The following is a 57,671-nucleotide window of genomic DNA, read 5'->3' as shown; positions in this document are numbered from 1 at the left end:
GTGGATTATGAAACAGCCGTGACGACCGCCAAGGCAGCCGTGGCGCTGGCGAAGGTCACTCTTGTAGAAGAAGAAGCGAAAGCGGAGCAAGCGCTCGAAAACTGGAAGGCGCTGGGCCGTCAGGGAGCACCGGGCGAACTCGTCTCCCGCGCACCGCAGGTGGCGCGTGCGAAGGCCGATCTGGCTGCCGCCGAGGCACGCGTGGTAAAAGCGGAACGTGATGCGCAGCGCACCGTGATTCGCGCACCGTATGCCGGGCAGGTTCTGGAACAGGCCGTCGATGTGGGACAATATGTGGGCCAAGGGACCACTTTGGGCCGCATTTTTGCCACCGACTTCGTCGAAGTGCGCCTGCCGCTGCCAGAACGTGAAAGCCAGCACATCAAACTGCCGGAACGTTATCGCGATGCGAATGACCTGACCCCTGCCGCGAAGGTCAAACTGCGCACGACCGCCGCAGGCAAGAGTGTGGCGTGGGAAGGCCGCCTCGTGCGCGTGGAAAGCGCGCTGGATGCAGAAACACGCCAGACGACCGCCGTGGCGCAAATCGACAATCCATTTTCCAAACGTGCGGATGGCGCGCCGCCGCTGAAGATCGGCCAGTTCATCGAGGCGGAGATCGAAGGTGACGCGTTGAACGATGTCTTCATCATCTCACGCTCCGCTGTGCGTGCCGGCGATGAGATCATCCTCATCACGCCGCAAAACACGCTGAAGCGCATGTTTGTGGAGCCAGTTTTCGGCACGGACAAACACATCGTCGTCTCCGCCAATGCAGCCAAGGCTCCCAAAGAAGGAGATGTGCTCTGTCTCACCCCGATCCCCTTCCCGGCTGATGGTGCGCGGGTGAATCCTGTGATCGACGGAATGCCATCAAGCGAAAAAATGGCCGACCAGAAGAAGCCGGAGAAAAAATCCGTGATGCTGGTGCCGGAAGCGAAGCCGCTGCCGTGATGTCGGATCATCGCGATTGAATTTTGTGACAGTGCGCTGGTGAAGCTGGCAAGCAACGTGAGGCTTTGCGCAAAATCGGCGGGGCAACGGAATGACCTCCGTGCGTTGATACAGGGTCATGATCAACCTCACCCGTCTTTACTGTGATGTCGCCCAGCCGATGGACCACCTGCGCTATGGCCGCGGTCACGGCTCACCGACCTCTGCCGCCGAACGTCGCCCCATCGTTGTCTGGAACATCACGCGCCGCTGCAATCTGAAGTGCGTTCATTGTTATCAGGACTCAGACTCAAAGCATTACCCCGGTGAACTGAACTGGGAGCAATGCCAAGGCGTCGTCGACGACCTCGCCGACTACAAAGTGCCCGCCCTGCTGCTTTCCGGCGGTGAGCCGACGATTCATCCCAAATTCTTCGAACTGGCCGAATACGCCACCAGCAAGGGCCTGCGCCTCACTCTTTCCACCAACGGCACGCGGATCAATCCCGAGTGGGCGCGGCGCATCAAGGACATCGGCTTTTCCTACGTCGGCATCTCGCTCGATGGCATGGGGGCCACGCACGATCACTTCCGTGGCAAAGTGGGCGCGTTTGACAAGGCGGTGGCCGCGTTCCGCAACTGCAAGGCTGTCGGCCAGAAAGTCGGTCTGCGACTCACGCTTTCGAGCCACAACATCGCCGAACTCGATGCCATCCTCGACTTCATCGAGCAGGAGGACATCGAACGCGTGTGCTTCTATCACCTCGTCTATAGCGGACGCGGTGCGGAGCTGATAGAAGTGCCCCACGAAGAAACACGCGGTGCCATCGACAAAATCCTCGACCGCACGGCCAAATGGGCTGCCGAAGGCCGTCCACGTGAGGTTTTGACCGTCGATCAGCCGGTGGACGGACCTTACCTCTACATGCGTCTGAAGCGCGAGAACCCGGAGCGGGCCGCACGCGCGATGGAACTCATGAACTGGAACGGCGGCGGCGCGAACAGCAGCGGAACCGGCATCAGCAACATCGACACTCAGGGCAATGTGCATCCCGACCAGTTCTGGCACGAACTCACGCTCGGCAACGTCAAGGAACGCAAGTTCAGTGACATCTGGTCGAATCGTGACAACGCCACGCTCAACGCTCTGCGCGACCGCAAGCAACACCTCACTGGCAAATGCGCCGAATGCAGCTTCCTCAATGTCTGCGGTGGCGGCTTTCGTGTACGCGCCTTGCAAATGACCGGAGATCTCTGGGCTCCTGACCCCTCTTGTTATCTCAACGAGCAGGAAATTGGCCTCGCGCAGGCCGCCTGACAGCCACTCAGCCTAGTTGTTATGATAATTCGGCAAACAAGCCGTTGCGGCAGGATTTTGCGTGCCGGAATTCTTGCTCTCATCTCGTAATCCTGTCAGCATCGGTGGAAATTGAGCGGAGAACTATCTCCGCATCCAACGTTACCACCTTCATCTCCTACAACCATGAAAGCTTCACGTTGTACCATCGGCTGCGCCGCGCGCAGGTTTTCCCTGCTGACAGCGTCTGTCCTCCTCGTTCAATGCTCGCTGCCTCCGCGGCAGGCCTGGCAGTACATTCAAACCAATGGTCTGCTGAATTATTGGGGTTACTCGACACAACGTCAGTCACCGCCATTCCGCACCGGCACTGTGCGTACCCAGCGCTACGCGGCCACTCGCAGCAGTTCCCTGTATCCGCGATATAGCTCAAGGCCCTCGCCAAACTGGTCCTCCTTGTGGGGTTCTGGAATGCCCAACCGCATCCCTTACAACTCCTCTTACTTCTCAGGCTCCTCGCAAAACCGCTACTACAACAGCCCTTCCCCACGATCGGGCAGCGTCGCCACCCGTCCCGCACCACGTCCTAAATCCAGTTACAGCCCGGAAGATCGCAGTCCAAGTGTGAAAATCCCCGTGGAAGAGCCGTCTCCGGCCCCGCAGATCGCCAACAACCCGCCACCGGTCACCAGCTCGAATCCAGCTCCGAGCACCAGTGGCAGCACTTCCTCCACCAAGCCCGCCGCTGGCGACCTGCCCTTTGGCACCCCCATTCCTGGGCGCGTCAACATGGTGAACAGCCCATACGCGGGCAAAACCCAGCTCGTCGATGTTTCTGGCATGGGTGTCGGCCAGACCGTGAAATGCCCGTACACCGGCAAGCTGTTCAAAGTTCCGCCGAGCCAGCAGGCCTCCAACAACACGGATTCGCGCCAGGAATCGAAAGTCGAGACTCCCAAACTCAGTTCCGATCCGAAGGCCGAGGATAAAAAGCCCTGAGCCCGGCTCCAAGCCGCCCTCACCAAGCAGGCAGTTCTGGGAAACCGGGTGCGGACTGCATTTGGTCTTGATTCACCCTTGATCGGTGGAACTCTTGCCGCCCTCAAACCGAAAACGACAACCGATCAATCCATCATGGGTCAGCAACTTAACAAAATCGTCAAACGCCGCCGCCGCAAAAAGTACCTCGAACGCAAGAAGGCTCTGGCCAAGGCCGGTGTCTCCCGTAAAGCGCGCGCCGTCAAATCCGAGGCAAAGGCTGTGAAGAAGGCTCCCGCCAAGAAAGCCGCCGCCAAGAAGGCTCCCGCCAAGCCCAAGGCCGCTGAAGTCGCCACCGAGGTTGCTCCCGCCGCCGCGCCTGAGGCAGTCGTGCAGGAATAACCGGTTTCAACCAGTTCACTTTGAAACAAAAACACCGTCGGGGCATGCCCCGACGGTGTTTTTTTGCACTGAGTCGAATATCGTCCGTTCAGCGGAACCAGAGACTTCCGCCGGCACTTGGATTCGTCGGCGCATTCTGCGAGGAGCTTGAATTGTAGCCATCGTAGTAGCCGCGTTCAAAGCTGGAGCGGTAGCGCGGATCATAACGCCCCACATGCGCCGCCGGATCGGTGACACGTCCGCCCGTGCGATCACGCAGGCCGTAATCGTAGCCTTGGTTGTAGGCTGGATCGCGCGCAGGTGGTTGTTGTGCGGCACCCTGATTGCCGTAGCCGAGTTCACCCTGGCTGTTGTTCATCAAACTGTAGCCTTGGTTGTAACCGTCGCGGTAGGCCATCTCTGTGTTGCGATCAAAACGCGACTGGTAACGATTGTAATCCTGGCTCTGGCGTTGCTGCGCATCCGACCGCCCGTCCTGCTGGCCACGCTCATAAGCCATGCGGCTCATCTCTGAACCTTGGTCGCGCATGTCCTGGCGGTAGGGATTGGCATACGGGTCAGCACCATTCGGACCATAATAAGGATCGACACATTGCGTGAGCAGCAGAGGCAAGGCCAGTGAGGCGAAGAGAGATGTTTTCATGAGATAGAGTGCTTGATCGTAAAAGGCGGTCCGCCTGGTGGCAAGAGCACAATCTCCGACGCTCGCACCGCGTTTCCTGTTCAGGCTAATCCTTCACCGCGGCATCATCTTGGCCTGCTTCTCACGCCACAGCTTCGTTTTAAGCCCCGGAAACACGCTCAGCGCGTTCTCGCGCAAAATCTGCCGCCCGATGTGCTCGGCATCCGCCATGCGCAGGTCACCGCGATCCACACGCTCGGCCAAAACCTCCGCCAGCACCCGTCGTGTGAATTCCGTGGCCCCGTAAATGCCCTCGGCGTGATTGCAGTCCGCGCCCCACAGGATGCGGTTGCTCGGCATCACATCCAACCATTCATGAAAAGCACGTTTCGCCATCGTCTGGCTCAGCGTCGGCAGCCAGACCGAGTCGAGATACACATTTGGCATCCGCGCCGCAATGGCACCCGATTCACCCACCCAAGGATAGCCGCCGTGAAACAGAATGAACGTCGTCTTCGGATTCGCCGCGATCAAATCCACCAGCAGCATCGGATTCGATCCCTGAATACGCGCATGGCCCGTGTGAATCTGAAACGGCAGCCCATGTTTCGCGCTCAACTCGCACAGATGCCACATCATGAAATCCTCGAACGCCTTCACCTGCTCCGGCTTCAAGTCCTTGCTCGGATGCCCGAACGCCTCCACCGCCTGCTCCTTCGCCACCTTCTGAAAATCCAGCGTGCGCTGATAGGCCAGCGTGTGCTTCAAGCCCACAAGTCCCGCCTCCTTCGCCAAAACGAACACGCGCTCCACGAACGTCAGGTAATCATCGAAGCTCTCGATCTTGATGCCCTTCGCCGCCGCAAAGTCATACGGACTCTCCTTCCGCCCACCCTTCGTCACCGCGAACTCCGACGGATGAAACCCGCGAAACAGCGGATTCAGCCGCAGCACGTTCGCCACGAAGCCGTAGTGCGATTCAAAATCGAACGGCTCCCAATACGGATCATTCAGCACCACCTCGATATTCGCCCGCTCCGTGATCACCTCATACAGCCAGCGCTGATCGCGATAGTTCATCGTGATGCGCTCATTCAGCGCCGCTGCCTGAGCATCCGTGATGCCTTCAAAGTCCACGCCATACAGATCCTTCAGCGCCGGCAACGTGTAGCGATAAACGCTCATCGCCCGCACATCCGCAAACCCCGGCTTCGCCCGTTCCCACCATGCCGTAAACTTCTCCTTCGGCTGCCAGCCCGGTACCGACCGAAACCAGCTCAAGTAACTGTTCTGCCAGATCGACGCCAGATTCATCACCTTCGTCCCATCCTCCGCCTCCCGCCACCCCGGCAGCTCCTCCCACTCCCACAGATGATCATGCGTGTCGATGGCCGGAACCTTGTCGAGGAAGGCTTTGATCACCCCATACGACTTCGGCCGCGCTTCCGCAGCCATACCAAGCCCTGCCCAAACGCAGGCGCTCATGCAGAGCACAATCGTTTTCATGTCCCGAGGCTATCAGGGCATGTCTTGTGATGTCCACCACGAATCAGCGATTCACCTGATGATTGCGCAGCTATTTGGAGGCAGGCAGCACGTCGGTTTCAAGCCGACGCCATTTCGCGGCATCTGCTTCACGAGCCTTGATCCGAATCTTCCATAACGGACGCCCCTGCATTTCGAGAATCGTACGTTTAACACATTCAACGGCAGCTTTGACCACCTCCTCATCCGTTACGCCGTATCGCTCCGCCGGTTTCATCTCCGTCAGATCAATGGTCGCCTCAAAATGCCGACAGTTCGCCAACCATTCGCCTCCGACCTCGATTCCGAGGCACGAAAGAATGTTGGAATCCTCCGCAAACGCCGGCTCTCGCTGCAACAATTTGTGCTTGTGAGCCACATAACGCACCATGGATTCCGGCACGGCGTTTACGATGACCGGCACCTTCGCCAGGATCAATTCAGAATCTTGATCAGTGCCCAGTGTGTGAAGCGGCTGATGAACGAACTCGATGCCACTGGTTCCACCATAGGCATGGACAGCACACAGGAACCAAAAAAGCGCGGAGCATGTTTTCATACCAATCTTTTACCACGGCGTCGCCAGAGGCACCAAGGCTTTGTCACTTCTTCCCCTTCTGCGCCGCCGCCGTGAACCAGTCACCGCCGCCGCCACCTCCAAACGGATTGCCCATGCCGCCGCCAGAACTGCGATTGCCACCACCACTGCTCGTGAAGCTGCGCTGACCGCCAGGAGCTGCACCCGCAGGCCGTGGGCCGCCGCTGCCAACCTTCTTCTCAAAGTCCGGCTTCGATTTCATGCTCAGCGCGATGCGCTTCCGTGGAATATCCACTTCCGTAACCGTCACCTGCACGCGCTGGGCCACTTTGACGACCTCCGCCGCATCACGCACAAACGTGTCACTAAGCTGGCTCACATGCACGAGGCCGTCCTGATGCACGCCGATGTCCACGAAGGCGCCAAAGGCCGTCACATTCGTCACGATGCCCGGCAACTTCATGCCGACGGTGAGATGCTTCATCTCGCTGACGCCTTCGGCAAAGTTGAAGACCTCGAACTGTTTGCGCGGATCACGCCCAGGCTTCGCCAGTTCGTTCATGATGTCCTGCAGTGTCGGCAGGCCCACGTCTTCGCTCACATACTTCTTCAGGTCGATCTTCTGGCGCAAATCCGCGCGCTGCATGAGGTCGCCGACCGTGCAGCCGATCTCAGCGGCCATTTTTTCCACGAGCAGATAGCGCTCAGGATGCACCGCACTCGCATCCAGCGGATGCGCCGCATCGCGGATGCGCAGGAAGCCCGCAGCCTGCTCAAAGGCTTTGTCGCCGAGCCGTGGCACCTTGAGCAGGTCTTTGCGCGTCTTGAACGGACCGTTCTCGTTGCGGAAGGCCACGATGTTGGCGGCATGGCTGGAGTTCAGGCCAGAAACATAACTGAGGAGCTGCTTGCTCGCCGTGTTCAGCTCCACGCCGACGCCGTTCACCGCGCTAATCACCACGTTGTCGAGACTGCTCTTGAGCAGGTTCTGATCGACATCATGTTGATACTGCCCCACGCCGATCGACTTCGGATCAAGCTTCACCAACTCCGCCAACGGGTCCATGAGACGCCGGGCGATGGAAACCGAGCCACGCACAGTGATGTCCTGCGTTGGGAACTCCTCACGCGCCACTTCGCTGGCACTGTAAATCGACGCGCCGCTTTCATTCACCATGATCACCGGAATCGCCTTTGGAATGCCGATCTTGTTCACGAACATCTCCGTTTCACGGCTCGCGGTCCCATTGCCGATGGCGATGGCCTGAATCTTGAAGCGCTCGATCAAATTCAGCAGCAGCGTCTTCGCCTGCACGAGACTGTTGCCATCGCCGAGCAGGTAAATGACATCGTTGAACAAAAGCTGCCCCTGCGCATCGAGCACGACCACCTTGCAGCCCGTGCGGAAGCCCGGATCGATGCCCAACACACGTTTCTGGCCCAGCGGAGCCGCCAGCAGCAGTTCGCGCAGATTATCGGCAAACACGCGCACCGATTCCGTATCGGCCTTCTTCTTGGATTCCAGACGAGTCTCGGTTTCCATGCTGGAACTCATCAAGCGCTTGTAACTGTCCGCGCAGGCCAGCTTCATCTGGTCCGAGCACACATTGCCACCTTTGACGAAGATGTTTTCGAGCATCTTGACCGCCGTGTCCTCCGGTGGCGTGATGCGCATCAGCAGAAAGCCTTCTTTTTCGCCACGACGAATCGCCAGCATGCGGTGTGACGGAATCGACTTCAGCGGCTCGCTCCAGTCGAAGTAATCGCGGAATTTCTGCGCCTCCTCGTCGGTCTCCTTGCCAAACATGACCTTGGAAATGACCGTGGACTGCTCCGTGAAGAATTTACGCAGCGTCGCACGCGCCTCCGCATGATCGCTGATGCGTTCCGCGATGATGTCGCGCGCACCGCTGAGTGCATCGGCGGCATCTTTGACACGCAGCTCCTCAGTTTCGTGAGTCGTGTTCACAAACTTCGCCGCCTCAGCGCTCAGATCGACACCCTGCGTCATCAGATTCGCTTCAATGAAGTCCGCCAGCGGCTCCAGGCCTTTTTCCTTCGCGATGGTGGCCCGCGTGCGACGTTTCGGCCGGAACGGCGCGAAAATATCTTCCAGCGCATTGATCGTCTCCGCTTTGTCGATCTTCACCCGCAGGATGTCCGTCATCAGCTTGCGTTCTTCCAGCGACTTCACGATGGCTCCACGTCGGTCATCCAGCGCTACGAGTTGCTCCATGCGTTCCTTCACGTTCAAGATCTGCACCTCATCCATCGACCCCGTGGCTTCTTTACGATAACGGGCGATGAACGGCACCGTGGCACCGTCGGCAAACAATTTGGCCGTCGCGACGACCTGGATGGCCCGCAGGCCCAGTTCCTTGGCGACACGCTCGACGTGAGCGACATTGATGTTGAGTTCGTTGGCAGCAGACATGGCTGAAAATTGGAAAGCTGAAATTGGAAATGCGAAATCTCTGGTTGGGAATGGTGGAGTTAGCGAGACCACCCAACGCGGCAACTGATGACCACCACATGTGAAAAATTTTTGTCGGAGGCATGGCTTGACATCATCGCGTGACAAAGAGCAGTGGTTGAAGCGTAATCGGATCATGAAGCACCTCTGTTTGTTCATCCTGCTGCTCAATTGCCTCGCCCACGGCCAAGACTGGCCCCGCTGGCGCGGTCCGAATGCGGACGGGCGATGGAATCCAACGGATATTCCGACCGATTTCGCGAAGAAGGAACCGGAGCGGCTGTGGAAAACCGAGATTGGGGCCGGATTCGGCGGCGTGACGGTCAGTGGCGGGCTGGTTTATGTGATGGACCGCCTCAAAACCCCGAAGGAGGTCGAACGCGTGCTGTGCTTCGATGCGGAAACCGGCAAGGAAGTCTGGCAACAGAGCTGGGAGATGAGCTACGGCAGCATGGACTATGGAACCGGGCCACGTGCTTCGGTGAACATCCTGGATGGCAAGGCGTATGCGCTCGGAGCGACGGGTGCGGCTTTGTGTCTCGATGCGAAGACCGGCAAGGTGCTCTGGCAGGTGAATACGGTTGAAACCTATGGTGCCAAGATTCCGACCTGGGGCTTTGCGGCATCGCCCGTGGTCGATGGGAATCGCGTGTTGCTCCATGTCGGCGCGAAGAACGGCTCCGTCATCGCTTTGGACAAAAGCAGCGGCAAGGAAGTCTGGCGCGGCGGGTCTGATCCGGCGGGTTACTGCACGCCGGGGATCATCACGCATGCCGGAACGCGTCAGCTCATCGCCTGGGGGCCAGAGCATGTGCAGAGCCTCAATCCCGACAGCGGGGCGGTGAACTGGACTTATCCGTACAAGATCACCTATGGCGTCAGCATCGCGCAGCCGTTGTATCATGACGGTGTGCTGCTGGTGTCCGGCTACTGGCATGGCTCGAAGGCGTTCCGGCTCGGAACGGGTGTTGAATTGCTCTGGGAGAATGAAACGGAGATATGCGGCCTCATGTCGGCCCCGCTGTTCAAAGACGGCATCGTTTACATGCTCGACAAGAAGCGCGGCCTGCAAGCCTTCGAGCTGAAGACCGGCAAGATTCTCTGGAGCGATGACAACACGCTCACGCCGAAGGACAGCAACCCGCAGATGAGCCTCGTATGGATGGATGAAGCGATAAACCTCGCCGCGCTGCTCAATGCGAGCGGAGAACTCGTCTATGTGACGCTCAAACCAGAAAAGCGCGAGGAACTGGCCCGCTGGCAGATCATCGGCAAAACCTGGGCGCATCCCGCCTTCGCTGGAAACCGAGTATTTGCGCGCAACGATAAAGAACTGGTGGCTTGGCGGCTTTGGTAGTCCGCATGAAACTCTGGCTGCCCTTCCTTCTCGCCGTTTTTGTCATCGCCGCCGCTCCTGTGGCCGAAAAGCCTGCTTGGAAGGCGGGAGCGGCCTCAGCGAAGATCACGCCGGAGAAGTCGATGTGGATGGCCGGTTATGCGGGGCGGACGAAACCGTCTGAGGGCGTTGAGCTGGATCTCTTCGCGAAGGCGTTTGTGTTCACGGATGAAGCAGGAGCACGGTTTGCGCTGGTGACGATGGATTTGATCGGCGTGCCACGAAATCTGCGTCTCGCCGTGGCCGAGCGTGTGAAGAAGGAGCACGGGATCGAACCGGCAAACCTCGCCATCAACGCCTCGCACACGCATAGCGGGCCGGAACTGCGCACGAGCAAGATTTTCGGCGCGGATGACGTGGCGTTGCGCGAGAAGGAGGCCGCCGAATACACGGCGAAGCTGGAGGACACGATAGTGCGGCTGATTGGCGATGTGCTGCAGAAATCCGTGCCCGCGCATCTCGATTACAGCACCGCACGCTGTGGCGTGTCGATGAATCGCCGCACGCCGGATGGCAAAGGCGGCTGGAGCAATTTCCCGAATCCCAACGGCCCGGTGGATCAAACCGTGCCGGTGTTGAAGGCCACAAGTGGCGAAGGCAAAGAGATCGCCGTCATCTTTGGCTATTCATGCCACTGCACGACGCTCGGTCATCAGAAGTTCAGCGGCGACTACGCCGGTTACGCGCAACAGGCGCTGGAACAGGCCCACCCCGATGCCGTGGCGATGTTTGCGAACGGTTGCAGCGGCGATCAGAACCCCTACCCGCGCCGCACGATGGAACTCGCGCAGACACACGGCAGATCACTCGCCACATCGGTCGAAGCCGCGCTCACGACGAACATGAAGCGTCTCACCGGCCCCATCCGCGCTGCGTATCGCGAGATCCCGCTGGCCTACGACAAGCTGCCGACGAAGGAACAGCTTCTCGAAGAACAGAAGTCCACCAACAAGTGGCAGGCCACGCATGCCACACGTGTGTTGCAGCGCATCGAGCAGGAAGGTCCGCTACCAGCGACTTATCCGTATCCCGTGCAGGTTGTCCGCCTCGGCAACGACCTCACCTGGGTCACGCTCGGCGGCGAGGTCGTCGTCGATTACTCGCTGCGGCTCAAACAGGACATCAAGGATCCCATCGTGTGGGTCAGCGGCTACACCAATGACGTCATGGCCTACATCCCCAGCCTCCGCATCTGGCAGGAAGGCGGCTATGAAGGCGGCGGCGCGATGATCTATGGAACACACCCGACGCGCTGGAGCGACAAGACGGAGACACATATCATTGGCACGGTGATGGAGTTGCGGAAGAACATTGAATAAGCACTCCGTGCGAAGTAACTCAGCGACACATGACTCAACCCCAGTGGAACAACGACCTGGCATGCAAGTTAAGGGAACCCGCATACAACCCAGCGTCCCTTGATATCGTGGAGCAAAGGGATTTTTTTCTTCAGGAATACAAGCAGTTCAACAATGAACTCCGCAGTTGTTTGATAACGCATCTTCGCGAGTGTGGCCAAGAAGCACCACCTGAACACTGCTTTGCAATGAACGACCATCCCTATGGAGGATCACGATTTGTTCAGATTGAGGTTTTGAAAAAATGCCTTTGGAGCCCCGCCCTCCTCCAGAAGATCGCTGACATCGTGAGCAACTTCAAAACAAGTTATGCCGTGGAATACTCGCAAGACATCGAAGACGAGTGCTTGGGCGTGAACTTCTTTGTGGTCAGCAGTGATCAGATCGTTGCTTATTTCTCCAGCGAAGAAGAGGCACTCGCATTTGGTGTGAGCAAGCTGGATTCGTGAGCCAAACAAAACGGGCCGGGAGATGATCCCGGTCGGTGTCACTCCTCCTCACCAAGTTTGACTCATGACCGCCAGCCGCTTACTTTGCCCGCATGACAGTCACCATCTCAGCCAACGGACTCCTTGAGATTCCTGCGATCTTCCGCGAAGCCGACGCGATCCAGCCCGGCCAGCGCTGGGAGATCGAGCGCATTGGCAAAGGGGCTTATCAACTCCGCGTGGCAGCGGATGAGGCCAAGCCCAAGCGCCGACTCGTGGATGTGCTGCTGGACTGCCCGGTGAAGGGCTGGCTTGCCGAGCCTGATCGCTCCGAACTGACCACGCTGGCACCGCCTGCCCTTTTTGCCGAATGACTTTCCTCGTCGATGCCAATGTCCTCTCGGAGCCGACGAAACCTCGTTTCGAGCAGAGAGTCATCGACTGGCTGACCGAGAACGATGCAGAGATCGTCGTGGACCCGGTGGTCATGGGTGAAATTTGGGAGGGCATCGTGGCCCTCGACGCTGGCAAGAAGCAACGCGATCTGATGCAATGGTTCACCGAATTGCGCGCCAGCGTCCTGTGCCTCGACTGGACTCTCGACACTGCCGTCGCGTGGGCGGAGCTGCGTGACGATGTGCGGCGGCGGGGCTTCACCGTTCCTATCAAAGACACCCTCATCGCCGCTACGGCGAAGCAGCATGGTCTCACCGTTGCCACCCGGAATGTCGATGATTTCATCCGGTGTGGCGTGCCGGTGTTGAATCCCTTCTCTGACGTGCGGAGGAATTGATGCGCTACGCAAAACGGCCCGGAAGGTGATTCCGGGCCGTGTGAGTGTTGAAGATTGAATTGATGGGGACAGGAGTGTCCGCGCTCCCTTCGATTTACTTGCTCGCCTCGGCGAACTGGGCGTCGAAGATGATCTTGCTGGGGGGGAAGTCGATCTTTTTGCAGAAGGCGGCGGATTCGGTGGCGCCGAACTCGCGATCCATCGCGCCGTCTTCCCATTCGACGCTGAGCGGGCCGCCGTAGTCGATGTCGTTGAGGGCGCGGATGATGAGCTCGAAGTTGATCTTGCCACGCCCGACGGACTTGAAGTCCCAGTAGCGGCTGGGCTTGTGGAAATCGACGTGACCGCCGAAGACGCCCACGGTGCCGTCGCCGATGCCCCATGAGACGTCCTTCATGTGAACGTGGAAGATGCGGTCGCTGAACTTGTAGAGGAACTTCACATAATCGACGCCCTGGTAGCCGAAGTGGCTGGGGTCGTAGTTGAAGCCGAAGGCGGGATGGTAGTCGATGGCCTGGAGCGCACGCTCGGCGCTGGCGATGTCGAAGGCGATCTCGGTGGGATGCACTTCGAGCGCGTAGCGGATGCCGAGCTTCTGGTATTCATCGAGGATGGGCTTGAAGCGCTTGGCGAAATCGGCGTAACCGGCATCGATCTGGCCGGGGAGATTCGGCGGGAAGGAATAGACGAGGTGCCAGATGCTGCTGCCGGTGAAGCCGTTGACGACGCTGACGCCGAAACGTTTGGCGGCATGGGCGGTCTTGATCAGTTCCTCGGCGGCACGCTGACGGACGCCTTCGGGATTGCCGTCGCCATAGATCGCCGGAGACAGGATCTGGGCGTGGCGGGGGTCGATGTTGTCGCACACGGCCTGACCGACGAGGTGGGTGGAGATGGCGTGGCACTGCATGCCAGCGGCTTTCAATTTCGCGCGCTTGGCATCGCAGTAGGCCTGGTCGGCTTTCTCGACCTCAAAGTGGTCGCCCCAGCAGGCGAGTTCGACGCCGTCATAGCCGAAGGCCTTGGCCTTCTGAATCATGGTATCGCAGGAAAGATCGGCCCACTGGCCGGTGAAGAGTGTGACGGGACGTGGCATGGTGTTGAGTTAGGTTGTGGAGGGCGGGAAGAAGGAGAAAGAATGGCGAATGTCGAATGTGGAATGACGAATTTTTACGAAGCGGCGGCTATTTGGGCTCGATCTTCAAGGTGCGGGTGAGGGTGAAGGGATAATTGAAGTCGAGCTGGGCTTTGCCGATACCCACGAGGTTCGCCTCGCCCTTGAGGGCGTAGGTGCCTTTGATTTTCGTGTCCACATCGAGCATGTCGGAGAGGCGGCGGATGACGGTGGCCTCGAAGGTGATCTCGACATGCGAGTTGTAGCCCATGGGGCGCTCCAGGCTGAGGCCACCGGTGATGGCGATGGTGGCGTGCGGGCCGTCGGGCTTTTCATCAAGGCTGACGAAGGTGCATGAGATGTCCTTCGGCACCACAAAACCGGCGGCCTTGCCTCGCGGAGCGGGGATTTCGGTCTTCCAGGTTTCACCCGGTTTGTGCGCGTCGGAGCCGATGCAGAGCGACAGGACATCGAGCAGTCCAGCGGTGAAGGCGAGGTTGTCCAGCGTCTGACGTTCCTCAGGCGTGGCCTTGCCTTGGACGAGGTCGTAGTTCCAACGTGCGCCACTTTTGCGGGCGCGCAGCATTCTGGACATGAGCGATGATGTCTGCTCGTTCGGCGGCGGCACCGGACCCATGAAATGCGCCAACTCGGTCAGAAACTCGGCCACGCGGATCTCCTCCACGCCTGCACCAGCAATGCGGCGCACCAGATTCAGCCGCTGCACATAGCGTGTGCTCACCGCAGTGGTCTCCTTGGGACTCACCTGCTTCGAGATGCCGTTCTCGATGCGGATTTCACGTTTCTCACGCAGCTCCGTGCCGCTGCGGAGCGGCAGGTTCTTGTTCAGCACCACCGGACGGGCGGCGTTTTGCCCTGCGGCGGAGTTGAATGCCAGCAGGGCGACGGCAATAAGGCGCACGGAAGGCGATGAAGCGTACATGCTTTCAAACTACCAAAGTCACCGCCCCAACCACAAGCCTCAAGCGCGGCAAAGGCGCAAAAACAGGCTTGGAGTGCCTGCCACGGTCAGAATAGACTCCAACCACGCGTTTTCTGACATGGGAAACGATTTTCTCACATGCACTCCAGCCGCACCCTTTGCGTCCGAACCTCCGCAGCCGCCTTCACGCTGCTGGAGTTGCTGGTCATCATTGTCATCATCACGATCTCGCTGTCCATCCTAGGACTCGCGATGGCGGAGCCGGATGTGGGACGGCGGCTGGACCGGGGCGCGCAGTATCTCTCCGGCAAAGTACGCGAGACACGCAGTGTGGCCGCGATGCGCCTGAGCAACGCGCGTCTGCTGGTGAACGCCAATCCCGCGCAGCCGGAACTGATGTGGCAGTCCTTTGTCATCGTGGTGGAAACGGAGATCGGCAGTGACGCGTGGGAGCCGGTGGGCACGCCGGACCGGCTGCCTGCGGGCATCTGCTGGGTGCCGCCATCCGGCGCGAGCGGCTGGAGCGGCCCGCTTTCCTTCGGCGGCAAGCCGGTGCAGCTCACACAACGCATCGGTGCCTGGCAGGAGGGGACGCCCTGCTGGGCGTATGAGTTCACGCCCTCGGCGCGCATTGCGAGCCGGCGCTACGATCTGGTTCTGGCGGAAGGCAGCACGCTGGGCGGAGCCGGTGTGCTGCGGAATCCTCAAAATTTTCGCGGCATGCATGTGAACGCCTACGGCCATGTGTCCGAGATCGCCGACATGGCGCAGATCCGCTGAACTTTGGGGTCATGAAAACACCGCATTCCAAACGCAAGAGCAGAGGCGGCTTCACACTGGTGGAGGTCGCCGTCGCCATGGGCATCACCGCCGGAGTGCTGACCATCCTGACCTGCATGATGGGCGCCCTGACGCGGGACGTGCGCCGTTTGAAACCCTACGAGGCATGGCGGCGGCCCGCGTTTGTGGGAAAGTCGGACAGCAGCTCCTCCAGCACCAGTTCCACCACCACGGACGACACCGGCAGCACCCAGACGCCCACCCACACGCTCCCGGATGAAAACCTCAATCCCGGCAGCCGCCCGGATGAAACCAGCATCCCGCCCGATCCTGACGATCCCGAGGCTGATCCGCCGAAAAGCGACGACAAAACCTCCACTGAAGACTCTGACAGCCCGCCTTCCACCTGACCCGCTCCAATGAAGATCACCCGCCGGCCCTCGCAGCACGGCTTCACGCTGGTGGAGGTCAGCGTGGCAACGACGCTGTCCGTGCTGCTGCTGCTTTCGCTGACGATGGCGGTGATGAATGTCTCCCACGAAGGGCGGCGGCTGGCGGATCACCTCGATCGTGGCGCACGGGTACGACTGATGACGGGCCTGCTCGTGAGCGACCTGCAATCCGCCATTATTCGCCAGGACGGGAACACCTGGCTCGCCCTCGACATCCTCGATAAAACCGACAACTCCGGCACATGGATCGAGGCCCGGGGCCAGAAGCCCGTAGATGACTCACTGCAGCTCGATCCGCGTGAAAAAGACAGCAAGGGCCGTGAATGGGCGAATCCCGAGGACTACCGTTTCGGTGTCGGCGGCATGTGGCTGCGTTTCATCGCCACCGCCGCAGACCGCGATGTGTTCACCGACGGCAAAGCGGTGCCGGGCGATGTGAACGCCGTCTCCTACCAGCTCATCCGCCGCGCCATGCCCTCCGCAGGCATGATCAGCGACCATGCAAACGCGAGCTACCAGCTCTTCCGCAGCATCGTGCGCTCCGATCAAACTTTTGACACCGGTTACATCATCGATGCCTACTCCGGCGGTGCTGAACCTGGTGAACCGGGCGAAATGAAGTCCCCGTCAGAGGACAGCATGCTCTGTGACAACATCATCGACTTCGGTGTCATCATTCATGAATGGAACGACGCGGGAAAGGTCGTGCAGGGCTTCCCCATGCGACATGACAGCCTGCCGCCGTTGCAGGATGAAAAACGCTACCGCGTGCCTCAGGACGGCGTGCCCGCGCTCATCGAAGTGATGGTGCGTGTGCTCAGCGCCAGCGGTGCCCGTGAACTGCGTGTACTGGAGCAGCAGGGCGTCTCGGCGGAACGCTGGTGGGAGATCGCCCGCCGCCACAGCCGCGTTTACAGCCGCAGCATGTCGCTGCCGCGCGTCTTGTGAGATGCTGCCACAGCAATGACGAAACCAGAAATCAGTATGACGAATGAATGACGAAGTCCGAATGATCCAAGGCAGACCGCCATCGCTGGTGACTTCCTGGCGCATTCGTCATTCGCCATTCATCATTCGTCATTCCCGCCGCAGGCGGGCCGGTTTCGCGCTCGTTGCCACGCTGCTGCTGGCCTTCCTCGTCATCAGCCTGCTCGTCGCGCTGATGACCATCGTCGTCGTCGAGACGCGTGTGATCAGAAATCAGGCGAAGCAGGCACGCGCACGATCCTTCGCCCTCAACGGCGCCTATGCCGCGCTCAGCCGCCTGCATGATTACAACGGCCTCGACTGGCGAGCCACCGCCACTGCCGGCCTGCTCGACTCCGACCCCAGCACACCCGAACTCGACGGCATCGAAAATCCCTGGCTCAGCGGCGTCTGGCCCGGACGCGCGCTTTCCTCTACGGAGCAGCGTGACAAACCCATCACCTGGCTGATCAGCGGCGCACAAGATCATCGTGATCGTGCCCCCGAGCTGGCGGCGAACACCCAGGCCTTGAGCTCCAGCAACAACGAAGATCCCGTCACGCCACAGACCAAGCTGCCCGATCCCGGCCCCGATTCCGACACCGTCTGGCTGCTGCGCCATCCTGTGGGCAAAGATCCGAAGCTCAGCGTCAAAGCGCGCATGATCCCCTTCAAAACCTCGCGCCCCTTCCGTTCCGCTGATCCCAAGAAATCATACGTCATCGGCCACTACGCCTGGTGGGCCGCGGATGAAGGCGTGAAGGCACGTGTGAATCTCCCGCTGCCGGAATTCGATCCTGTGCTGCCAGCCCCGCTCGATGACGCGCAAACCATCGCGCAGTGGCGTCTTGCCGCGCCACAACGCGCGGCGGCGCTCATGACCGGCTTTGAAAACATGCCCGACGATCAGCAGAAGCTGCACAAGGTGCTCACCTTCGCGCAAATCCCGCTGCTCGCGGGCGGAGACGGCAGCGCGCTCACCAGCGGCCTCGAACAACGCTGGCACGATGTCACCGCCAATTCGCACAGCCTCATCACCAACGCGCGCGACGGCGGTGTAAAGCTCGATCTCTCCATGCTCTTTGAAATGACCGAGGCCGACCGGCGGCAATACGGCAGCATGGGCACATCATTCGGCCCCTTGCTCGACTTTTACCAAACCTGGAAACGTGTCCGCAATCGCACCACGCGGCCCGCGCTCGACGCGCAGCCCTTTGCCATCGAACCGGCGGATGATTCGAAGGAATCGCTCGCTGTTGCCGCCAACACCTGGCTCAACACCGTATCCGCCGGCCGGCCCAGCCCTGCGCAGAAGTGCCTCTTCAGCCCCGTCGTCGTGCGCATGAGCCACGCCTTCAGCGTGCAGGCCAAACCGACCCCGCCGCGTGAAATCGAAGGCCCGGACCAGAAACTCATGCTCGTGCTCGATCCCCTCGTCACGCTCTGGAATCCCTACAACGTCATCCTCGAACTCGACGCCTTCCGCATCGACGCCTGGCTGCCCAGCACGCATCTCGTTGTCGAAAAACGTGACCCGTGGAAAAATCAGCGGCTGTATCAACCCGGCGACGAAGTCTGGCACAATGCCAAACTCTACCGCGCAAGCGAAGCCTCCATCGGCACCGAACCCGGCAATGAACCAGATCCCGCCACATCCAAGTGGCAGCCGCTCGCACGAGAATGGTCGCTCGCCACCGACATCGAACCTTCCGATGTTTTGGTGAATCACAGTCTCAGCGCGCGTCCGCGGCTGCTGCTGCTCCAGGCAAAGGACAATCCGCAGACACGGCTCGCGCTCAAACCCGGCGAGATGCTCACCTTTTCGCTCAACAGCGGCCAGGTCATCACACACACGTCGGGAAGCGTGAATCTCACCCTCGAACCCGGCTGGAACGCGGCTGGAGGCGTCAGCTTTGACCGCCTGGCCGACGATCGTCATCCGCTGCGCACGCCGGACCAACTCCTGCGCCTTTACGCGGACTCCGAGGTGCGCATCACACTCGAACCAGCGCGCGATGAGGGCTACACCGCCGCTGATCCTTTTGCCTTCGTGGCCAATTATGCCGCCGACGGCCTCGCCCCGCAGGATGTCACGACCACGCCGCAGGCCTGGCGTGAATCCATCGGTTATCAAAATGGCGGCGGCGGAAGCATTGATGACTACTCATGGGCCGGCTCACGCACCGGCCGTGGCCCTGAGTTCAGCCATCGCATTCGTGCTTACACCGGCCAGGAAGACGGCAAACCGCTGCCCGGCATGAGCACCGCGCTCAAACTCGGCCAGGACATCACCGCTGATGCAAAAAAGTTTCTCGGAGTCATCGACTGGCACATGAAGAGCGCTGCCGGCGGCGATTTTCCTGCCGCGATGATCGCTCACTTCGATCCGCGTGCCGTCATCGTGCGCCATCCCGGCGCTGGTTATCCCGCCACGCTGCCGCATTATCAAATCAAAGCACGCCGCATCACCAACGGCGACGAGGTGCCCGGCACGATCAAGCCGCTCACCGGCACAAACCTGCCCCATGCACCGCTGTTTGAGGTTCCCACCGCGCCGCTGATCTCCATCGGTCAGTTGCAGCATTTTCCCCTGCAAAGCGAGGCCCCGTGGCTCGTCGGCATGCCAGGCTACCTGCTCGGCAATTCCTGGGCCAGTCCGTGGACGCCCCGCACCAGCATGAGCGCTGACAACCACTTCGATGTGTCCTACCAGGCCAATTTTCTCTTCGACACCTTCTTCTTCTCCTCCATCACGCCACGACCTGGTGAGAACACCGTGAACGGTCGCCTCGCCGACTTCCTCGACTCGAAGCTCTCCAAACCGCTGCCAAATCCGCGCATGAAATTTCTGCTCGACTACGGCCAGCACCGCAAAGGCCTGCTCGCCGCGCTCACCCGTCCTCTCGATCCCGAGGAGAGTCCCGTCGCGCCTTTTCGCCGCGTCGCCGCGAATCTGCTCATCGAAGGCGGATTCAACGTCAACTCCACCTCCGTCGAGGCATGGACGGCCATCCTCGGCAGTTTGCGCGGCGTGAAAATTCCCACCTTTGACGCCGCGGGCACCGGCCTCAGTCTTGCTGATTCCTTCGGCTGCCCGCTGCCGCGCTTCACCCTCGTCAATGGACCTGCCAACATACCGCAGGACTGGCGCGGTCATCGCAGCCTCACCAGCGCAGAGATCAGAACTCTCGCCACCGAGATTGTGCGCGAAGTCAAAACGCGCGGCCCCTTTTTGAATCTCTCAGATTTCATCAACCGGCGCCTCACGGACGACGAAACTGGAAAAAAAGGCGCGCTCCAGGCCGCCATCGACCGCAGCGGCATCAATCTCGCCTTTGAAAACCTTCAGGTCACCCGCCAGCAACTCGATGATGCCGCCGCTCTCGGCACTGCGGCCGGCATGGACTGGAGTTTCCCATTCCCCGATCATCTGACCGGCCCCATCGCCACCGCCGCACCCGGTTATCTCACGCAGGCCGACATTTTGCAGGCCATCGCTCCGCATCTCGTCACCCGCAGCGACACCTACAAGATCCGTTCGTATGGCGATGTCGTTCATCCCCTCACCGGTCGCCTCGAAGCACGGGCCTGGGTCGAAGTCATCGTCCAGCGCACGCCTGACTATGTGAACTACCCCAACAAGGACGAGCCGCCCGAAGAACGCCGCCTCGATCCCAACTGGCAGCAAACCAATCAACTTCACAACATCTCCAACCGCGTCTATGGCCGCCGCTGGCGCGTCGTCCGCGTCCGCTGGCTGTCTGCGGAGGAGGTGTGAGATCATTTCGTGCTTGGCGAAGCCCCGGCGCTCATTCCATGATGCGCCTATGTTCCGCCTTTTTCTTTTTTTTGCCTTCGTCACCAGCGTTCACGCGCAATGGACGACCTCCCGCATCCACGGCTCTCCTGAAGCGCCGAAGCCATATGTGCCCGAGCAGGTCTTCACTCAAATCGCGCTGAACGACGCGCTGGAGATGATCACCGTGCCTGGAGCGCATCGGTTTGTCGCCGTGGAGAAGAATGGTAAGATCTGGAGCTTCAAGGATGCGCCCGACGCGGCAGCGAAAGACCTGCTCATTGACCTCAAACCCGATCATCCGCTGCTTCAGCATGCCTATGGCATCGCGTTTCATCCGAAGTGGCAGGAAAACGGCCTCGTCTTCATCACCTACGCGTATGGCGACAAAGTTCCCGATGGCACCAAGCTCTCACGTTTCAAACTCACGCAGCAGGAGCCGCCGGTGCTTGATCCGAAGTCGGAAACCGTGCTGCTGACGTGGCAAAGTGGCGGCCACAACGGTGCCTCGATTCAATTCGGGCCGGATGGCATGCTCTACATCTCCACGGGTGATGCCACCGCTCCTTCGCCGCCGGATTCGCTGAAGACCGGGCAGGACTTGAGCGACTTCTTGTCCTCCATCCTGCGCATCGACGTGGATCATGAGGAGAACGGCAAAGCGTATGCCATTCCGAAGGACAATCCGTTTCTCACGACACCGAACGCACGTCCCGAGATCTACGCCTTTGGCTTCCGCAATCCGTGGAAGATCAGCTTCGACCCAAAAGGCCGCCTATGGTGCGGCGATGTTGGCTGGGAGCTGTGGGAGATGATTCATCTCGTCCCGAAAGGCGGCAATCACGGCTGGAGCGCCATGGAGGCCAGCCAGCCGATCATGCCAGACACCAAAGGCCCTGGCGACATCATCCCGCCCGTGGCCGCACATCCACACACCGAGGCCGCGAGCATCACCGGCGGCTATGTGTATCATGGCAGCCGCTTCCCTGAACTGCGCGACGCCTACATCTACGGCGACTACGAGACCGGCAAAATCTGGGCGCTCTGGCATGACGGCACGCAGGTCACGCGTCGCGAGGAAATCGCCGACACGCCGCACAAGATCGCCACTTTCGGCCTCAGCGAGGACGGCGAGCTGTATTGGATGAATTGGGAAAAGGACACGCGCATCTACCGCCTGTCGAAAAATCCCGCCGTCGGCAAACCGAGCCAGTTTCCGCGCAAACTCAGCGAAACCGGCCTCTTCACCGACACGGCGGCGCAAACTCCCGCCGCAGGCGTGCTGCCCTTCGAGATCGCCGAGCCGATGTGGCAGGACGGAGCGAAGGCGCAGCGATTTGTGGCCCTTCCCGAAGGAAAAAGCATCAAGACAACCACCAGCGGCAATGCTGCGAAGCCGAACTACCAGGTCGAATGGCCCGCCGAGTCTGTCCTGGCCCGCACGATCGCTTTGAAGAAGAAAATCGAGACCCAAGTGCTCCACTTCGACGGCGAAACCTGGAACGGCTACTCCTACCGCTGGAACGATGCCGGCACCGATGCCGAACTCGCCGGCGTGGACGGTGAGGAGTTCATCATCGACAAGCAACCCTGGCGCATCCACGGCCGCGCCGAATGCGCCCGCTGCCACAACAACTGGAGCGGCTTCGCGCTCGGCTTTCAACCGGATCAACTCGTCAACATCAGCGGCAAGAAGCCCGAGGAGGCCGCTGAACTCTTCAACGGGCCTTTCACCGAGCGCTTGAAGAACCGCCTCGTCTCCAGTCACGACAAACAGGCCGACCTCGAAACCAAAGCCCGCTCCTGGCTCCACGCGAATTGTGCGCATTGCCATCGCCGCCACGGCGGCGGTAGCGTGCAGCTCATGGTGAACGCGGATTTGCCCACGGCGGAGACGATGATGCTGAATGAGAAGCCGGTGCGCGGCGACCTTGGTCTTGCAGACGCGAGGGTGATTTCACCCGGCAAGCCGGAGCAGAGCGTGCTGCTGGCCCGCATCGCCCGCAGTGGGAATGGCCACATGCCGATGATTGGTGCCCGTGAGGTCGATCCGCATGGCTTCCGTGTGTTGTGGGACTGGATTTCGGGAGAAGCGACAACTCACCGTCCCTCCAGAGTCGAATCGCCTTCCGACGCGCTTCTGCTCGCGAACGCCATCGCGAAAAACGAGGCTAAGTTCGACCCAGCTCTCGCCAAGCACCCGAATCCCGAGATCGCCAGCTACTTCGAGCGCTTCCTGCCTCACGACCAACGCGTGAAGACCCTCGGCATGAATTTCGACGGGAAAAAGCTCCTCACCATCAAAGGCGATGCGAAACGCGGAGCGGAACTCCTCAGCATGACCGGCAAAATGGCCGCCTGCCTCGCCTGCCACATCCTCAACGGCACGGGACGCGATTTTGGGCCGGATTTGAGCAAGGTGGGCGCACGACTGACACGCGAGCAGATCCTCGAAAGCCTGCATCAGCCGTCCAAAGCCATCGCGAAGGGTTATGAGACGTGGATGCTGACCTTGAAGGACGGCAGCATGCAAACCGGCTTCGTCGTGAACCCTGGCGACACCGCCGTGACGCTGAAACTCCCCACCGGCCAGCCGCAGACCTTCGAGCGTGCCCAAATCCGCAGCCAGAAAGTCGAACCGATGTCCCTGATGCCGGAGGGGCTGCTCCAAAGCATGACCGAACAGGAGGCGGCGGACGTGATCGCGTTTCTAGCGGGATTGAAGTAATCCGTTACATCCATGAGAAAAATGCGTGTGCGTGACATCCGTGCGCGTTTCAAACCAGTGATGCACACCACCCCTGTGACCTGTCCGAGCTGTTTTCAGGAATTTGAGGTTCCCGCTCCCGCGTTTGGCGAGATTCCGTGTGATGTGGACTACGACTGCGAGGTGTGCTGCCGACCGCTGCGCATCTTCTTCGAGGAGTCAGATGGAAAAGTGGTCGGAACCGCCTACGGGCTGGGTGCGAGCGGGCCGTTCGGCTGACTTTTACTCGAATTGGTTCACCTGACATTCTGGCAACCTCAAGTTTTTCACCCGCTGCGCCTTCCTTGCGCGTTTTCGCAGAGAGTGCATTTGGCTGTTTGCAAAAACAGAAGTTGTCGTTAATCTCGGAAAATCCCGCTGCCAGGAGTCTGGTGGATGGGAAGCTTAACAAACAGGTTAACACCCACACACACATGAAAATCGCTATCCTCACCCTTATCGCGGCTTCCGCCGTGCTTAGCTCCTGCCAGCAGACCCCTCCGCCGCCGCCACCACCACCGGTGTACTCCGGCAAGTAAGTCATCGGCCGCCAAAAGCGGCTGATCTACCATCTTACACCAGATCAAATGATCCGTTTTGCCACTGTTCTGATCGCTGCGTCCTCGATGCTTCTCGCATCCTGCGCCACGAAGAAGGATTGTGCGACGTGCGACTCCAAAGCGGCCTCGTGCTGCAAGGAAGGCCACAAGCACTAGTCTGACAGGAAACTGAATCCACGCCGCCGTTCCCCACCCAACCGGGGGACGGCGGCTTCTTTTTTGGGCCACTGGATGGCAGATGCTCGTTGCTTGATGCCTCCCCTTCGTCATTCCTCATTTCACGATGCCCTCCTGCCTGCTCGCCCTCGAATCTTCCTGCGATGAGACCGCCGCCGCGATCTGCACGCTGGATGGCGGGCTGATCGCGAGCCGCATCGCCTCGCAGATCGAGATCCATCGCCAGTATGGTGGCGTGGTGCCGGAGGTGGCTTCGAGAAACCACATCCTGCATGTGTGCCCGCTGGTGGAGCAAGTTTTGACGGATGCAGGGAAAAAGCTCGGCGACATAGCGGCTTTCGCCGCCACCAACGGTCCTGGCCTGGTCAGTTCACTGCTCATCGGCACCTCAATGGCCAAGGCGCTCGCCATCGCGGAACACAAGCCATTCATCGCCGTGAACCACATGGAGGGGCATTTGTTGTCCCCGTTTATGAATGACAACGGCCCTGTTCGTTCGTGTGTGGCGCTCATCGTCAGCGGCGGTCACACCATGCTGGTGCGCGTGCATGACGTTGCGCGCTACGAACTGCTAGGACGCACCCGTGACGACGCGGCGGGCGAAGCCTTTGACAAGGTCGCCAAAATGATCGGTCTCCCCTACCCTGGCGGGCCGGAGATCGACAAACTCGCCCAGCGTGGTGATCCGGCTGCCTTCGCGTTTCCGCGCAGCTTTCTCGATGGCCGCAGTCTGGAGTTCAGCTTCAGCGGCTTGAAAACGGCCGTGTTGTATGAACTGCCCAGGCTCGATCTGCACAACGAGCAGGTGCTCGCCGATCTCAGCGCCAGCGTGCAGGCGGCGATCATCGAGGTGCTCGTTGAAAAGCTCGTGCTCGCTGCCCGGCACTGCGGCGAAAAACTCGTCACCGTCAGCGGCGGTGTGAGCTGCAACCGCGGCCTGCGAGCGGCCTTGACGGCCCGCTGCGCCAAAGAAGGCCTGCAACTGCTGCTCGCACGGCCTGATCTTTGCACCGACAATGCCGGCATGATTGCCTTTGCCGCCGTGCAGCGTTTCAACACCGGCCATTCCTCGCCGTTGGAGGCCGATGTCGATCCCAACCTCTCGCTTGTCAGTTGATCCCACTTCAGACCCCATGCGCCCGCTTCTATTTCTCCTCTGCGCATCCATTTCGCTTCACGCAGGCGACTGGCCGCAATTTCTCGGCCCGCAACGCGACGCCACCGCTCAGGATGAAGCCGTGATCACCGGCGGCTCTGAGCCGGAAATTCTCTGGAATCGCAAACTCGGCAGCGGCCATGCCGGGCCGGTGGTCTCAAAAGGACGTGTGATCGTGTTTCATCGCCAAGGAGCCGACATGGTCACCGAGGCGCTCCATGCCACCGATGGCAAAGCGATCTGGAAGCAGGCGTATCCCGCAAGTTACCGCGACAGCTTCGGCATGGACAACGGCCCGCGTGCCGTGCCCTGCGTCAGTGATGGCAAGGTCATCACGCATGGGCCGGAGGGCATCGTGCAGACGCTTGATTTCGAATCGGGCAAGCTGCTGTGGAGCTACGACACCGTCACGGAACTCGAATCGCCGCAGGGATATTTTGGACGTGCGTGTTCGCCGCTCGTCACTGATGGCAAAGTGCTCATTAATGTTGGTGGCAAGGGTGGAGCAGGCATCATCGCGCTCGACTTGCAGAGCGGAAAACTCGTCTGGCAGGCCACGGATCATGAGGCGGGCTATGCGTCGCCGATTTTGATCCCCGAAGACACCAGCGTGAGCGCGTTCTTCACCCGCAGCGGCATCGTTTTGACGCAGAACAGCGATGGCAAGGTGCTCGCCGATGAGTTCTTCCGCGCCGAGATCGACGCCTCCGTCAACGCCGCCGCTCCCGTGCCGTGTGGCGATGGCAAACTGCTCTTTTCCGCCGCTTACGATGTCGGAGCCGCCTTGTGGCAATGGAACAAGGCGGAACGCAAACTGGTCAATCTGTGGAAAAAAGCCGACGCTCTCGACTGCCATTACACCACGCCGGTTTATCACGATGGGTATGTCTATGGCCTGCACGGCAGGCAGGAGAGCGGCATGACGCTGCGCTGCATCTCCGTGGCCGATGGCAAAGTCGCGTGGGAAGCGCCGGATCGCATTCAGGGCGGCACCTTGATCGTCGTCGGTGACAAGCTGCTCCTGCACAACGAATCCGGCGAATTGTGGATCATCCAGGCCATGCCCGCAAAGTTTCAACTCCTGCGCAGCAGCCAGATCACTCGCGCCGGCCACCGCAGTCACGATGCCTTCGCCAACGGCCTGCTCTATGCCCGCGATGCGGAGAAGATGGTCGTGGTGAAGGTGAAGTAGCCGCTGGATTGATCCGCCGCCGCGTCTAGTCTGGGTTCATGGCCCAGATCGGCAAACGCAACTCCCTCACCGTCCTTCACAGCACGCCACACGGCGTTTATCTGCATGGGGGTGAGCATGGGGAGATTCTGCTGCCGAACCGCTACATCCCCAAGGGCACGAGCCTTGGCGAGATGCTGGACGTCTTCATCTATCGGGACTCCGAAGATCGTCTCGTCGCCACCACCGAGACACCGCTGGCCACCGTGGGTGAATTTGCGACGCTGGAAGTCGTCAGCGTGAACCGCAACATTGGAGCCTTCCTGAACTGGGGGCTGCTGAAGGATCTACTGCTGCCGTTTCGTGAGCAGGCGGACCAGGTTTCGGTGGGCGACAAGGTCGTCGCCTACATCCTGTTGGATGAGAAAACGGACCGCATCATCGCCACAACGCGATTGAACCGGCATCTGAGCCGTGAGCGGCCGCCGTTCAAACCGGCGCAGCCGGTGTCGCTGCTCATTACCGCCCGCACGCCGCTGGGATACAATGCGATTGTCGAAGGCACGCATCTGGGGCTTCTGTATCACACGAATGTCGGCGCCCCGTTGCACATTGGCCAAAAACTCAACGGATTCGTCAGCATGGTGCATCCCAGCGGGAAGATCGATCTCAGCCTGGATGCCTCCGGCTATCAGCGTGTGGCATCCCTGACGGATCGCATCCTTGAGGCGCTGAAAAACAGTGGAGGTCGTCTTGCTTTCGATGACGACAGCCCGCCTGAAGCCATCCGCAACACCTTTGAAGCGAGCAAAAAGGCCTTCAAACAGGCGCTGGGCGCCCTGTATCGGCAACGCCGCATCGAGTTCACGCGTCCGGGCATTGCCGCCGTGGATATTCGCGAGACCAAGGCCGGTGATTGGAAGCCGTCCGAATAAAAACGCTGATCACGGGGCCGGATACTTCTTCACCTCCGACTGTGTGCCGTCGATAAAGGTCAATTGCAGCGCCACAAACTTCAAACCGGCGGGTGCTTTGAGGTAGGGGAGCCCTTCGCCGATCTCATACGGGCTTTCACCTGGCTTTGGCGGTGTGAAAGGAAACTCCTGGTCGAGTTTTTCGCTGTCGAACGAGTAGCGGATGGATTTGAGGATGCCGCGATGCGTGAGCACGCCGGTGAAATAAACATTCCCATTCTGAATGCTGAGCCAGGAGGTGGCGGTCATGTCGAGCATCGACTTGCCGGCTTTGAGAGCAGCCTCGGCCGTGTTCAGTTTCAAGATAAAGGGCCCGTTCACTTTGTCCGCCATGTCAGTGTAGCGAACCTCGAGCGTGTGCTCACCCGGCGTGAGACTGGCGACCATGATGGTCTGCGACGGCATTGGCAGTCCGGTCTGTGGATTGGTCATGTTGGCGAAGCCGGTGGATTTGAACTCGCCCGCGCTGTCCAGCTTGTACTCGACGTTTTTGATTTTGTAGTCGGCGAAGCCCAGCGTCAGCATCCAGCCCTGGTTCGATTGATTCGCTGAAAGCGTCACCGGATTCTCCAACACCGCCGCAGGCATCGCCGTGAGCTTGGCAAGACGTGATTCCGCGTCATCGAGCCATGCCTTGGCCTGCTTCTTGTCCATGACGTAGCGCTGGAACTTCCCAGCGCCGTCCAGCGCGCGAAATTGCTCCAGCAGCGCCTTTTCCTCGCGTTTGTCGGCCAAAGTCTGCTCGCCGAGCTTCTCCACTGAAAACTCGCGGCTCAGCAGATATACCGCCGGGGCGAAATCCGCGTGTTTTTCGATGCCTTGCTTCAAAGCGGCGACGCGCTGCTCCTTCGGCAACAGCAGCGCCGCCACGACCTCCAAACTCGTGCTCGTGTTGTTCTTCCGCATCGCCGCCACGACCTCACGCGCGCCTTCCAGGCCGTCCTGCACTTTCAGCATGTCGGTGTAGGCCAGATAGGGGTCGATGAAGTCCACACCGCTCGCGAGATAGGCATTGTAGCTCTTGCGCGCGCTGGCGAAGTCGGACTTCAGCTCGAACATGCGGGCGTTGTGGTAGTGCTCCGCCGGAGTCGTGGCATTGGCGATGATCGCGCCGCTTTTCGAGGCCTGTTCAAACACCGCGCTCATGTCCCCCAGTTTCGTGAGCACCTGATCGGTCTTGGTTTCGATGCGCTCCGTCGTCTCTTTGACCGCCACCACGTCCTTCTCGATCTTGAACAGCGACTTCTGCACCTGCTCCAGCGCGGGGACGAGTGTGGCGAGCACGCCTTTGTCCTCCTCAGCCGCGAGTTTTTGCGCGCCCATGAACAGGCACAGCACCACGGTCGAAACGAGGCCGAAGGCAAAGCTCACACTCCAAACATTGTGCTCCGTGGCCTGCTCGAGTTCCTCCTGCGTCACCTTGCCATCCGCCATCGCACGACGCAGCTTGCGCTGATGTCCGCCGAACCACAACAGGCCTGCGACAACAGTCAGGCAACCCGCTCCAATCGTGAGCCAGAGAATAAAATTCGCCACTGGCGTCCCCAGATCTGCGGCCAACCCCACCATTCCTGACAGCGGTCCACCGGCTTTCGCCGCGCGCAGCATCAATGATTGATAATTCCGGCCACAGGTGCCGCAGAGAGAGGAAAGGAGTGAGGCCATGACCCGAGGATCATGACCTACACTCGATCAAACGTGAAGTGCAAAAAATGAAGCACTGATGACTTACGGCAGCGGAAAACGCTTGTTCGTCTCGCTGACCTGGTCGCGGATCTCAGCCAGCACAGCGGCGTTGTCGCGATTCTTGAGGGCGTGGTCGATCCAGGCGGCGATCCGTTTCATCTCAGGCTCTTTCATGCCGCGCGTCGTGACCGCCGGTGTGCCGACGCGGATGCCGCCGCCGAGGGTGATCTTCTCGGTGTCGAAGGGGATGCCGTTTTTGTTCACGGTGATGGCGGCTTTGTCGAGCGTCTCGCTGGCGATTTTGCCGTTGAGGCCTTTCGGGCGCAGATCGACGAGCATGAGATGATTGTCCGTGCCGCCGCTGACGATTCGGTAGCCGAGTGCGGTGAGCGCGGCGGCGAGGGCCTGGGCGTTTTTGACGACCTGGGCGGTGTAGTCCTTGAAGTCAGGACGCAGGCATTCTCCGAAGCAGACGGCCTTCGCGGCGATGACATGCATGAGCGGACCGCCCTGCACGCCGGGGAAGACCTGGCTGTTGATCTTTTTGGCGAGTTCCTCGTTGTTCGTGAGGATCATGCCGCCACGCGGGCCACGCAGGCTCTTGTGAGTGGTGGTGGTGACGAAGTCGGCATGCTCCATCGGTGACGGATGCGCGCCACCGGCGACGAGGCCGGCGATGTGGGCCATATCGACGAAGAGATAAGCGCCGACGCTCTTGGCGATCTCGCTCATTTTTTTGAAGTCGATGATGCGCGGGTAGGCGCTGGCACCGGCGGTGATCATCTTCGGCTTCTCGCGCAGGGCGACTTCGGCGAGTTCGTCGTAGTCGATGCGTTCGTCGGTCTGGCTGACGCCATATTGACAGAACTTGTAGAAACGACCCGAGAAGTTGGCGGGATTACCATGCGTGAGGTGGCCGCCATGGGCCAGATTCATGCCGAGCACTTTGTCGCCGTGCTGGAGCACGCTAAAATAGACGGCCGCATTGGCCTGCGAGCCGGAGTGTGGCTGCACGTTGGCGAATTTAGCGCCGAAAAGTTCGCAGGCGCGGTCGATGGCGAGTTGCTCGACCTTGTCCACTTCCTCGCAGCCACCATACCAACGTTTGCCTGGGTAACCTTCGGCATACTTGTTCGTCAAGCAGCTGCCTTGAGCGGCCATGACGGCCTTGCTGGTGAAGTTTTCGCTGGCGATGAGTTCGATGTGGTCCTGCTGCCGCTGCTGCTCGCCGCGGATGATTTCGGCGACGACGGGATCGGAAGTGGCGAGGATGCTGAGGGGGTGGGCTTGGGTGTTCATTTTATCGACTCTGCGGCCGTGGCGGCCACCGACGAAGGGCGTCGTTAACCAAGTATCGACGATTTCTTTGGCGGTGGTTTCAGGGGTGGTTTTGCCAGCGAGGCAGAGAATGTTGGAGGCGTTGTGCTCACGCGTGATGGCGGCGGTAGCGGCGTCATGCACTAGCGAGGCCTGGATGCCCGCGTGGCGGTTGGCGGCGATGCACATGCCGATGCCCGTGGTGCAAACGAGGATGCCCGCATCGGCGCGGCCATCTAGCACACGCTCACTCACAAGTTCCGCGTAGTCCGGATAGTCCACGGAGTCCATGTTGTGCGTGCCCAGATCGTCCACGGCATAACCACCGGCCTTCAAATGCGCCACGACGGCGTTTTTGAGCGCGAGGCCACCATGATCGGAGCCAATAGCAAGGGAGTGTGGGGTTGGGTTGGACATGAGTGAAGGGGTCAATGGGTCAAGGTGGTCAGGAGGTCAAGTTTCTGGCTCTTTCCAAGTCGTGTCGATGTAGGCCAGCAGGCTGGGGAGCATTTTTTCCAAGTCGCGCAGCGTCTCTTCATACGCAGCACGGCCTTGGCCGAAGGGATCGGAGACATCCTTGCCTCGGAGGGCATCCTCGGCGGCGAATTCGGAGACGAGATAGACCTTGTCCACCTGCTCCGGAAATTCCTCGGCAATCGCCGCCATGTGGTGCGAGGACATGGTGAAAACGTGCGTGGCACGCTCCAGGTCCGCGCGTTCGAGCATGCGGCTCAGGAAGCCGGAGAGCTCGATCCCGCGTTCCTTGAGCAGCGCTGCGGTGTGCTTGCTGGCAGGCATGCCGGGAGCCGCCGCCACACCGGCGCTGGCAATCTGGTAATCCGCGCGCTCCTTGACCAGATCGCGAAACAGCGCCTCTGCCATCGGGCTGCGGCAGGTGTTGCCAGTGCAGACAAAAAGAACGCTTTTCAAAGTGCGGTGCGGGTTTGATTCGATCCCGCCGGGCGGCGGGACGGCAGTGTGTCGCGACACCCCCGTTTGTCAAAGGCGGAGCAAATCGTGCGCCGAAGGTATTTTCGTGGAATATCGCGCTTGCCAACAGGGCAACTCATGGGCTTTGCTCCTGTTTGTTTATTTTCAAGCGCTCAACCACGGATGGCGGAACGATACAAAATCTATGAGAAGCTCGGCGCAGGCGGCGTCGGGGCCGTGTTTCGTGCCTATGACAGCCAGCTCAAGCGCTGGGTGGCTGTGAAGCGGCTTCTGACCGCCAACGAGGCCGACGCGGATAAAAACATCGCCTCCGAACTGCGACGCGAGGCGGATGCGCTCGCCTCCCTGCGCAATCCAAACATTGTGACCATCTTCGACGTGGCGAGCGACGACGAGGGGCTGTTCATGGTGATGGAGCTTCTGCAAGGAGAGGATCTCGCAGATGTCGTCGCACGCGGTCCGCTGCCGTATGATGACTTCAAGGAGCTGGCCTCGCAATGCCTCGAAGGCCTCCTGGCCGCGCACCAGCACCACATCCTGCACCGCGACATCAAACCGGAGAACATCAAGGTGGAGCGTCTGCCTGGCGGTCGCATGCAGTCGAAGATCATCGATTTCGGCCTCGCACGTGCCGGCTTGCGCGCGCGCAAGCAAACGGAGGACCAGGAAGGCACCGTGATGGGATCCATTTATTACATGGCGCCCGAACAGCTCACGCGTGAGCCGGTGGACGAACGCACGGACCTTTACTCTTTGGGCTGCGTGTTTTACGAAGCGCTCTCCGGCAGGAAGGCGTTTGATGGCGAGTCAATGGCCCAGGTCATCGACAAGCATATCGATCATGAAGTCACCCCGCTGCACGTCATCGCCCCGCATGTGCCGCAGTGGCTCGGTGCCTGGTGCGCGCGCCTCATGGCCCAGAAGCCGGAGGACCGCCCTGCCAACGCACAGCAGGCCATCGAAGAGTTTCGCGCCTGGGAAAAGATGCCGACGATGGTGCCTTATGGTCCGTGGATGGGCATGTATGCACCCCCGCCGGTTTACATGCCGCCGGGAACCGGCACGGTGCCATTGACAGGCTATTATCCTCCCGCCGAAGCCCAGCCCGCCTATGCCGAACCAGTGATGGAGGCCGTGCCGGTGGAAATCATTCCGGAAGCAAGACCCTTTGTCGAAACCGCCGCCCTCACCACCCCGCTGGCACCGGCGCCGCGCAAACCCGGAACAGGCCGCACGACGACGCTGCAGCGCACTTCGTCCGGAGCGCAAACGCCTGCACAACCTGGCAAACCTAGCTCAAAGTTGATCAAAAAAATTGCCCTTATCGGAGGTGTTATCGTGGTTTTGATCATCGGCGGCTGTTTTTTCTTCGGCAAGTCTTCCAGCAACTCAAAAGGTCAGGGAGGATCCGTGCTTTCCTCGATCGGCATTTCCTCCAGTCCGCCCAAGGTCAGCTTTCAGCTTCCACAGGATCGCTCGTATCCACCGGTGGATCGTGGCATCTCACTCTTCTATGTCGGCAACACCGGCATCCTGACCAATCGCAAAGGCGGTGACGGAAAACCGGCCCCAGCCAACAACAACGAGCCGGTGATCGAGTGGCGGGACATCTCCGAACGAGGTGGTGACAACATTCTACGCAGCTTTCAGAACAGCCCTGATCACTCCCCGAAACGCATCAACTGGCCCGAAGTTCCCACTGGAGGAACCCCCAGGCCTGGCCGCGTTGTGCTCGACTTCCGCCCGCGCAATGGCAAGCCCTGCGCCCTGGAACTCGATGACCCTGGCAAGGAAAGCCCGAACATGCCTTTCGGCAGCAGCAACATCCCCGGCATCGACAAAGGGCTCACGATCATCATCGCCTTCCAGGCCGATGCTTCACATCTCCCGACACGAATCTTCACTCTCGGCAATGATGACGGCACCACGGTGTCTTTGAGTGTGGATGGCAGCAAGAACCTCGTTGCCGAGGCGCACCATAAGGGTGGCAGCCCCACACTGACATCCAAAGATGTGAACGGCACGATCGCCTGCCTTGCCTTTGTCTCTTGGAATGCCAGCACAGAGGCGTTTGAACTCCGTGTGAAAGATGCCGCAGGCAAGGCCTACGCCTCCTCCGGTGGCAAGTCCTCCGCGCCGGACAAGCCGCTGACCACTCTGCAGATCGGGCGCGTGAAGGACAGCACTGGCGCGAACGCCGCTGCAAAGGATCAGTTCAGCGGCTATTTGGCCGAGTTGTTTGTGTACTCGGTCATCTTGAAGACTGACCAGATTCAGCTCATCGACGGACGCGTGCGTGATTACTACTTCCTGCCTTCCGCACCAGCGCCCCTCAAGAGCAGACTGAAGACCAAGCTCACGTGGATCGAGCCGCGCAATGCATGGAAGCTCGGTGCCAGCCACAAAAAAGAAGACTGCGCAAAGACCGTCGATGGCAACACCGGCTCACGCTGGGCCAGCGGAGCAGCGATGAAGGGAGGCGAGTGGTTTACAGTCGAACTGCCAGCAGAAACAAACATTGCGGGACTCGCGCTCGACAGCCAGGCCAACAACCAGGATTTCCTGCGCAAATACAAGGTCGAATTGTCCGCCAACGGCGTACAGTGGGGCGCTCCTGCGGCGGAGGGAGACGGCGGTGCCGTGACCGAAATCATTTTCAAAGCGCCGCAAAAGGGCCGCTTCGTGCGCATCACGCAGCTTGGCTCTGCCACCAATTCCTGGGGCATCAACGAACTGGTGCTCCTCAAGCCGTAGCAACCATGGCGTTGCTTAGCCCGGCATATGCATTGCCGCGCACAAGGCTCCGCGTAAAACCAGCGCCAGTTCATCGGTTAATCCTGCAGGAGCAGCCACGGCGACATGCATCATGCCGTGTGCTGTTTCACACGGAATCACGGTAAGCACATTCCCGGATGCGAGCGGCTGACGAATGACCGGCGGTGTTTCACACGCGGAACTCGCACTCGCACGGATCGCAGCGCCCCACGCCATCATGGTGGAAAGCACCAGGCCGGCTTTCGCCTCGCCACCCCACAGTACCTCGCCGTCATCACTCATCACCAGCACATGGCCGCCGTCCTCATGCAACACCTGCCGCGCCCAGCCGGCAAACGCCGCCAGACGCTCATCACGCGAACCTTGCGGAATTTCAAAGGTCGGAGTGTGCGGCAGCGCCACCGAGGATTCTGTCGCTGCTTCCGTCCGAGCTTCTGCTTCGTCATCACAGCCTCTGGGGGTCTCTGCATCAGGAACTGACTCCACAACAGAAGCAGTCACAGGGGGCCCGATGACTGTCACATCTTCCGTCGTCGGCAACGTCTCGCTCACACGCGTCAGGATTCCCGCCTCCGTCGCACGCTGGCGGATGGCACGCAGTTTGTCACGAATCCGGCTCAGAGGCAGCGCGGCGGCAGGATTGTGCAACACATGGCCATGCTCAGCTTCTTCCTCCTCAGTATTCGCCAAAGTTTCCTCCTGAAGTTCCTCGTACCCGGCCTCGGCAGGGGCTGTTTCTGTCACTTCAGCAGCAGGGTACAGACCTGCGTCCGGTTCCATCCAGTCGATGGCAATCCCCCATGATTCAGCGGCATTTGGTGCCGTTTCAATCTCCATCACCTGCGGTGATTCGTCCACGCACGGCTCCTGCGGGGCGAGCTGGGCCACCAGCGCCTTGATCCGGTCGGCATCAATCCAGGAGACTTGCATGGCCTTGTTCCTTTTCACGTTCCTTCACCAACCCTGTGCGCTGCTCCAGTTCGGCGGCGATCTGGTCAAAAATCAGCGCTTCCGGCGGTGGATTGCGTTTCGTCAATGCCACCGGCACACCAAGAGCGCTCGCCTCGAGAAACGATGGCAGCCGCGGAATGCTCTGCTGGAACATCAGGTTCGCCGGCAACATCTCACGCAGCTCCCGCGCCACCTTCAGGCTCATCTCCTGCTCGCGCATCACCATCGTCAGCAAAATGCCCGCCACCCGCACGCCCGCCCCCTCCGCACGGAAACGCGCCAGCGTCTCCAGCAGATGCGGCACGCTGCGGATCGCCAGCGGTTCCGCCTGCTGCGGCAACACCACAAAATCACAGGCCTTCACCACCGCCTCCGTCGTGCTGTTCATCCCCGCGGCGGTGTCCATCAAAACGACATCAACACCGCGCAACTCCGCACCACGCAGCAGGTCCGCCAGCCGCGCCGGCACCTCATGCACCGACCAGCCCTGCCGTGCGCAGGTGTCATACTGCCCGGCGGGCACGATTTCCAGCTCCGGCAGCCGCGTCGGCACCACAATCTTGTTCAAATCCCCGCCACGGATGAGAAACTCATGAAATCCTTCCCGTGCCTTCGTGCTCTTCGCCAATGACAACCCCACGCCTCCCTGCGGATCGGTATCAATCAAGAGCACACGCCAGCCGCGCCGCGCCAAGGAATAGGCAAGGTTGATGCACAACGTGGTTTTCCCCACGCCGCCCTTCTGACTGGCCGTTGCAATCGCGATCACGCCGCGATGCTAGCAGCGGGATGAGTGTGTGCACTTTCAAAAGCCGCTTTTGCGCAAAAAAGCTGCGATCATAAGAATTTATTCTTGCCAGCTCTATCAGCCCATGATCAGATTATAGGAATAAGGGCATGAAACTAATTCTCATTTTTACCGGGCTGGCGGCCTTGCTTTTGACAAGCTCCTGCGAAAAACACAATACGCTGCTGAACGAGCGTGCGCGCATTGAGGCAGAAATCAAGCAGTGCCAGGAAACACTTCAGGCTCTTGATGCCAAATTCGAGACACTTGGTGCCAACGCCGTGTCTGCGGTCACCGTGTTCGAACGCCAACAGGCCGAATGGATGCAGAAGAATACCAGGCTTGAACAGGAACTGGCCTATATCAGCAATAAATGCTCTGATGGCGAGGAAGCACTGAAACAAGCGCGTCCCAGAGTGGACTCGTTCAAAAGTAAATTCGCCCGTTAACCCCCCAACTGCCACCACCACCATGTTCGAGGAATCCAAAGCCTGGGTCTTTATTTTCATCATCAGCATGCTCATCGGCCTCGGCTATACCGCCCACTACTTCACCTCGGTGGATTCGGCCAACTCAGCGCTGCTGGAGAGCAAATCCAAGCTGGCCGACATGAATGAAATTCTCGTACAGAGGAAAAGCAGTTGGGAGGATGTTGAGAAAATCAGTGTTAAAAACCGTGAGGCCATGGAAAAAAATACGGTCCTTCTCAAAGCCAAGGACATCCTCGACAAGCGTTATCGCACAATTGATGGGGATTTGAAGTACACCGTCGAATCCATGAAGACGGCCGTCGAAAAACTGCGTAACAGCGCCCCTGGCACTGAACTGGGGGACATCACCCTGGCTAACGGCAAGGTTTTACGCGCTGCCAAAATTCGCAAAGTGGAGGAATCTGGCATTTCATTGATCCACGCGGACGGCATCGGCATGGTCATGCAGGAACTGCTACCTGCGGACCTGAAGGAGAAATTCGACCTGGGGCCGGATGCGCTGGTTCCCATACTACAGGCAGCACAGACCGAGTTTCTCACCAAGCCAACCATCGCTGATGCCAAGGTGAAGCCAAGAGCTTCAGCGAGCATGTCCTCTGCCCGTGTGGTCGAAGAACCGGTAAAAACATCGGTGGACGATGCCAAGGTCAAGGCGATCAAGCTGAAAATGGCTGAACTGGATTCGCGCATGGAAACCTACAAGCGAACAGCGGAGCAATATCGCGAACAAGCGGCCAAACATGAGGGACTAGCCCAGGCTGCCAAGTCCAGGGGAGCGCCCAGCACCCGGCACACGACGGATGCCAGCACTATTCTTGCCCAGGCGAGCCAGATGGAGCGTCAGGCCGACACCATGCGTGAAGAACGCAAGAAGCTGGAAGTCGAGTTGGAGTACGCGAGCAAGCCCCAATAAAGCTCACTCCCCGCCCGCCACGACCGGGTTCAGCGGCGTGTAGTGCTCCATGTAGCCGATCATCATTTCGTCGAAGGTCTGCTGTCCCCAGCGCACGTTTTTCGTCGGATCGGGATTGGCGGGGTTGCCGGTGCTGTTGTCGAAGACGGCGGTGATTTTGATGGTGGTCCCGCGTGGGAGGAAGCGGGGCATGGCGTAGTCGTAGCGGAGTTGCCAGTTGAAGTCGTAGCGGGGAATATCGAGCAGAGTTTCGGTTTTGCCATCAGGTGAGATGGCCTCGAATTTGAAGGCTTTGCCGCGTACATGCATGTGGGCCATCCAAGCCATGGCGTTGATGTCGGCAGGCAGGCGACGCTGGGCGGTTTCGATGTGGTTGGCGACTCCGGCGGGGATGTTGATGCGAGCGTTCGGCAGCGCGGTGGTGTGGACGACGTATTTCGGCGGCTCCTTGGCGAAAAGCAGGCCCATGCGCATCGTATCCTGCACGACCTTGCCATTCGGCGTGTAGTGAATCTGAAAGCTCACGGTCGCTCCGGCGGGGAGTTTGCGGGCAAAGCCCTCGGGATAGATCTGCTTCGTGTTTCCCGGCACATAAGCCGCCCAGTAGCCTTCTGTTCCTTCATCGCCCCCTCCGCGAACTTTGCGGCCTTTTTCAAACACGGTCACGATGACGTGATGCACCACCTGCCGCTCCGTGGGCATGATCTCGTAGCCGCGTACCCAGCGGTCTTCGGGGAAGTCGGTGGTCACGGTGACGTGCTGGTAAGGTATGGTGCCCTCAGCTTTGATCGAAATCGCCCTTGATGAAGCGATGATGGCGTCCGGCTTGCCAATGCTCCACTCGCTGGGGAATTGGAGCGGCTTCGGTGCGTCGGCCACATCACCTTTCGGACGATCTGAGGCCAGCCATGCGAGCAAATCGGCACGATCACGCTCGGCAAGCGAGCGATCATTCGCCCAGGGCGAGTGCGTCTGGCCTTCCAAGGCAGCGGCGAACCACGGGGGCATCGCCCCACGCTCGACCTGCTTGCGGATCATGCCCGCGTGTTCGATCACCGCGTCATAAGTATCCAGCGAGAAGGGCGCCACGCCGCCGCTGTGATGGCACTCCACGCAGTTCGCCTGCATGATGCGGGCGATGTCGCGATGGTAAGTGACATTCGTGCTGGCGACGGCCGTTTGTGGGGGCAAATCCAGCGCACAGCCTGGAGCGCTCGTTGCCGCGATTTCCGCTGGCTCACCGCGCAGCATCGCGGCCACGGCATCACGCAGGTAATGACGCGCAGGCTGCTCCTTGGCATAGCCAAGGCCGTATTGGTCATTCAAAGCGCCGCGATAGACGAGCGTGCGCGTCGCATCGAGTAGGAAGACCTCCGTGGTCGTTGTTGCGGCCAGTGATTGGGCAAGTTTGCCATCGGCATCGAGCGCCACGGTGGATTTCAAACCGTGATCGGTGATGAATTTCGTGATCTCATCGCCCTTCTGGCCGGGGGGCGCGTTCACGAGGAGAAGTTTCACTTCTTGAGCCGCCAAATCCTGTTCCAGGCGCACCGTCTCCGGCGCGAGCTTGCCGCTGATGGGGCAGCTCGCGCTGAAAAGCGCGATCACGAGGCCGTTTTTGCCTGCGGCGGCGCTGAGTTTGAGATCTTTGCCGTCCAGCGTCTTGAGCGCGAGGTCATCGACCATGCGTCCGACACCGTGCTCGCTGCCTTTGAGCAGTTGCGGCGCTTCTTTGAACGACGGGTCTTCACTCGCTGGCTTGATCGGGCTGCTGGTGATCGGACTGTCGGCTGCACCACGTTTGCGCAGATTAGCGAGTGCCTTCGTGGCTTCATCGAGTGTCACATTGCCGTCTTTGTCCGTGTCGAGTCCAGTGAACCAGCGTTTGTTGTTCAGTTCGTCCTCCGTGAGTCTGCCATCCGCGTTTTTATCCAGGCGCTTGAACAGACTGCCCGTTTCCGCGCCTTCACCGCTGAGATTTTTGGCTTTTCGCACCGCTTGCAGCGCTTCATCACGCAGGAGCTTGCCATCCTTGTTCAAATCGAGCTGGGGAAGGTAGCTAGCACCGTTCATCTCGCCGCCGCTGATGACGCCGTCGCTGTTTTTGTCGAAGGCCTTGAATTTCTCATCGAATTCCGTGAGCTGCGCCTGCGCACGCAGGCCGATGACGGAAACAGCCAGAGCAGCGCTGCCGAGGAGAATGAAGATAGCTTTTTTCATGGGCGGGTGATTGGAACACGATCTGTGACGGGAAGTTTCCTGCTGTATGACAGGATCATCCAGTCAAATTCACACCTGCGCGATTGACGCAGCCTCGTCAGTCCGTTTGAATCGGCCTGATGAACAACCACATCCTCTCTCTCCTGTCCGTCATGGCCCTCGTCGGCAGCGCCGCTGCCGAAGTCGCTTATGAATTCACCCCGAACTTCATCCAGCCACCGCCCGGCAAGGAAACCATCGGCAATGGCCATGGCGAAATCGCCGTGGATTCCGCCGGGAATATCTATGTGAGCGTCCAAGAAGCGAACGCCGGCATCCAGGTCTATGGCAAGGACGGCAAATTCATCAAAGCGCTAGCGCTGCCGCCGTCGCTGCACGGTTTTGTCATCCGCAAAGATGAGGGTGGCGAGTTCATCTTCGCCGCTGTCCTGGGCGAGGCCAAGGTCATCAAATGTGACCTCGAAGGCAAGGTGCTCATGACGATTCCCACGAGCGAATTCCCCGCCGACAAGATCGGCAAGGGCCTCAAGCTCACGAACTGCGACGTGGCACCAAACGGAGACATCTATGTCGTCGATGGCTATGGACAGAGTCACATCTTCGTTTTCGGCCGCGATGGCAAATTCAAGAGCGTGTTCGGCGGTCCCGGCGAACCGCTCAAGCTCGCCAACGCCCACAAGGTCTTCATCGACCGCCGCTTTGAGCCTGCCCGAGTCATGATTTGCGACCGCGGCCACAAGCGCATGCTGCATACCCAGCTTGACGGCACCTTCATCGGCGAAATCGCCACCGAGATGCGCAATCCAAGCTCCGCCAGCTTCCATGGCGATTTGATGTGCGTGGCCGAGATCGCTGGCAACGTCAGCGTGTGGGACAAGGACAACAAACGCGTCGCCGACCTCGGCACCAGCCCCAAGCCGACGAACACGCCGAAAATCGAGCCGAAAGACTGGCAGCAGGGCGTTGTCACCAGCCCGCATGGCATCACCTTCGACAACGACGGCAACATCCTCGAAACCGAGTGGAACCAGTGGGGCCGGGTGCTGCGCTGGAACGTGAAGAAGTAATGCGTGTTGCGCGAACCATCCTCATTCTCGCCGCAGGGGGAGCCGTTCTGGCCCCCCTGTGTGTTTTGGGGCATGGAGCGGAGTTTTTGAGTGCCAAACTCACGCTGCTGCCGGATGCGGAGGTGCTGCTCGAAATCACCGCCGACTACGCCGGCAATCCGCTCATCGCGGATGAAGCCGCCGCGCAGGAGGCGTTGATCGACCCCGTGCGCTTGAGCCGCAACGAAATGCTCGTGCCATTGGCGGAACTCTCAGCCGTTAGCATCACCCAGCATGACAACTGGGCGGAATTTGCGCCTGCGTCGTATTTGCCTTCAGACACGGAGTCTCAGCCCCACACGTTGATCACCGCCGCATGGCGATGGCGCAGTGAAGAGCCGGAAATCGTCTTTGAGATGCCGAAAGGCAAACTTCATGACGTGCTGCTTTGGACACGCGATCAAACAAACCCCGATGCTCCGCCGAAATGGATGCTGCTGCTCGCGGGCGATAAATCAAAGGCCATCGCCGTCCACTGGCCGCCGTGGTGGCAGCGCTGGCAGGCGGTGATGGCCTCGTCGGTTTTTGTTCTCGCGCTCGGTTACTTCGTCTCGCGGAACTTCACACTGCGCCAGCGCACGCTGTAAGGGCCTGTGCCCTTCTTGATGCCATGGACCTGGAAGCCGATGTGGCCTTCGGGATCGCCCGGCTGGCTGAAGTCGGCGGTTTTCACGCCATTCACGAAGCTCTGGTAATGGTCACCCTTGACCACGATACGGTAGTGGTTCCACTCGCCTTTTTTGAAGGCGGCCTTCGCTTCTTCGGTGCGTACGGCCTCGGTTTCCGTGAGCAGGCTCCACCAAGTGCCGCGACGGGCCTCGTCGTAAAAATTGCCGGCGGTGCCGTTGATCGCGATCTCGCACTGCGGGCCATAGAGCCGCCCGGCGGGCAGCGGTTTGCCACCTTTGCTGCCTTCGGGTGCCGGATCGCCTTCTTTGGCGATGTGGCTGCGCACCTGCACGCCGGAATTCAGTTCGTCATCCACATTCACCTCGAACTCGAGTTCGAAGTCCTTGAACGGTCCGATGGCGAGGAAGGTGTTCGAGCTGCCATCGACCGTGGTGCCGATAAGCACGCCGTTTTCCACCTTGTAGGTGGCCTGGCCGCTGATGATCTGGCCGCCTTGCAGCGAACCGTCGGCAAACCAGTATTGCCAGTCCGCGCCTTCGTCCTTGGCGTGAAGATTGAGGAAAGCGGCGGCCAACAAGGCTGCAGCGGAGAGGGTGGTGATAAAACGAGTTTTCATAAAACAGGGCGACTTTGAACGGGCCTCAGCGCTGATTTCCATCGAGAACTGCCAGTTGTTTAATAAAACTTAAATAAATCAGGGGTTTTAATGGGGTAAAAACCTCAAATAAATCGAAACCAACCTTGACCATCGGGTCAGGTTGGAATTAAAATGGGGTTATTACCCGGTTATAATTGGATGGCCCGCCCCTCAAACACCTTCGACTCCTTGTCACTGACGATCGCGATCACACCGCAGATCAAGCAGTACCTCGAAGACATGACCTTGAAGGGCACGTTCGGCAGCAGCCCCGCCGAGGCGGCGCGGATGCTCTTGAGCAATGGGATCGATGGCATGTTGAACACGGGTGCTTTGGACAGACGCAAATGGACTCTGAAGGACGGACAGCTCGTTCTTCTGACGCAGGATCAACCTTCCCTCTCATCATGACTCTGCAACTCGATCTTCAAGCCGACTCCACCGTCTTCTCCACTCTCGTCGAGGTCGAAATGACCGACGCTGACCGCAGCCTCAAGGGCAACTGGAAGTCCGAGACGCGCCTTTCCATGCTCTCTCACGAGATCACCCGTTACATGCCGGAACTCGCCGCCATGCTCGCCCAAGGCGGCAAGCGGAAGATGCTCGCGGCTTGAAATGCCGCGCGCCCTGCGCCAACAAAGCGCATGACCCTCATTTCTGGAGCCGCCGTTGCTGAAAAAGTCCTCGAAGAATGCCGCCGCGACATTGCCGCGCTCGCCGAGCAGGGACGCAAACCCGGCCTCGCAGTCGTCTTGATCGGTGATGATCCTGCCTCCCGCGCCTACATCCGTTCCAAGGACAAAAAATGCCGCGACCTCGGGCTGCACTCGGTCAAACTCGAACTCCCGGCCACGACCACGCAGGACGAACTGCTCGCGCATGTGCATGCGCTGAATAACGATCCCGCCATCCACGGCATCCTCGTCCAAAGCCCGCCGCCGAAGCACATCGACGAGGCTGCGATCGTGCGGGCGATCGATCCGGCCAAGGACGTCGATGGTTTTCATCCCGTGAACGTCGCCAAGCTAGCGCTCGAAGACCCCACGGGCTTTGTGCCCTGCACCCCGCTAGGTTGCCAGCGCCTTTTGATCGATGCGGGCATCGAAACGAGCGGCGCGCATGCCGTCGTCGTCGGTCGCAGCATGATCGTCGGCAAGCCTATGGCGCTGCTGCTCATGGCGAAGGGCAAAGGCGGCGACGCCACTGTGACCGTCACCCATTCCCGCACCCGCGATCTCGCGGCGATCACCCGCACTGCCGACATCATCATCGCCGCCATCGGCCGCCCGCATTTCATCAAGGCCGAGCACGTCAAGGAGGGGGCCGTCGTCATCGACGTCGGTATCAACCGTGTGGACGATCCAGCGAGCGAGAAAGGCTACAAGCTCGTCGGCGATGTGGCTTTCGCCGAAGTCGCGCCGAAATGCCGTGCGATCACGCCCGTTCCCGGCGGCGTAGGCCCGATGACGATTGCGATGCTAATGGCGAACACGATCAAGGCGTGCAAGCAGGCGATTTGATCTGTCATCAAATCAGCCTGTGAGGTTTCGCTTCCAAAACGTCAGGCAAGTGTGGCACGCTGTGCCTGCCTGCAATGACCTTGGAATCCCCCACCCTTCTCCACCCTGCTGCCTTTCACACCACGCGGTGGACGCGTGTCTGCCAGGCTCAGGCAGATTCCGAGGATGGCCGGCGTGCGCTGGCGGATCTTTGTGATGCCTACTATGAGCCGGTGCTGGCCTTCCTGCGGTGTGAACTGCGGGACACGGACTCGGCACGGGAGATGAGCCACTCATTTTTTGCCGAAATGCTCGCCGGCGGGGCCATTCACACGGCAGATCGCGGACGCGGACGGTTTCGTTCGTATTTGCTCGGTGCGGTGAAGCATTTCCTCTCACGCCACCGCGAATCAGCACGGCGCATGAAACGTGGTGGAGGCGTGGAAGCGCTGCAACTGGACGATGCGGAGGCATGCGAAGTGGCCGATGCGCAAAACACACCGGCTGCCGAGTTTGACCGCCAATGGGCTGTGACGGTGCTGGCGTCTGGTCTGGAGGCCTTGCGCAGAGAATTGCAGGCCGACGGCCGGGAGGCATTTTTCGAACAGGTGAAGCCATTGCTGACCGGTGATGCTGCCTATGGCGACCAAGGGGCGCTGGCGGCGGCGGGTGGCATGAATCTCGATGCGTTTCGCATGGCAGTGCATCGTTTGAAGCAGCGCCTGCGGCAGTGTGTGAAGGCTGAAGTCGCCGGCACGCTGGACGATCCTGCGATGGTGCAGGAGGAGATGCAGGCCTTGTTCGCGGCGCTCGGCGGTTGAAAAAAGTACGTTATGTTTCCCCCCATTTGCATCAGGACACCGGCATGAGCGATTCTTCATCATCCCACTGCCCGCAATGCGGTGCCGAGACACCGAACGCGACCGACGGCCTGTGTCCGCGCTGCCTGATGGCCCAGATCATCCAACCCACACAGGATGGCGGTGAGAATGTCGCCGCCATTCCGCCGCTGACACCCGCCGAACTGGCTCCACACTTCCCGCAGTTCGAAATCATCGAGTGTCTCGGTCGTGGCGGCATGGGCGTGGTTTACAAGGCACGGCAGAAGTCGCTGAACCGCTTTGTGGCGCTAAAACTGCTCGCACCTGAACGTGCGGATGATCCGCAGTTTGCGGCACGGTTCGAAAAGGAGGCCCAGGCGCTCGCGGCGCTGAACCATCCCCACATCGTCGGTGTGTATGACTTCGGACAGGCAGGCGGATTTTACTACCTGCTGATGGAGTTCGTGGATGGCGTGAATCTGCGGCAGCTCCTGCAAGCGAAGCGCCTCACGCCGAAGGAGGCGCTGAGCATCGTTCCACCGGTGTGCGACGCGCTACAATGCGCGCACGACCACGGCATCGTGCATCGCGACATCAAGCCGGAGAACCTGCTCATCGACAAGACAGGTGTGGTGAAGATCGCGGATTTTGGGATCGCGAAGATTGTAGCCCGCGAGGCTTCTCGCGGATCTGACGATGAACCGCGAGAGGACTCGCGGACTACAGCTCTCGGCACGCCCGATTACGCCGCTCCCGAGCAGCAGAACGGCAACGCAGATCATCGCGTGGACATCTACAGCCTTGGCGTCGTGCTTTACGAGATGCTCACTGGCGAGCGGCCGAAGGACAAGATCGAAGCGCCATCGAAACGCGTTCAGGTGGACATCCGCATCGACGAGATTGTGCTCCGTGCGCTGGAGAAGGAACCCGAACGCCGCTACCAGACCGCCGTCGAATTGAAGACAATGGTGCAGGCAATGGACGGCCCACCACCTCCACTTGAAGAGAACGTGGCTGGCACGGTCACCAGGAACCCTCCTCTGCTCATCATGCGCGGTGGGCGGCGACGGCTCTGCTGGCCGGGCGTGCTGCTGTTATGTGGGACGATCGGATTGGTGGTGTTGGGCGGCAATCTGGCTGTTGCGCTGGGGATCTGGCTGTTCACCGGGCAACCGTGGCCGATGTTCGATCCCCACGAATTGCCATGGATGCTGGCGTTGATGGCGGTTTGCTTCGTGATGCGGCTGGCGGGCTTGAAACTGGCCGCCAACGTCACGGCAGCGGAGTTTCGCACGCAGGTGGAGGCGGCGGTGCATGACATGCCACACCGCGTCATCGCGAATCCCTGGCCGAGACGCATTTTCATTCTGCTGGCGGTTCTACTGCTCGGACCGGTGCTGGCATTCATCGGGATTCTCATCCCTTCCTACCAGAGGGTTGGAATAGCCGCCGAGCAGGCGCGCGCAGCCAATCTTGCCAAGCATCTGGCGATTTTCGCCGAGGCGCTCCAAAACATGGACGAGGCGGGCATGCGCAAGCAGGTCGAAATCGGTGAGCGGAACCTGGAGCACGCCACGAGGACTTACGGTGAGAACCATCCGAAGACCCACGAGGCGCGGGAGGAGTTGAAAGTGATCCAGGAGGAAGTGCAGCGACGCTCGCAGGCAAAGCCGGCCGATCCGAATGCCGCCGATCTCTCTCCTGGCACCATGCCGGAGGAATGGATCGTTGAAGGCCGCGTCATGGATGATGCAAACAAGCCGGTGCCGGACGCTGACATCCATGTCAGCGCGGGCATGGGTTCTCTGCATGTCACGAGCGAAGGAAAAACGGGCGCGGACGGACGCTATCGCGTGACGTTCGGCCCTGGCTTCTCGATGGCGAAAAAAGACCGCGCTGGATCGCTGCAAGCCGCGCTCGTGCATGTCGGCAAAGACGGTTACACGGAGAAAAATCTCTGCGAGGCGGGGAACCTGCAAATGGCATGGGAGCTGACAAAGCAACAGCTCGCGGGCGGATGGCAGCCGGGGCCGACGCGCACGTTTTTGCCGGGGAAACCGCTGGCGGTGGACTTTGTGCTCGTGCCCGCCGCGCAGATTCAAGGCACGTTGATCGACAAAGGCGGCAAACCGGTCGCGAATCGCGAGATCGTGATCACGGGTGATCGTATCGGCCCCGGCGGCAGCATTTACGGGGCCACGCGCACCGATTCGCAGGGTCGCTTCACTTTCAAAGATGTGTCCACGCAGCATGCGTGGTCGTTCAGCATTGATGACAGGTCCGGGCATCCGAACCGCACGCCGCCGGATCGTTTCCGCGACGCGCGCGTGCATGAGGTGACCTTCATCGCGGATGGTGACACGTTGAAGATCGAAAATGCTTCGCCCAAAGGATCGGCACGGACGGATGATGCCTCACCGATCACCAGTTCGATCGGCAGCAACGATAACAGTCCCGATGCCATCGCCAAGGCACAGCAACTCGGTGTCGCCGCCGCAGCGAAGGACATCCAGGCGCTCAATTTCCGCATCCTGGCCTATGGCGTGTTGATGGATCCGGCTCCGCGTGTCGATGAAGAAACCGGCTATCGCATTCAAAGCGTGGCCGGTTCCATCCTGAGCAGTGCCTTCCAGGCCGAGTGCGATGCCTACAACTTCGCCATGCGCGACCATTTTCAAAAGCATGTGCGCTGGAAACTGCCCGTCGCCAAAAACGTCGCCACCCAGACCGGCAGCTACGAGCTGCCGCAGGATCTGAAACTGGTCATCACGGAAGCCAAGCGCGGCAAAGCGGATGAAGGTCCCATCATTGACGCGCAACTCGTCTGGGGCCCTAGCTACACCTCGAAGCCGGGCCAGAGCCACGAGTTCCGCCTCTCCGAGGGACATTCCTGGGCGGTCGCGTGGAGCGCGGATGGGATGATCCTTTGGGTCACCTGCTCCACGAAGCTCGGCAGCGGCAAAGACGAGCGCATCGCCCGATACCTGCGCATCCTGACCGTGGAAGGCCTCGGTGAGGTGGACGAGGAGCTCACGGACTTCGACAAAGTGAACTCCAACACACGCAACCGGCTGCCCAAAGCCATGCAGGCCATGTTTCCCCCGACCCCAGGCACCGCAACCACCACGATCCAAGGCACCATGAACGACGACGACCTCAAAAAGCTCTCCTGGCACGAGTTTGACCAGACGCCGGGCAAATACTGGCGTGAGCTCGCCGATGTGCGGCGCTACCGCGAAGCGGCGGCGCTGATCGAGCGTTGTCTCTCGCTGAAGCCGGAACTGGACCCGATCAACGCGGCGGACCTGCACTTCCACGCTGCGCAGTGCTGGGCGCTGGCGGGGGAGAAGGAGCACGCGCTGAGTCAGCTCAACCTCGCGCGGCATCCCTCCGGCACGACCATCGGCCTGCGTTGGAATGACTATGTGAATGGCACGGAGGCGTTTTTGAAGGGCGACAAACGCGAGCTGCTCAACGCGCACGAAAGCCTTGCGGAAGGCGATCCGGTCAACCAGCCGAACCTCTGCGTGCTGGACCGCTTGATCGCGAATTTCGGCAAATCATATGCCGAGGCGTATGAGACCGACGGCCAGGACGACAAGAAGCTCAGCGCCGACTGCTTCAACCGTGCGTGGGAGCTGCTGGAGAAGAAGAATCGCAGTACGGAGGACGACGAACGCATGATCTCGCTCGCGCACGCCTCGCTGGCCCACTGGCGCATGCGGGAGGACTGCACGGACCGGAATCTGAGCATCGGCTACTGGCAGATTTCGCGCGTGTATGCCGTGCTCGGCCAGGGAAACAACGCGGAGCGCTATGGCGGCCTGTGTTTGCGCGTCAGCGGCAAGGAGCCGCCGTTTTACCTCGGCTACGCGCACGAGGCGCTGGCACGCGCGGCCTTGCTGAACGAGCGGCGCGAGCTTTTCGACAAGCATCTCACCGAAGCGAAGGCGCTGGCGGCGAAAGTGACCGATGCGGACGAAAAGAAAATGCTGGAGGATGATCTGGCGACACTTCTCTGGCCTTAGCGCAATGAATACCACCCGAACCAGCTACGACGCAGTCGCGGACGAGTACGTCCGCCACATCTACGACGAACTGCGGCACAAGCCGCTCGATCGCGAACTGCTCGGGCGTCTCGCAAGAAACGCAGGCGACGGACTGATCTGCGACATGGGCTGCGGTCCCGGCCATGTGACGCATTATCTCCACGAGCAAGGAGCGCGGGTATGCGGCATCGATCTCTCAGACGCGATGGTGGAGCGCGCCCGGCAGTTGAATCCGGGCATCGAGTTTCGTCAGGGTGACATGACGGCCTTGGATCTGCCAGACGGCTGCTTTGCGGGAATGGCCGCCTTCTACTCGCTCATCCACTTCCCGCAGAGTGAATTGGCCGCCGTCTTGAAGGAACTGCGCCGCGTGCTTCGCCCCGGCGGCTCGTTTCTGACGGGATTTCATGCGGGTAACGACACCCTCCATCTCGATGACTGGTGGGGATGTCCCGTGTCCGTGGATTTTTACTTTCATCCGTCGGCCGCCATCGCCGGGCACCTGACCTCGGCGGGATTCGAGATTGCGGAGATCGTCGAGCGCGATCCTTATCCTGAAGTCGAGCACCCGAGCCGGCGTGCGTACATCTTTGCCAGACGACTTGAGGCTTGAACCTGAATGCCAGCAACGATGAACACCACCAAACGCCAGATTGAATGCACGATCCCGATTCTGCCGGTGGGAAATTTGGCGCGCAGCCTTGAGTTCTACACCGGGACGCTCGGCTTCAAGCTCGACTGGGGCGGCGGTGAGGGCAGCACCCTCTGCTCGGTGTCGAAAGACAGCTGCGCGATCATGCTCAATGAATCGCCCGCAGGCACGCTCGGCACCTGGGTGTGGATCGGCCTGGAGGATGACTCGTTGTTTCATCTGTGGCGGAGCCGTGGAGTCAAGGTCCGCCAGGAGCCCAAAAACTTCTCCTGGGCCTATGAGATGAAGTTCGAGGACATCGACGGCAACGTCCTCTGGCTGGGCACCGAGCCGCGCAAGGATGTGCCGTTTGAAGATCAAAACAACGAATAACCATCTCGCGCCCAAGAGAACGCGCTTCCAGACAGTTTTACCCCGAACCCACAACCTCGTGCTGCCATGAACCTCACCCGAATCATCACCACCCTGTTTCTCATCGCCTGTTCGCTTCACGCCCGCGAGTGGATCTCTTCGGACGGCCGCAAGCTCCAGGCGGACTTTGTCTCCGCCACGGCCACCCATGTGACGCTCAAGATCGCGGGCAAGGACACGCCCGTGCCGCTGAACCGCCTTTCAGCCGCCGACCAAGCCTTTGTGAAGGAGCAGGCCGCGAAGCCCAGCACACCCAAAAAGATCGAGGGAGTCTTCGCTGAACTCATCACCGGCGACTGGGCCTTGTCGAAGCACAAAGACCTGCCGTTTGCGCTTTATGGCGCGAAGGAACTCGACGCGGCGAAGTCGTATCCGCTCATCCTCGCGCTGCATGGCAAGAGCCAGAACAACGAGAACGGCCTGCAGGTCGGCGGCTGGATGAAGAGCTTTCTCAAGGAGGATCGCTACACGAAAAATCCGTGCATCATCGCCGCGCCGCTTTGCTACCAGCCCTACGGCGGCACGGGCGGCGGCTGGAGCGACAAACCGGGCGAGGAGGCCGTTTCGCTCGTCAAAGAGCTGCTCAAATCGCTTCCGATCGACAAAAACCGCGTCTATTGCGTCGGCTACTCGATGGGCGGCTTTGGCACCTGCCATCTCATCAACAGCGAATCGCGACTGTTTGCCGCCGGAGTCGCCGTGGCGGGCTGCACCGGGCCGGACACGGCGGGAACCTTCAAAAAAGTGCCGCTGTGGCTGTTTCACGCCGCTGATGATGCGACGGTGAAAGTGGACTACTCACGAGCACTCGCCGAGGCACTGAAACGGGACAAGGACTGCAAATACACCGAGTATCCCTCCGGTGGCCACGGTATCGTGGGCAAGGTGTTTGAAGAGGAGGAAATGCACGCCTGGCTCTTCGCGAAGGGCGTGGCGGTGGCGAAGTGATCCCCGCAGGGCAGTTGTAGAAAAATCATTCCCTTCGACGGCAGCCCATGCCATGCTCCGCGCCGCCATGCGTATTCAACCGACCCTTTATGCCTCGTGGCTGGCTCTCGTGATGCCAGTCTGCCTTTCCGCCGAAGAGGCGAAGCCGAACAAGCCTGAATCGCCGCCCGCTGAGAAGAAAGACGAAAAGGCCGACGAAAAAAAAGACGCGAAGAAGCCCGAGGACGACAAACCGGTGGTGACCGAGGGCAAGGTGACGATTGGCGGCAAGGAGATCACTTATGAGGCGAAGGCGGGAACACTGCCGATTTTGAAGCCGGATGGGAAACCTTCGGCGCAGGTGTTTTACACGGCCTACACGATGAAGAATGCGGGTGATGTGAGTGCGCGCCCGGTGACGTTTTGCTTCAACGGTGGACCAGGCAGCAGCTCGGTGTGGCTGCATCTGGGAGCTTTCGGTCCCAAACGCGTGGATTTGCCAGCGGATGGATTGACCCCACCGAAGCCGCCTGGCGGACTGGTGAACAATGAATTCTCACTGCTGGATGTGACGGACCTGGTTTTCATTGATCCGGTGAACACGGGGTTCAGCCGCGCGGAGGATCCGAAGAACGTGAATGAGTTCCTCGGCGTGCAGGAGGACATCCAGAGCGTGGGCGAATTCATGCGCTTGTGGGTGACGCGGGAAAAGCGCTGGCGGTCGCCGAAATTCATCGCAGGGGAGAGCTATGGAGGCATCCGCGGCGGCGGGCTGGCGCAGCACCTGCAGCAGAGGCATCGCATGTATTTGAACGGGATCATCATCGTTTCCGGTCTGCTGGACTACGCGACGCTGATCTCAGGGCCACTGAATGAGATGCCGTATCTCGTGGGGCTGTCGGCGATGACGGCGACGGCGCACTATCACAAGAAGCTGCCGCCGGATTTGCAGGCGGATTTCAAGAAAGCGGTGGCGGAGTCGCGTGAGTTTGCGTTCGGTGAGTATGCGTCCGCGCTGCTCAAGGGCAACGATTTGACGAAGACAGAGCGTGAGGTCGTGGTGAAGAAACTGGCGCGGCTGACCGCCCTGGAGCCGAAGCTGATCGAGGAGCAGGAACTGCGGATCGACAGTGGGGTATTTCGCGAGATGCTGCTGCGCGACCAGAAACTGGTGCTAGGAGCCTACGATGCGCGAGTGACGGGCCGCGACGGCGATGAGTCGGAGAATCACCCGCAGATCGAGCCCTTCATGCGCGTGGTCGGCAGCATCGCGGCCGCCTCGATGAACGCCTATCTGCGCGAGGAGCTGAAGTATGAGAAGGATCTGCCCTATGAGGTGCTGGCCTCGCAGCCGAGCTGGAATCACGGCAAGGGGAACAGCTACACGAGCGTGAGCGGCATGCTGGCCGACGCGATCCGGCAGAATCCGCACCTCAAGGTGCTGGCGCTGGTGGGCTGGCGGGACCTGGTGACGCCGCCGGACAACATGATGCTGAGCGTGCGCCAAATGCGCCTGCCGGACGAGTTGCGCGGGAACATCGAATTCGCCGAGTATGAATCCGGCCACATGATGTACACGAACCGTCCGGACATGGAGAAAATGCACGCGGACATCACGGCCTTCATCACGAAGGCATTGAAGTAAGGTGCCCAAAACACGCCTCCAATAAAACCATTCTCCATTTTCCACCTGATCGCCGCCTCGGCTCCCACCAGCCCACAGGATCCCTCCGAGGCAGGAACAGCCCCCGGTGAACGCGACAATCTGGCCCAAAAACACCCGGAGGGGGGGGCAAGCCATGTCCGCAGACCTAGAAAAGGCACGCTCAGCGCCAAGGTATTGACACCCCTTTTATCAAAGCTTGCCGAAAAGGCGAAAATCCTGCATCTTTTGTCTAATTGGAGGACTTCCCTGCCCGTTGGGCTCTTTGGAAGTCCCACATACTTCATTCCATACCACCATGAAACAAACCACGAAACTGCTCAGCAGCCTCTTCGTCACCGTTCTTTTTGCGACCTCCGCTTTTGCGGAAATTCGCACTTGGACTGACACCAAGGGCCGCCAAGTCACCGCCTCATTCATCGGACTCGATGGTGAGAACATCATCCTGCAAACCGCCGACGGTGCCACCCACAAGTTCCCGCTGACCAATCTGTCTGCGGAAGATCAAGCGCTGGCAAAGACCATCAAGCCTTCGGATCAGCCGGTGATGCTGGCGAATGCCACTGTCGCCCAGTCATCCGCCGCTGTTGACCGTCTGGTCGCCGCAGGCCTTGTGCGCGCCAATCCTGAGCGTGCAAAAGGCGGTAAGAAGCCGATCACCGGTTTCAACCCCATGGCGAACGACGAGCAGTTTGTGCGTCGTGTCTATCTCGACGTTGTGGGTCGCATTCCGAACCACACGGAAACCACGCAGTTCATCCAGGATTCCAATCCGAACAAGCGTGCCAAGTTGATCGACATGCTGCTCGACAGCCCTGGCTACAACAGCCACACGTTCAACTACTTCGCCGAAATGCTGCGCGTGAAGGACCGCCTTGAGCAGGACAATCTGCGCGGGATTCCCTACATCAACTGGATGCAGGATCAGATCTCCAAAAACCGTCCGTGGAATGAGATGGTTTATGACATGCTGACCGCCACCGGCAAAATGTGGCACAATGGTGCTGCTGGTTATCTGCTTCGCGATGCTGGCATGCCCTTGGACAACTTGGCCAACACACTCGCCGTCTTCCTCGGAACCGATGTGGCCTGCGCCCAGTGCCACGACCATCCGTTCTCCGACTGGACCCAGCACCAGTTCTACGAAATGGCTTCTTTCTTTGGTGCCACGACCACCAACATGCGCACAGCCCAAGCCCGTAAGAAGGGCAAAGAATCTCCCGGCATGATGAATGCGATGAACGATTTGATGCCCAAGATCGAAGAGATGGTCACCAAGAGCGGCCAGGACATCAAACGCATCCGCAATGGCATCCAGAACTACATGGGAGCCAACCGTAACATCATCGGCGACACGGACACCAACAGCATGAAGCTGCCCCATGACTACAAGTACCCTGACGCCAAGCCTCTCGACCCGGTCGAGCCCAAGTTCATCACCTGGAGCAAGAACGACAAGAACCTTCCCGCCTACAAGCAGAAGATCAAAACCGAAGAAGGCCTCCGCGCGGCCTTCGCCAAATGGACCACCGACTCCACCAACCCACGTTTCGCGATGGCGATCGCCAACCGCATGTGGAAGCGTGCCTTCGGCCAGGGCATTACCGAGCCGGTGACCAACATTGATGATCCCAAGCAGTCCGCCAATCCCGAGTTGCTCATCCATCTGGCCGAGGAAATGAAACGGGTGAAGTTCAACCTCAAGGACTTCATGCGCATCATCTACAACACCCGCGCCTATCAGTCCGAGTCCACGACGGAGAAGATCGCCATGGGCGAACCCTACTACTTCCAAGGACCACTGCTTCGCCGCATGACCGCTGAACAGGCCTGGGATTCCTACATGACCCTCGTGTTGGGAGAGCCTGACAAGTACACCAAGCCCCTCGATGACCTCTACAGCAAGTCCATCGACCTTGACCTCACCAATCCAAAGCTCGACGCCCAGACCGTCCTCGTTAAGTACGACGCCTTCCGTCGCATGGCCGAGAAGGAACGCGCTCTCATGGGCGGAGGGCTGGCTGATGCAGGCAGCGATATGATGATGGAAGACGGCAAGAAATCGAAAGGCAAGGCTGATTCCAAATCTTCTGGAGAGATGATGGAAAACGCCTCCATCACTTATGGAGGGATGGTTCTCCGCCGCGCCGCCGAACTCGAGCAACCTGCTCCGAACGGTCACTTCCTGATCGACTTCGGCCAGTCTCCTCGCGCCTTGATCGATGGCAGCGTCAAGACTGGTTCTGTTCCGCAGGTGTTGATGATGATGAACGGTAAAGCACAAGAAATGCTCACCAGTTCGGATTCGCTCATCTTCCGCACGATGGAAAAAGTGAAGTCACCCCCGGAAAAAGTCGAAGCACTCTTCATCTCCGTGCTCAACCGCCGCCCCACCATGGCGGAGAAGGACATCGCCAAACGCGCGCTCTCCAGCGGCGATGACGGCTATGCCAACATGATCTGGGCGCTTATCAACACCCGCGAGTTTATTTTCATCCAATAACACCACCCTCAACCCAACAACGCGCAAAAATAACATTCTATGAAAACCGAATTGAACCGTCTCAATGATGTCTCCCGTCGTGAGTTCATGCTTCGCACCGCGAAGACTGCTCTTGGCGTCAGCCTGCTGCCAGTAGGCTCCTCCTTGGTCCGTGCCGCCGGCACCACCACTGGTCCAGGCACCCCCGGCTTCGGCAAGGCCAAGCATGTCATTTTCCTCTGGATGAATGGCGGCATGACCCACATCGACACCTGGGATCCCAAGGACGGTGCCACCAAGGGCCCGACTGACCCGATCAAGGCGGATGCAGGCTCCGGCAACATGGACCGACTGGGTGGTACGATGACGAAAATGGCCAAAGTCGCCAATAAGTTCTCCATCATCCGCTCCATGTCTTCCAAGACAGGTGTGCATGATCAGGGAACTTATGTGATGAAGACTGGCTATGAGCCGCGTGGCACCATCGTCCACCCAGGCATGGGTGCTTGGGGTTCGCATTTCCTGGGCCGCATCAAAGGCGTCACCCTTCCCGACAGCGTCGTGGTGAACAGCGGCAACGCCTACCCAGGTGCTGGCTTCTTCCCAACGACAACGAGTCCGATTCCGATCTCCAACCCTGAGACCGGCCTTCAGAATATCCGCCCAAGCGCGGGTGTTTCGGATGGCCAGTTCCAGAAGCGCATCTCCCTCATGGATGAATTCGACACTTCCTTCCGCAAAAAATTCCAGTCGGAAGAAGTGAAGTCCTACTCCGAGTTCTACGACGAAACCATGAAGCTCATGAAGAGCGAAGACCTCAAGGCCTTCGACCTCAGCCAGGAGCCTGCGGCAGTTCGTGATAAGTTCGGCCGCAACAACTTCGGGCAAGGAGCGCTCCTTGCCCGTCGTCTGGTTCAGGCTGGAGTCCGCTTCGTCGAAGTTCAATTCGGCGGCTGGGATATGCACAACACCATCGACACTGCACTGGGCAATACCGGCGCCACGATGGACAATGTGTTTGCCACCCTCATTGAAGACCTCCAGTCCAACGGCCTCCTTGAATCCACGATGATCGTCATGGGTTCCGAATTCGGTCGCACGCCGGACATCAATGAAAATGATGGCCGTGACCACTATCCGCTCGCCTACTCCACCGTCTTCGCAGGCGGCGGCGTCAAGGGCGGCTTCGTTTACGGCTCCACCGACAAGGAAGGCCGTCGCGTTGCTGATAAACAAGTCACCCCGCAGGACTTCTGCGCCACCATCGGTCACGGCATGGGCCTCCCGGTGGACGAAGTTGTCATGTCCCCCTCGAACCGTCCGTTCACGGTTGGCGACAAGGGCGTTCCGGTCGTCGATATCTTCGCGTAATCACCCGAAGGACAGCATCCTCAATCAGAAGCACCCGGTCGCAAGGCCGGGTGCTTTTTTATGCGGATGGGATGATTTCAGGGTCTGCGTGTGGCGGACTCACTGTGAAACTGAAGTCGTCAAAGTAGTTTTTGAAACTGGCCGCCCCATTGTTGAGCGGTCCACCGCGCAGATCCCACTGGAGGCTGGTCAGTGCGTCCGAGTCCAGCCCGAGGCTCTGGTTGCTCAAAACGTAAGTTTGAGAACCAAGGGAGGAGGTGTTGTCATCGTAGGCGCTCACTGCGATGCCTGCCGTGTTATTCACTGTATCCAGAATCACCACCAGTTCAGACCACCCTGCCGATCCCAGCCGTTCTGTGGTCGTCTGCCACGTTCCATCAGGCAGCCTGTATTGGAGCATGTTGTCACCGGTGTATCCCACCTGGAAGACCGTTTGGTCCATCGCATCCACCAAGGAAAGACTCAAGATGTTGTCCAGATCGGTGTCATCCCAGTCGGAGGGGCAGAGCCAGAAGGCCATTTGAATCAAGCTGGCACCGGAAGAGGAGGGTGCAGAACCATTAAAATCCCGTGCATCCAGCGTGTAGGCGTAGCTCAGGTTTGCGTCCGATGCCAACAAGTTGAGCACGGCAGAACCCGTCCGCGCACCTGGATAGCGATAAGCCTGCACATAATCACGAGCGAAGCTGCCGCCGTAATAATAAGGTGTGTCCATATCTTCATTGAGACGCCCCCCGGCAAGTGCACGCCAAAGTCCTGAGTTGTCCACGATGTCTGCCGCCGTTCCCCCTGGGCCGCCATGACTCGTTCCATACTCACCCGCGTTGTAACGGCTAAGATCCGCCCCGTGCGTGCTGTCTCCGAGAGTATTGGGATACGCCCCCAACGGCACCACTCCGGTGTAGCCATTGGCATCGATGTTATTGAGGTAAAACTGGGCGTCACCGGCCAGAAACGCTGATAGAATCTGCCCATCCAAAGGAATGCGATAGCCATCCTGCTCCTCGAAACTGCCTAGATAGGCACAGGCCGACCGGGGCCACAAAGTGGCTCCCAGCAGCACACAGGCACAGAGGCAGAGCTTGAGTTTGAGCGGTGTCATCGACTAAATATAAATTTAGTCATATTGAATATAAATTCAATGATTTATAAATTTATAAGCATAAATAACACCACGCTTCCCGCCTAGGACTCTCGATTGCTCCCCATTGCCTCCTTCACTCAGGTTACGACGAGTTGCCCAAACAGGTCTGAAAGCAATGCCAGCCCCGGCTTTTCCTGCTTGCGGCTCCCTATGATCCCCTGATAATGACGGCCCCTTCGGCCCGGCGTCAGAGCGCCCCTTTTCATGAGCAAACCCAGCCCCCAGACCGATCCTTCCTTCGAGGACGCCATGCAGCGTCTGGACGAGATCGTGGCAGGCATGGAGGACAGCCAGTTGTCCCTCGAAGAAATGATTTCCAGCTACGAGGAAGGCGTGCGCCTGCTCAAGCTCTGCCGCCAGCGCATCGACGGTGCCCGCCGCCGTGTGGAACTCATCAGCGGCGATCTGGAGGGTGGAAAAGCCTCCCTCACAGCGTTTGAAGAGACTGCGGATGATGAGGAAACCTCCGAATCCGCCGAAAAGCCCCGCATTCAGCCCCGTCGCCGCAAAACCGCCGAAACCGAAGGCGGCGAAATCCGACTTTTTTAGACCTGTGGACACCCAACTGCCTGCCATCAACTCCCCCGCCGACCTCAAAGCCCTGCCGCTGG

General features: G+C 59.8%; 50 protein-coding genes (2 of these 50 cut by a window edge). 36 read left to right on the top strand and 14 right to left on the bottom strand.

Annotated features, from left to right (window positions below; genetic code table 11):
• From U1A53_RS21385 to U1A53_RS21370, 4 genes are all read left to right on the top strand, one after another.
• Positions 1–954, top strand: partial view of an efflux RND transporter periplasmic adaptor subunit gene (locus tag U1A53_RS21385; RefSeq protein WP_322283892.1) — the 3' portion only. Its footprint begins 219 nt before the window's first position; 954 of the gene's 1,173 nt are visible here — the last part of the coding sequence; its start codon lies off the left edge, out of view; it ends in the stop codon at positions 952–954.
• Between the two features lie 118 nt (positions 955–1,072).
• Positions 1,073–2,251, top strand: coding sequence for a radical SAM protein (locus tag U1A53_RS21380; protein ID WP_322283891.1), 1,179 nt, complete (start codon positions 1,073–1,075; stop codon positions 2,249–2,251).
• Positions 2,252–2,416: 165 nt separating this feature from the next.
• Entirely contained in the window at positions 2,417–3,229 is an 813-nt protein-coding gene (locus U1A53_RS21375; protein ID WP_322283890.1) for a hypothetical protein, read from the top strand.
• 135 nt (positions 3,230–3,364) lie between these two features.
• On the top strand, positions 3,365–3,610 hold the full coding sequence (locus tag U1A53_RS21370) for a hypothetical protein (RefSeq protein WP_322283889.1): 246 nt from the start codon (positions 3,365–3,367) through the stop codon (positions 3,608–3,610).
• Between the two features lie 88 nt (positions 3,611–3,698).
• Here the strand turns inward: U1A53_RS21370 and U1A53_RS21365 are convergent, their stop codons facing one another.
• The 4 genes from U1A53_RS21365 to U1A53_RS21350 form a co-directional block, all read right to left on the bottom strand.
• Positions 3,699–4,253, bottom strand: coding sequence for a hypothetical protein (locus U1A53_RS21365; RefSeq protein ID WP_322283888.1), 555 nt, complete (start codon positions 4,251–4,253; stop codon positions 3,699–3,701).
• A 93-nt stretch (positions 4,254–4,346) separates the two neighbouring features.
• The gene (locus U1A53_RS21360) at positions 4,347–5,738 is read right to left on the bottom strand and encodes an amidohydrolase family protein (protein ID WP_322283887.1); all 1,392 of its coding nucleotides are present in this window, start codon (positions 5,736–5,738) and stop codon (positions 4,347–4,349) included.
• A gap of 70 nt (positions 5,739–5,808) precedes the next feature.
• On the bottom strand, positions 5,809–6,315 hold the full coding sequence (locus U1A53_RS21355) for a hypothetical protein (RefSeq protein WP_322283886.1): 507 nt from the start codon (positions 6,313–6,315) through the stop codon (positions 5,809–5,811).
• A gap of 43 nt (positions 6,316–6,358) precedes the next feature.
• On the bottom strand, positions 6,359–8,728 hold the full coding sequence (locus U1A53_RS21350; protein WP_322283885.1) for a Tex family protein: 2,370 nt from the start codon (positions 8,726–8,728) through the stop codon (positions 6,359–6,361).
• 175 nt (positions 8,729–8,903) lie between these two features.
• On the opposite strand from U1A53_RS21350, the gene U1A53_RS21345 reads away from it, so the two are divergent.
• The 5 genes from U1A53_RS21345 (at position 8,904) to U1A53_RS21325 (ending at position 12,742) form a co-directional block, all read left to right on the top strand.
• Positions 8,904–10,124 carry a PQQ-binding-like beta-propeller repeat protein gene (locus U1A53_RS21345; protein WP_322283884.1) on the top strand — a complete coding sequence of 407 codons (1,221 nt, stop codon included), beginning with the start codon at positions 8,904–8,906 and terminating at the stop codon, positions 10,122–10,124.
• A gap of 5 nt (positions 10,125–10,129) precedes the next feature.
• The gene (locus U1A53_RS21340; protein ID WP_322283883.1) at positions 10,130–11,482 is read left to right on the top strand and encodes a neutral/alkaline non-lysosomal ceramidase N-terminal domain-containing protein; all 1,353 of its coding nucleotides are present in this window, start codon (positions 10,130–10,132) and stop codon (positions 11,480–11,482) included.
• 29 nt (positions 11,483–11,511) lie between these two features.
• The gene (locus tag U1A53_RS21335; protein ID WP_322283882.1) at positions 11,512–11,970 is read left to right on the top strand and encodes a hypothetical protein; all 459 of its coding nucleotides are present in this window, start codon (positions 11,512–11,514) and stop codon (positions 11,968–11,970) included.
• A 92-nt stretch (positions 11,971–12,062) separates the two neighbouring features.
• A complete protein-coding gene (locus U1A53_RS21330; RefSeq protein ID WP_322283881.1) occupies positions 12,063–12,323 on the top strand; it encodes a hypothetical protein in 261 nt (86 codons plus the stop codon).
• A complete protein-coding gene (locus U1A53_RS21325; RefSeq protein WP_322283880.1) occupies positions 12,320–12,742 on the top strand; it encodes a PIN domain-containing protein in 423 nt (140 codons plus the stop codon). The genes U1A53_RS21330 and U1A53_RS21325 overlap by 4 nt, the downstream gene beginning before the upstream one ends.
• A gap of 94 nt (positions 12,743–12,836) precedes the next feature.
• Here the strand turns inward: U1A53_RS21325 and U1A53_RS21320 are convergent, their stop codons facing one another.
• Together U1A53_RS21320 and U1A53_RS21315 are read right to left on the bottom strand one after the other, a co-directional pair.
• Positions 12,837–13,838 (bottom strand): sugar phosphate isomerase/epimerase family protein, encoded by a 1,002-nt coding sequence (locus U1A53_RS21320; RefSeq protein WP_322283879.1) that lies wholly within the window; start codon positions 13,836–13,838, stop codon positions 12,837–12,839.
• An 88-nt stretch (positions 13,839–13,926) separates the two neighbouring features.
• Entirely contained in the window at positions 13,927–14,799 is an 873-nt protein-coding gene (locus tag U1A53_RS21315) for a hypothetical protein (protein ID WP_322283878.1), read from the bottom strand.
• Between the two features lie 138 nt (positions 14,800–14,937).
• On the opposite strand from U1A53_RS21315, the gene U1A53_RS21310 reads away from it, so the two are divergent.
• The 9 genes from U1A53_RS21310 to U1A53_RS21270 all read left to right on the top strand — a co-directional run bounded on the left by U1A53_RS21310 (position 14,938) and on the right by U1A53_RS21270 (position 27,538).
• A complete protein-coding gene (locus U1A53_RS21310) occupies positions 14,938–15,579 on the top strand; it encodes a hypothetical protein (RefSeq protein WP_322283877.1) in 642 nt (213 codons plus the stop codon).
• A gap of 11 nt (positions 15,580–15,590) precedes the next feature.
• On the top strand, positions 15,591–15,989 hold the full coding sequence (locus U1A53_RS21305; RefSeq protein ID WP_322283876.1) for a prepilin-type N-terminal cleavage/methylation domain-containing protein: 399 nt from the start codon (positions 15,591–15,593) through the stop codon (positions 15,987–15,989).
• A gap of 9 nt (positions 15,990–15,998) precedes the next feature.
• On the top strand, positions 15,999–16,979 hold the full coding sequence (locus U1A53_RS21300) for a prepilin-type N-terminal cleavage/methylation domain-containing protein (protein WP_322283875.1): 981 nt from the start codon (positions 15,999–16,001) through the stop codon (positions 16,977–16,979).
• 43 nt (positions 16,980–17,022) lie between these two features.
• Complete coding sequence (locus tag U1A53_RS21295; RefSeq protein ID WP_322283874.1) at positions 17,023–20,775, top strand: hypothetical protein; 3,753 nt, start codon at positions 17,023–17,025, stop codon at positions 20,773–20,775.
• 49 nt (positions 20,776–20,824) lie between these two features.
• Positions 20,825–23,521 (top strand): PQQ-dependent sugar dehydrogenase, encoded by a 2,697-nt coding sequence (locus tag U1A53_RS21290; RefSeq protein ID WP_322283873.1) that lies wholly within the window; start codon positions 20,825–20,827, stop codon positions 23,519–23,521.
• Positions 23,522–23,533: 12 nt separating this feature from the next.
• The gene (locus U1A53_RS21285; RefSeq protein WP_322283872.1) at positions 23,534–23,779 is read left to right on the top strand and encodes a hypothetical protein; all 246 of its coding nucleotides are present in this window, start codon (positions 23,534–23,536) and stop codon (positions 23,777–23,779) included.
• Positions 23,780–24,382: 603 nt separating this feature from the next.
• Positions 24,383–25,393: a tRNA (adenosine(37)-N6)-threonylcarbamoyltransferase complex transferase subunit TsaD gene (gene tsaD, locus U1A53_RS21280; RefSeq protein WP_322283871.1), complete on the top strand. Its 1,011-nt coding sequence runs from the start codon at positions 24,383–24,385 to the stop codon at positions 25,391–25,393.
• Between the two features lie 16 nt (positions 25,394–25,409).
• Entirely contained in the window at positions 25,410–26,624 is a 1,215-nt protein-coding gene (locus tag U1A53_RS21275; protein ID WP_322283870.1) for a PQQ-binding-like beta-propeller repeat protein, read from the top strand.
• A 38-nt stretch (positions 26,625–26,662) separates the two neighbouring features.
• On the top strand, positions 26,663–27,538 hold the full coding sequence (locus U1A53_RS21270; RefSeq protein WP_322283869.1) for a S1-like domain-containing RNA-binding protein: 876 nt from the start codon (positions 26,663–26,665) through the stop codon (positions 27,536–27,538).
• Between the two features lie 9 nt (positions 27,539–27,547).
• Here the strand turns inward: U1A53_RS21270 and U1A53_RS21265 are convergent, their stop codons facing one another.
• From U1A53_RS21265 to U1A53_RS21255, 3 genes are all read right to left on the bottom strand, one after another.
• Entirely contained in the window at positions 27,548–29,242 is a 1,695-nt protein-coding gene (locus tag U1A53_RS21265) for a hypothetical protein (RefSeq protein WP_322283868.1), read from the bottom strand.
• Between the two features lie 63 nt (positions 29,243–29,305).
• Positions 29,306–30,997 (bottom strand): ribose 5-phosphate isomerase B, encoded by a 1,692-nt coding sequence (gene rpiB, locus U1A53_RS21260; RefSeq protein ID WP_322283867.1) that lies wholly within the window; start codon positions 30,995–30,997, stop codon positions 29,306–29,308.
• 36 nt (positions 30,998–31,033) lie between these two features.
• Positions 31,034–31,510, bottom strand: a complete 477-nt coding sequence (locus U1A53_RS21255; RefSeq protein ID WP_322283866.1) for a low molecular weight protein arginine phosphatase — start codon at positions 31,508–31,510, stop codon at positions 31,034–31,036.
• A gap of 183 nt (positions 31,511–31,693) precedes the next feature.
• On the opposite strand from U1A53_RS21255, the gene U1A53_RS21250 reads away from it, so the two are divergent.
• Positions 31,694–34,285, top strand: a complete 2,592-nt coding sequence (locus U1A53_RS21250; protein WP_322283865.1) for a protein kinase — start codon at positions 31,694–31,696, stop codon at positions 34,283–34,285.
• Between the two features lie 15 nt (positions 34,286–34,300).
• Here the strand turns inward: U1A53_RS21250 and U1A53_RS21245 are convergent, their stop codons facing one another.
• Positions 34,301–35,236 carry a hypothetical protein gene (locus U1A53_RS21245; protein WP_322283864.1) on the bottom strand — a complete coding sequence of 312 codons (936 nt, stop codon included), beginning with the start codon at positions 35,234–35,236 and terminating at the stop codon, positions 34,301–34,303.
• Entirely contained in the window at positions 35,217–36,026 is an 810-nt protein-coding gene (locus tag U1A53_RS21240; protein ID WP_322283863.1) for a ParA family protein, read from the bottom strand. Before U1A53_RS21240 ends, U1A53_RS21245 begins: the two co-directional genes overlap by 20 nt.
• 128 nt (positions 36,027–36,154) lie before the next feature.
• On the opposite strand from U1A53_RS21240, the gene U1A53_RS21235 reads away from it, so the two are divergent.
• Both U1A53_RS21235 and U1A53_RS21230 read left to right on the top strand, forming a co-directional pair.
• Positions 36,155–36,493 carry a hypothetical protein gene (locus U1A53_RS21235; protein ID WP_322283862.1) on the top strand — a complete coding sequence of 113 codons (339 nt, stop codon included), beginning with the start codon at positions 36,155–36,157 and terminating at the stop codon, positions 36,491–36,493.
• Between the two features lie 22 nt (positions 36,494–36,515).
• The gene (locus tag U1A53_RS21230) at positions 36,516–37,448 is read left to right on the top strand and encodes a hypothetical protein (RefSeq protein ID WP_322283861.1); all 933 of its coding nucleotides are present in this window, start codon (positions 36,516–36,518) and stop codon (positions 37,446–37,448) included.
• A 3-nt stretch (positions 37,449–37,451) separates the two neighbouring features.
• Here the strand turns inward: U1A53_RS21230 and U1A53_RS21225 are convergent, their stop codons facing one another.
• On the bottom strand, positions 37,452–39,668 hold the full coding sequence (locus U1A53_RS21225) for a redoxin family protein (RefSeq protein ID WP_322283860.1): 2,217 nt from the start codon (positions 39,666–39,668) through the stop codon (positions 37,452–37,454).
• A 119-nt stretch (positions 39,669–39,787) separates the two neighbouring features.
• Here U1A53_RS21225 and U1A53_RS21220 point away from each other — a divergent pair, with 119 nt between their 5' ends.
• Together U1A53_RS21220 and U1A53_RS21215 are read left to right on the top strand one after the other, a co-directional pair.
• Positions 39,788–40,735 carry a hypothetical protein gene (locus tag U1A53_RS21220; protein WP_322283859.1) on the top strand — a complete coding sequence of 316 codons (948 nt, stop codon included), beginning with the start codon at positions 39,788–39,790 and terminating at the stop codon, positions 40,733–40,735.
• Positions 40,735–41,361: a hypothetical protein gene (locus U1A53_RS21215; RefSeq protein WP_322283858.1), complete on the top strand. Its 627-nt coding sequence runs from the start codon at positions 40,735–40,737 to the stop codon at positions 41,359–41,361. The genes U1A53_RS21220 and U1A53_RS21215 overlap by 1 nt, the downstream gene beginning before the upstream one ends.
• Here the strand turns inward: U1A53_RS21215 and U1A53_RS21210 are convergent.
• Positions 41,316–42,020 (bottom strand): DUF1080 domain-containing protein, encoded by a 705-nt coding sequence (locus U1A53_RS21210; protein WP_322283857.1) that lies wholly within the window; start codon positions 42,018–42,020, stop codon positions 41,316–41,318. The two genes, U1A53_RS21215 and U1A53_RS21210, sit on opposite strands and share 46 nt — an antisense overlap.
• Before the next feature lie 180 nt (positions 42,021–42,200).
• Between U1A53_RS21210 and U1A53_RS21205 the strand changes: the two genes are divergently transcribed.
• The 11 genes from U1A53_RS21205 to U1A53_RS21155 all read left to right on the top strand — a co-directional run bounded on the left by U1A53_RS21205 (position 42,201) and on the right by U1A53_RS21155 (position 55,916).
• On the top strand, positions 42,201–42,452 hold the full coding sequence (locus U1A53_RS21205; protein ID WP_322283856.1) for a hypothetical protein: 252 nt from the start codon (positions 42,201–42,203) through the stop codon (positions 42,450–42,452).
• Positions 42,449–42,655 (top strand): hypothetical protein, encoded by a 207-nt coding sequence (locus U1A53_RS21200; protein WP_322283855.1) that lies wholly within the window; start codon positions 42,449–42,451, stop codon positions 42,653–42,655. The genes U1A53_RS21205 and U1A53_RS21200 overlap by 4 nt, the downstream gene beginning before the upstream one ends.
• A gap of 30 nt (positions 42,656–42,685) precedes the next feature.
• Positions 42,686–43,561 carry a bifunctional methylenetetrahydrofolate dehydrogenase/methenyltetrahydrofolate cyclohydrolase FolD gene (gene folD, locus U1A53_RS21195; RefSeq protein ID WP_322283854.1) on the top strand — a complete coding sequence of 292 codons (876 nt, stop codon included), beginning with the start codon at positions 42,686–42,688 and terminating at the stop codon, positions 43,559–43,561.
• A gap of 80 nt (positions 43,562–43,641) precedes the next feature.
• On the top strand, positions 43,642–44,361 hold the full coding sequence (locus tag U1A53_RS21190; RefSeq protein ID WP_322283853.1) for a sigma-70 family RNA polymerase sigma factor: 720 nt from the start codon (positions 43,642–43,644) through the stop codon (positions 44,359–44,361).
• 44 nt (positions 44,362–44,405) lie between these two features.
• Positions 44,406–48,389, top strand: a complete 3,984-nt coding sequence (locus tag U1A53_RS21185) for a protein kinase (RefSeq protein WP_322283852.1) — start codon at positions 44,406–44,408, stop codon at positions 48,387–48,389.
• Positions 48,390–48,393: 4 nt separating this feature from the next.
• A complete protein-coding gene (locus tag U1A53_RS21180; RefSeq protein WP_322283851.1) occupies positions 48,394–49,023 on the top strand; it encodes a class I SAM-dependent methyltransferase in 630 nt (209 codons plus the stop codon).
• An 18-nt stretch (positions 49,024–49,041) separates the two neighbouring features.
• Positions 49,042–49,434, top strand: coding sequence for a VOC family protein (locus U1A53_RS21175; protein WP_322283850.1), 393 nt, complete (start codon positions 49,042–49,044; stop codon positions 49,432–49,434).
• Between the two features lie 66 nt (positions 49,435–49,500).
• Positions 49,501–50,421: a prolyl oligopeptidase family serine peptidase gene (locus U1A53_RS21170; protein ID WP_322283849.1), complete on the top strand. Its 921-nt coding sequence runs from the start codon at positions 49,501–49,503 to the stop codon at positions 50,419–50,421.
• A gap of 52 nt (positions 50,422–50,473) precedes the next feature.
• Complete coding sequence (locus U1A53_RS21165; RefSeq protein ID WP_322283848.1) at positions 50,474–52,045, top strand: peptidase S10; 1,572 nt, start codon at positions 50,474–50,476, stop codon at positions 52,043–52,045.
• Between the two features lie 316 nt (positions 52,046–52,361).
• Positions 52,362–54,566: a DUF1549 domain-containing protein gene (locus tag U1A53_RS21160; RefSeq protein ID WP_322283847.1), complete on the top strand. Its 2,205-nt coding sequence runs from the start codon at positions 52,362–52,364 to the stop codon at positions 54,564–54,566.
• Positions 54,567–54,605: 39 nt separating this feature from the next.
• Entirely contained in the window at positions 54,606–55,916 is a 1,311-nt protein-coding gene (locus U1A53_RS21155; protein WP_322283846.1) for a DUF1501 domain-containing protein, read from the top strand.
• Between the two features lie 58 nt (positions 55,917–55,974).
• Here the strand turns inward: U1A53_RS21155 and U1A53_RS21150 are convergent, their stop codons facing one another.
• The gene (locus tag U1A53_RS21150) at positions 55,975–57,018 is read right to left on the bottom strand and encodes a hypothetical protein (protein ID WP_322283845.1); all 1,044 of its coding nucleotides are present in this window, start codon (positions 57,016–57,018) and stop codon (positions 55,975–55,977) included.
• A gap of 246 nt (positions 57,019–57,264) precedes the next feature.
• Here U1A53_RS21150 and xseB point away from each other — a divergent pair, with 246 nt between their 5' ends.
• Both xseB and dxs read left to right on the top strand, forming a co-directional pair.
• Positions 57,265–57,609, top strand: coding sequence for an exodeoxyribonuclease VII small subunit (gene xseB / locus U1A53_RS21145; RefSeq protein WP_322283844.1), 345 nt, complete (start codon positions 57,265–57,267; stop codon positions 57,607–57,609).
• Positions 57,610–57,613: 4 nt separating this feature from the next.
• On the top strand, positions 57,614–57,671 hold the 5' end (the start) of the coding sequence (gene dxs, locus U1A53_RS21140) for a 1-deoxy-D-xylulose-5-phosphate synthase (protein WP_322283843.1). The gene runs 1,832 nt beyond the window's last position; 58 of the gene's 1,890 nt are visible here — the first part of the coding sequence; it begins with the start codon at positions 57,614–57,616; its stop codon lies off the right edge, out of view.

It is taken from the genome of Prosthecobacter sp. (assembly GCF_034366625.1).
Taxonomy (GTDB): domain Bacteria; phylum Verrucomicrobiota; class Verrucomicrobiia; order Verrucomicrobiales; family Verrucomicrobiaceae; genus Prosthecobacter.
The sequence above is the reverse complement of the archived record's forward strand: the minus strand, read 5'-3'. Positions and strand labels throughout refer to the sequence as shown.

Excerpts from the sequence above, each read along its gene's own strand:
- U1A53_RS21380 (WP_322283891.1), top strand. The coding sequence starts at position 1,073 with ATGATCAACCTCACCCGTCTTTACTGTGATGTCGCCCAGCCGATGGAC.
- U1A53_RS21375 (WP_322283890.1), top strand. The coding sequence starts at position 2,417 with ATGAAAGCTTCACGTTGTACCATCGGCTGCGCCGCGCGCAGGTTTTCC.
- U1A53_RS21370 (WP_322283889.1), top strand. The coding sequence starts at position 3,365 with ATGGGTCAGCAACTTAACAAAATCGTCAAACGCCGCCGCCGCAAAAAG.
- U1A53_RS21365 (WP_322283888.1), bottom strand. The coding sequence starts at position 4,253 with ATGAAAACATCTCTCTTCGCCTCACTGGCCTTGCCTCTGCTGCTCACG.
- U1A53_RS21360 (WP_322283887.1), bottom strand. The coding sequence starts at position 5,738 with ATGAAAACGATTGTGCTCTGCATGAGCGCCTGCGTTTGGGCAGGGCTT.
- U1A53_RS21355 (WP_322283886.1), bottom strand. The coding sequence starts at position 6,315 with ATGAAAACATGCTCCGCGCTTTTTTGGTTCCTGTGTGCTGTCCATGCC.
- U1A53_RS21350 (WP_322283885.1), bottom strand. The coding sequence starts at position 8,728 with ATGTCTGCTGCCAACGAACTCAACATCAATGTCGCTCACGTCGAGCGT.
- U1A53_RS21345 (WP_322283884.1), top strand. The coding sequence starts at position 8,904 with ATGAAGCACCTCTGTTTGTTCATCCTGCTGCTCAATTGCCTCGCCCAC.
- U1A53_RS21340 (WP_322283883.1), top strand. The coding sequence starts at position 10,130 with ATGAAACTCTGGCTGCCCTTCCTTCTCGCCGTTTTTGTCATCGCCGCC.
- U1A53_RS21335 (WP_322283882.1), top strand. The coding sequence starts at position 11,512 with ATGACTCAACCCCAGTGGAACAACGACCTGGCATGCAAGTTAAGGGAA.
- U1A53_RS21330 (WP_322283881.1), top strand. The coding sequence starts at position 12,063 with ATGACAGTCACCATCTCAGCCAACGGACTCCTTGAGATTCCTGCGATC.
- U1A53_RS21325 (WP_322283880.1), top strand. The coding sequence starts at position 12,320 with ATGACTTTCCTCGTCGATGCCAATGTCCTCTCGGAGCCGACGAAACCT.
- U1A53_RS21320 (WP_322283879.1), bottom strand. The coding sequence starts at position 13,838 with ATGCCACGTCCCGTCACACTCTTCACCGGCCAGTGGGCCGATCTTTCC.
- U1A53_RS21315 (WP_322283878.1), bottom strand. The coding sequence starts at position 14,799 with ATGTACGCTTCATCGCCTTCCGTGCGCCTTATTGCCGTCGCCCTGCTG.
- U1A53_RS21310 (WP_322283877.1), top strand. The coding sequence starts at position 14,938 with ATGCACTCCAGCCGCACCCTTTGCGTCCGAACCTCCGCAGCCGCCTTC.
- U1A53_RS21305 (WP_322283876.1), top strand. The coding sequence starts at position 15,591 with ATGAAAACACCGCATTCCAAACGCAAGAGCAGAGGCGGCTTCACACTG.
- U1A53_RS21300 (WP_322283875.1), top strand. The coding sequence starts at position 15,999 with ATGAAGATCACCCGCCGGCCCTCGCAGCACGGCTTCACGCTGGTGGAG.
- U1A53_RS21295 (WP_322283874.1), top strand. The coding sequence starts at position 17,023 with ATGAATGACGAAGTCCGAATGATCCAAGGCAGACCGCCATCGCTGGTG.
- U1A53_RS21290 (WP_322283873.1), top strand. The coding sequence starts at position 20,825 with ATGTTCCGCCTTTTTCTTTTTTTTGCCTTCGTCACCAGCGTTCACGCG.
- U1A53_RS21285 (WP_322283872.1), top strand. The coding sequence starts at position 23,534 with ATGAGAAAAATGCGTGTGCGTGACATCCGTGCGCGTTTCAAACCAGTG.
- tsaD (WP_322283871.1), top strand. The coding sequence starts at position 24,383 with ATGCCCTCCTGCCTGCTCGCCCTCGAATCTTCCTGCGATGAGACCGCC.
- U1A53_RS21275 (WP_322283870.1), top strand. The coding sequence starts at position 25,410 with ATGCGCCCGCTTCTATTTCTCCTCTGCGCATCCATTTCGCTTCACGCA.
- U1A53_RS21270 (WP_322283869.1), top strand. The coding sequence starts at position 26,663 with ATGGCCCAGATCGGCAAACGCAACTCCCTCACCGTCCTTCACAGCACG.
- U1A53_RS21265 (WP_322283868.1), bottom strand. The coding sequence starts at position 29,242 with ATGGCCTCACTCCTTTCCTCTCTCTGCGGCACCTGTGGCCGGAATTAT.
- rpiB (WP_322283867.1), bottom strand. The coding sequence starts at position 30,997 with ATGTCCAACCCAACCCCACACTCCCTTGCTATTGGCTCCGATCATGGT.
- U1A53_RS21250 (WP_322283865.1), top strand. The coding sequence starts at position 31,694 with ATGGCGGAACGATACAAAATCTATGAGAAGCTCGGCGCAGGCGGCGTC.
- U1A53_RS21245 (WP_322283864.1), bottom strand. The coding sequence starts at position 35,236 with ATGCAAGTCTCCTGGATTGATGCCGACCGGATCAAGGCGCTGGTGGCC.
- U1A53_RS21235 (WP_322283862.1), top strand. The coding sequence starts at position 36,155 with ATGAAACTAATTCTCATTTTTACCGGGCTGGCGGCCTTGCTTTTGACA.
- U1A53_RS21230 (WP_322283861.1), top strand. The coding sequence starts at position 36,516 with ATGTTCGAGGAATCCAAAGCCTGGGTCTTTATTTTCATCATCAGCATG.
- U1A53_RS21225 (WP_322283860.1), bottom strand. The coding sequence starts at position 39,668 with ATGAAAAAAGCTATCTTCATTCTCCTCGGCAGCGCTGCTCTGGCTGTT.
- U1A53_RS21220 (WP_322283859.1), top strand. The coding sequence starts at position 39,788 with ATGAACAACCACATCCTCTCTCTCCTGTCCGTCATGGCCCTCGTCGGC.
- U1A53_RS21215 (WP_322283858.1), top strand. The coding sequence starts at position 40,735 with ATGCGTGTTGCGCGAACCATCCTCATTCTCGCCGCAGGGGGAGCCGTT.
- U1A53_RS21210 (WP_322283857.1), bottom strand. The coding sequence starts at position 42,020 with ATGAAAACTCGTTTTATCACCACCCTCTCCGCTGCAGCCTTGTTGGCC.
- U1A53_RS21205 (WP_322283856.1), top strand. The coding sequence starts at position 42,201 with ATGGCCCGCCCCTCAAACACCTTCGACTCCTTGTCACTGACGATCGCG.
- U1A53_RS21200 (WP_322283855.1), top strand. The coding sequence starts at position 42,449 with ATGACTCTGCAACTCGATCTTCAAGCCGACTCCACCGTCTTCTCCACT.
- folD (WP_322283854.1), top strand. The coding sequence starts at position 42,686 with ATGACCCTCATTTCTGGAGCCGCCGTTGCTGAAAAAGTCCTCGAAGAA.
- U1A53_RS21185 (WP_322283852.1), top strand. The coding sequence starts at position 44,406 with ATGAGCGATTCTTCATCATCCCACTGCCCGCAATGCGGTGCCGAGACA.
- U1A53_RS21180 (WP_322283851.1), top strand. The coding sequence starts at position 48,394 with ATGAATACCACCCGAACCAGCTACGACGCAGTCGCGGACGAGTACGTC.
- U1A53_RS21175 (WP_322283850.1), top strand. The coding sequence starts at position 49,042 with ATGAACACCACCAAACGCCAGATTGAATGCACGATCCCGATTCTGCCG.
- U1A53_RS21170 (WP_322283849.1), top strand. The coding sequence starts at position 49,501 with ATGAACCTCACCCGAATCATCACCACCCTGTTTCTCATCGCCTGTTCG.
- U1A53_RS21165 (WP_322283848.1), top strand. The coding sequence starts at position 50,474 with ATGCTCCGCGCCGCCATGCGTATTCAACCGACCCTTTATGCCTCGTGG.
- U1A53_RS21160 (WP_322283847.1), top strand. The coding sequence starts at position 52,362 with ATGAAACAAACCACGAAACTGCTCAGCAGCCTCTTCGTCACCGTTCTT.
- U1A53_RS21155 (WP_322283846.1), top strand. The coding sequence starts at position 54,606 with ATGAAAACCGAATTGAACCGTCTCAATGATGTCTCCCGTCGTGAGTTC.
- U1A53_RS21150 (WP_322283845.1), bottom strand. The coding sequence starts at position 57,018 with ATGACACCGCTCAAACTCAAGCTCTGCCTCTGTGCCTGTGTGCTGCTG.
- xseB (WP_322283844.1), top strand. The coding sequence starts at position 57,265 with ATGAGCAAACCCAGCCCCCAGACCGATCCTTCCTTCGAGGACGCCATG.